A 54,936-nucleotide genomic window follows, 5' to 3' on the forward strand; every position below is an offset into this window, starting at 1 on the left:
GCCGCCCATCGGCCGGCTGATCGAGCCGGCGGAAATCGCCGCCCTCGCCACCTTCCTGCTCTCGCCCCAGGCGGCGGCCATCACCGGGCAGGACATCGCCATCTGCGGCGGCTCGTCGCTGCCCCGCTGAACCCGCTCTTTTCTTTTTCTTCGACCTATCACCCACGCGCTCGCCATGAAGATCGTCAACATCCTCGAATCCACGCGGCCCATCAAATCCAACATCCGCAACGCCTACATCGACTTCTCGAAGATGACCCTGAGCTTGGTGGCCGTGGTCACCGACGTGATCCGCGACGGGCGACCGGTGATCGGCTACGGCTTCAATTCCAACGGCCGCTACGGCCAGGGCGCGCTGATGCGCGAGCGCTTCATCCCGCGCGTGCTGGAGGCCGACCCGGCCAACCTGCGCGACGAGACGGGCGACAACCTCGACCCGCACCGCATCTGGGCCTGCATGATGAGCAACGAGAAGCCCGGCGGCCACGGCGAGCGCTCGGTGGCGGTCGGCACCATCGACATGGCGGTGTGGGACGCCGTGGCCAAGATCGAGGGCAAGCCGCTCTTCCAGCTGCTGGCCGAGCGCTACGGCAACGGCCAAGCCAACCCGCGCGTCTTCGTCTACGCGGCGGGCGGCTACTACCACCCGGGCAAGGGGCTGGATGGCCTGCGGCAGGAAATGGAGGGCTACCTGGCCCGCGGCTACTCGGTGGTCAAAATGAAGATCGGCGGCGCGCCGCTGGCCGAGGACTGCGAGCGCATCGAGGCCGTGCTCAAGATGCTGGCACCCGGCCAGCAGCTGGCCGTGGACGCCAACGGCCGCTTCGACCTGCCCACGGCACTCGACTACGGCCGCGCCCTGTCGCAGTACCCGCTCTTCTGGTACGAAGAGGCCGGCGACCCGCTGGACTACGAGCTGCAGGCCCGCCTGGGCGAGGCCTATGCCGGCCCGCTGGCCACGGGCGAGAACCTGTTCTCGATGCAGGACGCGCGCAACCTGATCCGCCATGGCGGCATGCGGCCCGACCGCGACTGGCTGCAGTTCGACTGCGCGCTGAGCTATGGCCTGGTCGAGTACCTGCGCACGCTCGACATGCTCAAGGACCACGGCTGGTCACCCAGCCGCTGCATTCCGCACGGCGGGCACCAGATGTCGCTGGCCATCGCGGCCGGCCTGGGCCTGGGCGGCAACGAAAGCTATCCCGACCTGTTCCAGCCCTACGGCGGCTTTCCCGATGGCGTGAAGGTGGACAACGGCCATGTGCACCTGCCGCCGCTGCCGGGCATCGGCTTCGAGGGCAAGGCCGACCTGATCGCGGAGATGCACGCGCTGGCGCGCTGATGGGCCAGCCACCGGCGGCCGCTTCAGCGCTGCGCGATGCGCGCGCCGGTGAACAGGTCCTTGAACTCGCGCGGCTGCGAACGCCAGTACTGCCGCGGCGCGTTCACCTGGGCGCCGAGTTCGGCCGCGGCATGCCAGGGCCAACGCGGCTCGTACAGCATGGCCCGCGCCAGCGCCACCGCGTCGGCCTGGCCCTCGGCAATGGCGGTTTCGGCCTGGCGCGCCTCGGTGATCAGGCCCACACCCAGAGTTGGCAAGCCGACGCGCGCCTTGACCTCGCGGGCAAAGCCGAGCTGGTAGCCCGGGCCCACCGGAATCTTCTGCTGGGGCGACACGCCACCACTGGAGACGTGGATCGCGCTGCAGCCGCACGCCTTGAGCGCCTCGGCGAAGGCCACCGTGCTGGGCAGATCCCAGCCGCCATCGACCCAGTCGGTGGCGGAGACACGCACCCACACCGGCACCTCGGCCGGCACGGCGGCGCGCACGGCCTCGAACACCTCCAGCGGGAAGCGCATGCGCTTCTCCAGGGTGCCGCCGTAGCCGTCGCTGCGCGCATTGGCCAGCGGCGACAGGAACTGGTGCAGCAGATAGCCATGGGCCGCATGCAGCTCGATGCCCTGCAGGCCGACGCGCACGGCGCGCTTCGCGGCAGCGACGAAATCGTCACGGACCTTGGCCAGACCCGCATCGTCGAGCGCCGCAGGCGGCACTTCCCCATCGCCATGCGGCAATGCGCTGGGCGCCACGGCCAGCCAGCCGCCGGGTTCATCGGGACGCAGCTGGCTGCCGCCGTCCCAGGGCGCGCGGCTGGAGGCCTTGCGTCCGGCGTGGGCCAGTTGCACGGCGATCGGCATGTCGGAGTGCCCGCGTATCGCGCGGAGCATGTCGGCCATCGCCGCTTCGGACGCCTCGTCGTAGAGGCCCAGATCGGCCGGGCTGATGCGGCCCTCGGGCGAGACGGCGGTCGCCTCCAGGATCAGCATTCCGGCGCCGGACAGGGCCAGGTGCCCGTAGTGGATGCAGTGCCAGTCGGCCGCCCGGCCCTCCTCGGCGGAGTACTGGCACATGGGCGCAATGACGATGCGGTTGGGCAGCGTCAGTGCGCCCAGGCGCAGGGGTTCGAACAGGGGACTCATCCGGAAGGCTCCTCGGTGCGCAACAAAGCATCGGAGCCTAGCGGAGCACCGCGCCAACCGCCGCCGTGGGGCCAATGGCGCGCGGCGTTCGCGCGGGCGCTCAGCAGCCCAGCAGGTCCGCCAGGTGCCCGATGTCCCGCGTGTGCAGGTCGTTGCCCGGCTGAGGCGAAACGTCCTTGGGACGCGACGGGCCGAACTCCGCGGGGCGCTCGATGTACGCGGTCGCCAGGCCGCAGTGACGCGCGGCCGCCAGGTCGTTGTGGTGGGCAGCGGCCAGCATCACGCGGTTGGGCGGCAGGTCGAACACGCCGGCCACGCCCAGGTAGGTGCGCGGATCGGGCTTGTAGGCCTTGAACACCTCGGCCGAGAGCACGCAGTCCCAGGGCAGGCCCGCGCGCTTGGCCATGTTGGTGAGCAGGCCGATGTTGCCGTTGGACAGCGGGCAGATGGTGTAGCGACGCTTGAGCCGCGTGAGCCCCGCCACCGCATCGGGCCAGGCAGGCAACCGGTGCCAGGCGCGGTTGAGTTCGCGCTTGGCAGCGCGGTCCAGCCGCTCGGAGCCGATGGAGAAGTCGGCCAGCACGGTCTCCAGGATGCTCAGGTGCAGCTCGTCGAGCAGGGTGAAGCCGCCCTCGCCTTCGGCCAGCCGTTCCATCACGGCCTTCATGGCGGGCTGGTAGCCGGCGCGCCAGGCCAGGGCGAAGGCGCTGCCGTCGGTACCGGGCAGCAGCCGCTCGACCTCGGCGGCGATGCCGCTGTGCCAGTCCACGACGGTGCCGAAGACGTCGAAGGCGATGACCTCGATGGAGGCGGGATCGAAAACGTTGGATGCAGTCATGACCAGCGACTCTAGCGCCCCGTGGCGCCAGCGTCCTGCATCAGCGGGACAGGGCCTTGGCCTCGCGGGCCAGGGTCTCGATGCGGGCCCAGTCCTTCTGCGCGATGGCATCGGCCGGCACGATCCACGAGCCGCCCACGCAGGCCACATTGGCGAGCGCCAGGAACTCCGCTGCATTGCCCGCATGGATGCCGCCGGTGGGGCAGAACTTCACCTCGCCGAAAGGGCCCTGCCAGGCCTTGAGCATGGGCGCACCGCCCGCCTGCAGCGCCGGGAAGAACTTGAGCTGCTGGTAGCCGTCTTCCTGCGCCATCATGATCTCGCTGCCGGTGGCCACTCCCGGCAGCAGCGGCAGGCCGAGATCGTGGCAGGCCTTGCCCACGGCGCGGGTGTAGCCCGGGCTGACGCCGAAGCGGGCACCGGCCAGCGCAGCCGCCTGCGCGTCGGCGGCGCTGCGGATGGTGCCGGCGCCGGCCACGGCCTCGGGCACTTCCTTGGCGATGCGCTCGATGCATTCCAGCGCCACCGGCGTGCGAAGGGTGACTTCGAGCATGCGGATGCCGCCGGCCGCCAGCGCGCGGGCCAGGGGCACGGCATCCTGCGGGTCCTGCAACACGATGACGGGAATGACGGGTGCGTCTTGCATCACGTCGAGGGCGGTGAGGGTCTGGTTCATGGCAGTGGGCCTTGGCAAGGCGTAAAGAAGGGTCGCAAAACAGAGAGCCGGTGCCGGGCTTACAGCCAGGTGCAGGCGCCCTCTTCCGCGGCAGTGGCGTTGCGGCGCATGCCGGCGAAGAGTTCGCGCCCCAGACCGCGGCCGTCGGCGGCGCGCTGCTCGGCCGACATCACGGCGGGCTCGCGCTGGGCCCATTCGTCGTCGGGCACCAGCACGGCCAGCGTGCCGGCCACGGCGTCCAGGCGGATCAGGTCGCCATCGCGCACCTTGGCCAGCGGGCCACCGGCAGCGGCCTCCGGCGAAACATGGATGGCAGCCGGCACCTTGCCCGACGCGCCGCTCATGCGGCCGTCGGTGACCAGCGCCACCTTGAAACCCTTGCCCTGCAGCACCGACAGCGGCGGCGTGAGCTTGTGCAGCTCGGGCATGCCGTTGGCCTGCGGGCCCTGCCAGCGCACCACGCAGACCACGTCGCGCTCCAACTCACCGGCCGCGAAGGCTTTCTGCAGCGCAGCCTGCGAGTCGAAGACCTGCGCCGGCGCCTCGATCACATGGCGGTCGTCGGGCACCGAGGACACCTTGATCACGCTGCGGCCCAGGTTGCCGGTTAGCAGCTTGAGCCCGCCGGTGGCGCTGAAGGGATTGTTGGCCGGCCGGGCCACGTCCACGTCCTTCGACGGCCAGGCGGGCACCCAGCGCAGGCCGCCGTCGTCGGCGCCCTGCGGAATCTGCGCGTACTCGGCCAGGCCGCCGGGGCGCACGGTACGCACGTCGGCATGCATCAGGCCGGCCTCCATCAGCTCGTGGATCACGAAGCCGGGACCGCCCGCCTGCTGGAAGCCGTTCACATCGGCCGTGCCGTTGGGGTACACGCGGGTCAGCAGCGGCACCACGTCGGACAGCTGCGAGAAGTCGTTCCAGTCGATCAGGATGCCGGCCGCGCGCGCCACCGCCACCCAATGGATCAGGTGGTTGGTCGAGCCGCCGGTGGCCAGCAGCGCCACCATGGCATTGACGATGCAGCGCTCGTCCACCAGCTCGCCGATGGGCGGCACCGCGTAGCCGTCGGCAGCCGTCTTGCCGAGCACGGTGCGCACGGCCTCGCGCGTGAGGTGCTCGCGCAGGCCGTCGTGCGGCTGGATGAAGGCGGTGCCCGGCACATGCAGGCCCATGGCCTCCATCAGCATCTGGTTGCTGTTGGCCGTGCCGTAGAAGGTGCAGGTGCCCTGGTCGTGGTAGGCGGCCATCTCGGCCTCCATCAGGCCTTCGCGGCCGACCAGGCCTTGCGCTGCTTGCTCGCGCACCTTGGCCTTGGCGCTGTTCGACAGGCCCGAGGGCATGGGGCCGGCCGGCACGAACACGGTGGGCAGGTGGCCGAAGTGCAGCGCGCCGATCAGGAGGCCCGGCACGATCTTGTCGCAGATGCCCAGCATCAGCGCGGCATCGAACATGTCGTGCGTGAGGGCCACGGCGGTGCCCATGGCGATGGTGTCGCGGCTGAACAGCGACAGCTCCATGCCCGGCGTGCCCTGCGTGACGCCGTCGCACATGGCCGGCACGCCGCCGGCCACCTGGGCCGTGGCGCCCAGCTTGCGGGCCTCGTCCTTGAGGACTTCGGGGTACGTACGGAAAGGCGCGTGGGCCGACAGCATGTCGTTGTAGGCCGTCACGATGCCGATGTTGGGCGCGCGCTCCGCCACGATGCGCAGCTTGTCGTTGGCGGGCACGCCGGCCACGGCGTGGGCCACGTTGGCGCAGCCCATGCGGTCGGAGCCGCGCTGGCGGCCGCCGATTTCGGCGATCTGCTGCAGGTAGGCCGTACGCAGCGCGCGGCTTTTTTCGCGGATGCGTTCGGTGACGGCGTGGAGCGTGGGGTGCAGGGAGGTGCGGGGCATGGCGGGCGCGTGGGGCTGGGGAAACTACGGAGTCAATCGTACGTCGCAACCGACCCGGCACGCGCGTCGGATTGCAACGCCCGCCCCGCGCGCCGGGCCGTCGCGGCGCGCCTTACTTGCCGCCGCGGGCCTTGGCAACCGCCGCGTTGACCGAATCCCAGGTCTCCTGACCCACGGACTTGGCGATGCCGGCGTGCACCGACGTGAGCTTCTCGCGCATGCGGTTGGCCTCGGCAAGCGGCAGCTCGTTGACCTGCATGCCCTTGGTCTTGAGCTCGGCCAGGGCCTGGGCGGCTTCCTCGCGCGTGTCCTTGCGCTCGAAGTCGCGGCTCTTGACGGCGGCGTCCTGCAGCACCTTCTTCTCGGCGGGGCTGAGGGTGTCCCACCACTTCTTGCTCACGGTGACGATCCAGGGGCTGTAGACGTGGTTGGTGACCGTCAGGTACTTCTGCACTTCATAGAACTTGCTCGAGAGCACCGTGTTGTACGGGTTCTCCTGGCCGTCGACGGCGCGCGTCTCCAGCGCGGTGAACAGCTCCGAGAAGGGCAGCGGCACCGCATTGGCGCCCAGCGTCTTGAAGCTGTCGAGGAACACGTTGTTCTGCATCACGCGCAGCTTGACGTCGTTCAGGTCCTCCAGCTTGGTGACCGGCCGCTTGCTGTTGGTGAGGTTGCGGAAGCCGTTCTCCCAGTACACCAGGCCGACCATGCCCTTGGGCTCCAGCTTCGCCTTGACGGCCTCGCCGGTGGGGCCGTCGAGCACCGTGTCGGCCTCCTTGGCGGTGGAGAACAGGAAGGGCGTGTCCCACACGGCCATCTCGGGCACCAGGCCGACCAGGGTGGCGGTGGAGCCGACCATCATCTCCTGCGCACCGCCGATCAAGGCCTGCTGCATCTGGGTGTCGGAGCCGAGCGAGGCATTGCCGATGCCGCGGATCTTCATCTTGCCGCCGCTGGCCTTCTCGACCTCCTGGGCGAAGAAGCGCACGGCGCGGCCCTGGTTGGAGTTGTCGACCAGGCCGTAGCCGAAGCGCACGATGCGCGGCTTGAAGTCCTGGGCGTGGGCGGCACCGGTGGCCACGAGGGCGGCGACGAGGCCGGCGAAAGCGAAACGCATGCGCATGGTTGTCTTCCTTTGGATTGGGATGAGGGAACGAAGAGCGGGTGAGCGGTGGGCGGCGCGGATCAGTGCATCCACGCCAGCGGCGCCGTGATGAGCTTCGGAAAGATCACCATCAGCACCAGCAGCAGCACGTACATCAGCAGGAAGGGCGTGGTGCCGCGGATGACGGTCTCCATCCGCAGCCGGCCCACGCCGGCCACCACGTTCTGCACCGTGCCCACCGGCGGGGTGATCAGGCCGATGCAGCCCACGTAGATGAACATGAAGCCGAAGTACACCGGGTCGATGCCGGCCTTGACGGCCAGCGGCGCGCAGACCGGGCCGAAGATCAGGATGGTGGGCGTCAGGTCCATCGCCGTGCCCACCGCCAGCAGGAAGACCATCATCAGCGCCATGAAGACCACCGGGTTGCCCATGACGCCGGCGAAGCTGTCGGCCAGCATGTTGGGCAGGTCGGCCAGCGTGATCATGTAGGCCGTGACGGTGGCCGCGCCGCACAGGAACATCACCACGGCGGTGGTCTTGCCCGCGGCGAGGAACACGTCGTACAGGCGCGCCAGCGTCAGCTCGCGGTAGATGAAGGTCGACACCAGCAGCGCATAGACCGCCGCCACGACGGCCGCTTCGGTGGGCGTGAAGATGCCGCCCTTCAGGCCGCCGAGGATGATGACCGGCATCATCATGGCCCAGAAGCTGTGGCCCAGCGCCTTCACGCGCGCACCCCACGGCACGCGCGGCAGTGCCGCCAGCTGGTGCTTGCGCGCGATGAAGGCCCAGGCCGCGATCAGGAAGATGCCCATCAGCAGACCCGGCACCACGCCCGACAGGAAGAGCTTGCTGATCGAAGTGTTGGTCGTCACCCCGTAGATCACGAAGGGCATCGACGGCGGGATGATGGGCGCGATGATGCCGCCCGAGGCCAGCAGGCCCGCGCTGTAGCTGGACGGGTACTGCTGCTCGCGCATCATCGGCAGCAGGATGGTGGCCAGCGCCGCGGTGTCGGCGATGGCCGAGCCGCTCATCGAAGCCAGCAGCACCGCCGCGCCGATGGCCACGAAGCCCAGGCCACCGCGGATATGGCCGACGAAGGCGCGGGCCAGGTCGATGATGCGGCGCGAGAGGCCGCCCGCGTTCATCAGCTCGCCCGCCAGGATGAAGAAGGGCACCGCCAGCAGCGGGAAGTTGTCGAAGCCGGCCTGCAGGTTCTGCGCCAGCAGCTGCGAGTCGAAGAAGTCCAGGTGCCACATCAGCGCCACGCCGGTGAGCACCAGCGCCTGCGCAATGGGCATGCCGATGGCCATGCCGCCGATGAGCACGGCCAGGAAGATGAAGGTGACGATCATGTTCTGCTCGGAAGGTGGGGCCGGGGCGTCATTCGAGGATGGCTTCGTCGTCCGCGCCTTCCAGCGGCTTGCCGCGGCGCAGTTCGACGACCAGGGCCACCAGCAGGCCCAGGCCGAGCACCAGCGTGGCCGCCGCCCCCAGCGCCAGCGGATAGCCCAGCACCGTGCTGTAGCTGTTCATGCCCGCCTTGACCTGCTCCCAGGAGCCGATCACCAGCAGCACCAGGCACAGCCCGATCAGCAGGCGACTCACCCAGAACAGCAGCCGCGCGGGCACCCCCGAGAGCCGCGAAGTCAGCATGTCGAAACCCAGGTGCTTGGCCTCGAAGGCCGCCACGATGGCGCCCACCGCCACCAGCCACACGAAGAGCAGGCGCGAGATCTCCTCGTACGACACGATGCTGGTCGAGAAGACGTAGCGCAGCACCACGTTGACGAACACCGCCACGACCATGCCGGCCAGGGCCAGCACCATGAAATGCTCGGCCAGGCGCTTGAGCAGGGGCGCGCGGGCGGAGCGCGAAGGCGAGGGGGAAGAAGAGGAAGAGGTCGTCATGCGATGTCTCCAGCGTGTCGGTTGGCGGCCTGCGGCGCGGCGGGCCAGGCCCAGGCGGCGATCTCGGCCACGAGCTCGGCCAACGGCCGCGTGGCGTCGAGCGTGAGCACGCCGGCCTCGCCCGTGGGCGACTCCAGCGTTGCGAACTGGTTGGCCACCAGCGCAGGCGAGAAGAAATGGCCGGGCCGGGACTTCACCCGCTCCAGCGCCTGGTCGAAATCGAGCGACAGGAAGGCGAAGCCCAGGCGCGGATTGGCAGCGCGCAGCCGGTCGCGGTACTTGCGCCGCAGGGCCGAGCAGGTGAGCACCACACCGCCGGTGGCGGCCTCCGGCGTGAGCAGCGCGGCCAGGCGATCCAGCCAACCCGCGCGGTCGGCATCGTCCAGGGGAATGCCGGTGCTCATCTTGGCGATGCTCTCGGGCGCGTGGTACGCATCGCCCTCGCAAAGCGGCCAGCCCAGCGCGTCCGCGCAGCCCTGGCCCACGCTCGATTTGCCGCAGCCGGAGACGCCCATCACCACGATGGCCGACGGCTGAAACGATGAGATAGCGCTATCCATTCGAATCCAAAAAAAGCTGCGCAGCATCAAACCACGCAGCCGACGAAAGAGGGAGAACAAACTCCCCCCCCCATGAAGAGCCGGTCGATCAGCCCGGGGGAGTGCACCGCACAAACCCTGCTGGTCGAACCGACTGGATAGCGCTATCTTATTGAACAATGATTTCTCGCCCGCCTAGGACAAACCCTTGACCGACGCCATCCGCCGCTCCCGCCGCTCCAGCGGCCGCCTCACCCTCGAAGACGTCGCCCGCGCCGCCGGCGTGAGTCCGATCACCGTCTCCCGGGCGCTGCGGGGCGAGCGCAGCGTGGATCCGGTGCTGGTCGAGCGCGTGCGCGAGGCAGCCGCCCGCCTGGGCTACGTGCCCGACCCCGCCGCCCGCGCCCTGGCCTCGCAGCGCAGCACGCATGTGGCGGTGCTCATCCCGCTGCTCACCAACACCCTGTTCGTCGATCTGCTGGAGGCCGTGCAGCGCACGCTGCGCGCCCAGGGCTTCCAGACGCTGATCGGCGTGACCCACTACGACCCGCGAGAGGAAGAGCAACTGCTGCGCGAGCAGCTGATGCACCGGCCGGCCGGCCTGATCGTCACCGGCTTCGAGCGCAGCGAGGAGACCCGCGCCCTGATCCAGGCCAGCCGCGTGCCCTGCGTGCATGTGATGGAGACCAGCCGCGCCCCGGGCGTGCACTGCGTGGGCTTCTCGCAGCAGGACGCCGGCCAGGCGCTGACGGAACACCTGCTGGCGCGCGGCGCCCGCCGCATCGGGTACGCCGCCGCCCAGCTCGACGCCCGCGTCATGCAGCGCGCCGAGGGCTACCGCCGCGCCCTGCAGGCCGCCGGCTGCTACGACCCGGCGCTCGAATTCCTACGGCCCGAGCCCTCCTCCTTCGCCCTGGGCGCACAGATGTTCGGCCGCATCGTGGCCGAGGCGAAGCCCGACGCCATCTTCTTCTGCAACGACGACCTGGCCCAGGGCGCCCTGATGGCCGCGCCGCGGCTGGGCATTTCGGTGCCGCGCGACGTGGCCGTGGCCGGCTTCAACGACCTGCCCGGCAGCGATCAGCTGCTGCCCAGCCTGACGAGCGTGCGCACGCCCCGGCGCGAGATCGGACAGGCAGCGGCCGGCATGCTCCTGCAGCTGATGCGCGGGGCGCCGGTCGAACAGAGCTGCATCGAGCTGGCGTGGGAGGTGGTGGGGCGGGAAAGCGCCTGACCACGGCGCGCCGCGCGCGTCGGGCGTCAAGGCCCGTGCCTTGGAGCCAAGTCCGCGCCGCCGGGGAACATTCGACCGTCCCGGCACCTCATCCTTCTCTCTCTTTCAACATCGACGACACCAACACCATGGCCGCCGGCACCCTCTTCACCGTTCTTGCCAACATCCCCTGGGGCCAGGTCGTCGAGAACGCACCCAAGGTCGCGGAGGGCGCGGCGAAGCTGTGGGGCTCTGTCACCCGCCGGCGCCAGAGCGCCGAGCAGGCGGCAGCCACCGAGGCCGAGGCGCCACCGGCCCGGCCGCTGACCGAGGCCGAGCAGCTTCGCCAGCAGGTCCAGCGCCTGGAAGACACCGTCCGGGACATCGAGGCCCAGATGCAGGCCTCGACCGAACTCATCAAGTCCCTGGCCGAGCAGAACACCCAGCTCATCGCCCGCATCGAGATGAACCGCATGCGGCTGCGGCGCCTGAAATGGCTGGTCGCCGGCCTGGCCGCGGGGCTGGGTGCCACGGTCATCCACCTGATGGTGCGCTGATCGTGGGGCGTGGGCATTCGGGGTGCCCGTGTGCCGCGCCCATGAAAAAGCCCGGCGGTGCCGGGCTCGTCATGATGGGAAGAATGCCGCGTCAGTCGACCAGCTTGACCTCGACGCGACGCGCCCCCGCGTCGTCGCCCTGACCGGCGGCTGCGACGGCCGGCTTCTCCAGCGTGACCTTGTCCTCGGCCACGCCCAGCCCCACCAGCACGTCGCGCACGGTGATGGCGCGCTGCTTGGCCAGCTCTTCGTTCTTGGCCGGGTCGCCCGTGGTGTCGTGGTAGCCCGAGATGACCGCCTTGCGGCCGTTCTGCACGCCCTGCAGCACCAGGGCCAGCGCCTCGGCGGCGCCCGGGGCGATGTCGGCGCTGCCGGTGGCGAAGTAGAACTTCACCACGCCGCCTTCCACGCGCACGCTGGCACCTTCGGGCACCACGGCCACCACCGTCTCGGTGATGACAGCCACGCCCGTGGCGGGGGCCGCCGGTGCGGTGCTGGCGGTGCCGGCTGCATCGGCATCACGGCCGGGCATGCCGTAGTGGTAGACCGCGGCGCCGATCGTCGTGGCGACGATCAGGGCGATGAGCACGAACACCAGGCCAAGGGCAAAGCGTTGCTGGGAGTCGTCGTCGGGGGTGGACATGAGGCTGCGTCTCTCGGGATGTTGAAGGGTGGCCATGGAGGATGCCTTGGCAATAATGGGCCGCGTGAAGCCCGTTTCAGAAGCCGAAATTCTAGGTGCCACGCCCCTGCCGCCTCTTGTCGGCGCGCATCCTCCGCCCGTGCGCGACCCCGGCCCGTTGCTCGAACGCACGATCGCCGAGTGGGGCGGCCACGACGACCTGTGGCTCTTCGGCTATGGCTCGCTGATCTGGAACCCCGGCTTCGACCACAGCGAGGCCCGGCCCGCCCAGGTGCGCGGCTGGCACCGGGCCCTGAAGATGTGGAGCCGCGTCAACCGCGGCAGCATCGACAAGCCCGGCCTGGTCTTCGGCCTGCTCAGCGGCGGCAGTTGCCACGGCATGGTGTTCCGCATTCCGCAGACCATCGCCCTGGAGACGCTGGGCCGCCTCTGGCTGCGCGAGATGCCCACCGGCGTCTACGACCCGCGCTGGCTGCACTGCCGCACCGCGCAAGGGCCCGTGCGGGCCTTGGCCTTCACGCTGTCACGCAAGTCGCCCAACTTCACCGGCACGCTCAGCGAAGAGCGCTACCGGGAGATCTTCGCCACCGCCGTGGGCCGCTACGGCAGCTCGCTCGACTATGCGCGACAGACGCTCGAAGCCCTGCAGCGCCATGGCATCCGCGACTCTGCGCTGGCCCGTCTGTTGCGTCTGGCGACCCATTCACCGGCAGAAATGGCGACCTCCGCCGACAGCCAGGCACTCGCCGCATCGTTACACCTGAGCCCGTCCGATTCCCCTTCCTCACCCTCCAAAGGAACAACGCCATGACCCTCCGCTCCGCCCTGCCCTCTGCCCGCGTGCTGGCCGCCTGCACCCTCGCCGGCTCCAGCCTGCTGCTCGCCGCCTGCGCCGGCATGGGCATGGGCGCCTCGCGCGCCACGGCCACCCTGGCACCGACCGGCGCCGTGACGCCCAACCCGACCATGGGCCAGGTCACGCTCACCGCCCTGGACCACGGCGTGCGCGTGGCCGGCGAGGTGCGCGGACTGGCACCCGGCTCGGAGCACGGCTTCCACATCCACGAGAAGGGCTCGTGCGCCGACAACGGCAATGCCTCGGGTGGCCACTTCAACCCGGCCGGCGGCACGCACGGCAAGTTCGGCGCGCCCGGCAGCCATGCCGGCGAGCTGCCCAGCCTGGTGGCCGATTCCAACGGCGTGGCCCGCTTCAGCGTGGACATCCACGCCATCTCGCTGACCGACGGTGCCGCCAACAACGTGGTCGGCCGCGCCATCGTCGTCCACAAGGACCGCGACGACTACACGACGCAGCCGGCCGGCAATTCCGGCCCGCGCATCGCCTGCGGCGTGATCACCCGCTGAGGCGGCCTCAGAACGCGGTGGTGATGGCGTCGACGACGTTGTAGGCCTCGTCCACCACCGGCATCCAGCGCCACTTGTCGAAGGTGGTGCAGGGATGCGAGATGCCGAGACCGACGCGCTCGCCCACCACCGGGGCGAGCGCGTCGTCGCTTTCGTCCCAGCGCAGGTAGGCGTGCTGGTCGTTGAGGGCGGTGATCTTCCAGCTGGCCGGTACGCCCGTGGGTGCCTGCGCACCGCGGACGGCCCGCGCGAAGGGAATGGGCATCGTGATGTCGAAGGAGACATCGCGCCGCCCGGCGGTGAGGATCGCGAGTCGCGGCTCGGGGCACGATTGAACCGCGGCCCAGACCTCCATGGCGGGGCGCAGCCCGTCCTCCGCGCAATCGCAGCCGATGCGCGCATTCACCTGGCCCACCATGCGGGTGTAGAAGCCGTGGTCGTGCGTCACGTAGCAGCCCGAGCGCAGCAAACCGCGCACCGGCCGCCCGAGTGCCGGCCGCAGGCGGCCCGCCACCAGGTCGAAGACGGCCGAGCCGCCGGCCGAGCACAGCACCTCGTCCGTGTCGAACAGGTACTCGTCGGCGCACAGGCGGGCGACGGCCTGCACGCGGTCCATCAGGGCCGTGGCCAGCGCGGTGTCGGCGGCCGAGTCGCCCGTGGCCCACAGGCCTTCGTAGCACTCGATGCCCACCAGCCGTACCGCCGGGCTGGCGCCCAGCGCGCGGGCCAGGGCGATGGCCTCTTCCTGCGTGCGGCAGCCGGTGCGGCCGCCGTCCAGGCCGATCTCCAGCATCACCTCGAAGGGCCGGGCGCCGGCATGCGCCGCAGTCCATGCCTCGATCAGCGCCAGCTGCGCGGTCGAGTCGACGAGGAAAACGACGCGCAGGCCCTCGTCCGCGGCCAGCATCTGCTGGATGCCGGCCAGATCCTCGTCCTGCATCACCTGGTTGGCGATGAGGCAGCGGCGCACGCCGGCCGCCACGCCGACGGCCAGTTGCGCGACGTTGGCGAAGGTGATGCCCCAGGCGCCGGCATCGATCTGCCGCGCGAACAGCTGCGGCGACATGGTGGTCTTGCCATGCGGCGCCAGGTCGATGCCCTGGCTGCGCACATAGCGCTGCATCCAGGCCAGGTTGTGCGCCAGCGCCTCGCGACGGATCACGGCCAGGGGCAGCGGCAGGTCGCCCGCCAGCACGTTCCAGCCGGCGGCGCCGATGGCGCTGCGGGCGCGCGGCGCCTGGGTGCGGGGATAGCCCTTGAAGGAGGCATCGAGAAGAGGATCGAGCAGTTCGGCAGTCATGATGGAAGAAGAGGCGCGCCCCGGACGCGGCGGCAGGAATGCCGGCGCGGGCCGGTGCGGCAGCCCTCCATTCTTGCCGGCCCCGCACGGCGCCGCCTGACCGGCCGCCGGGGCGCAGGGGCGCAGGGGCATGCGAGACTGCGCGGCCGTGGCGGCGCACTGCCCGCCACGCTTGGCCGTCCGTGGCGGAAAGGAAGGACCCATGAGCTTCGTCGCCCTCGACTGGGGCACCACCTCGCTGCGCGGCGCGCTGATCGCCGAGGACGGCCGTGTGCTGGAAGATCGCAGCGCCCCGCGCGGCATCCTGCACCTGAACGGCGCCAGCTTCGCCGAGGTGTTCGAGGCCTTCACCCTCGACTGGATGGCCGTGCCCGGCCGCCGCTGCCTGATCGCCGGCATGGCCGGCAGCCGCCAGGGCTGGGTGGAGGCGCCCTACTGCGCCTGCCCTTGCGGCGCCGGGGACATCGCGCAACAGGTCGTGCCGGTGGTGCCCGGCCGCATCGACATGGTGCCGGGCCTGGTGGACCACCAGTCCGGCGTGCCCGACGTGATGCGCGGCGAGGAGACGCAGATCCTGGGCGCCATGCGGCTCACCGGCCTGCGCGAGGGCCTCTTCGTGCTGCCGGGCACGCACAACAAGTGGGCCCGGGTGGCCGATGGCCGGGTGACGGGCTTCCGCACCTTCATGACGGGCGAGTTCTATGCGCTGCTGTCGCAGCAGTCGATCCTGGCGCGCACGCTGCAGGCCGACGCGCCCCTGGTGCGGCAGGCCTTCCTCGACGGCGTGGACCGCGCGCGCCGGGCTGACTCGCCAGGCCTGCTGCACCTGGCCTTCGGCATGCGGGCGCTGTCGCTCTTCGACCGCCTGAGCCCTGCGGCGGCGGCCAGCTACCTCTCGGGCCTGCTGATCGGCGACGAACTGCGGGCCCAGCCACTGCAACCCGGCGTGCCGGTGGTGCTGGTGGGCAGCCCGACGCTGACCGAACGCTATGCCCTGGCGCTGGACAGCGTGGGCGTGCCGGCCCGGCTGCTCGACGCCCAGGCCACCTGGGCCGGTGCGCATGCCTTGTGGCGCGCACGGCAGGCCGCTGGCTGACATGCGCCGCGAACGCACCGCACCACTTCCAATGCGGACCCGTGAACCTCTGCCCGTTCGGACTGAGCCCGTCGAAGCCTGGGCGCAAGCCCTTCGACAGGCTCAGGGCGAACGGGCTGGCTGACTGGCGTCGCGGGCTTTCTTTCCCTTCCGACCTCCATCTCCATGACCGACCTGCTCCCCGCCTTCCAGCGCGCGCTCGCGCAACTGCCGCTCGTCGCCATCCTGCGCGGCCTCACGCCAGCCGAGGCGCCGGCCATCGGCCAGGCCCTGGTCGCGTCCGGCTTCGGCCTGCTGGAGGTGCCGCTCAATTCGCCCGAGCCGCTGCAGAGCATCCGTCTGCTGCGCGAACAGTGCCCCGGTGCGCTGGTGGGCGCAGGCACGGTGCTGACGCCGCAGCAGGTGCGCGAGGTGCACGCGGCGGGCGGCCAGTTGATCGTGTCGCCCTGCTTCGATGCCGCGGTGGTGCGCGAGAGCGTCGCGCTGGGCATGGTCGCCCTGCCCGGCGTGCTCACGCCCACCGAGGCCTTCGGTGCACTGGCAGCGGGCGCCCATGCGCTCAAGCTCTTTCCGGCGGAGATGGCCTCGCCCGCCGCGGTGAAGGCGTTGAAGGCGGTGCTGCCGCGCGGCACGCCGCTGCTGCCGGTGGGCGGCATCACGCCCGAGAGCATGGCCGCCTGGCATGCCGCGGGGGCGGATGGCTTCGGCATCGGCTCGGCGCTCTACAAGCCGGGCAAGGCGACCGCGGCGGTGGGCGAGACGGCCCACGCCTTCGTGGCCGCGTGGCGCGCCTCCGCCGCCCAGACCTGATCAGCCGCCGCGCGAATGCAGGAGCGACTCGGCGCGCGCCAGGTCGTCCAGCGTGTCGATGTCGGTCACCACGCCGGCATCGTCCACCGCCAGTTCGCGCACCGCGCCCCCCGCCCGCAGGGCCTTGAGCACGGGCGCGGCGCCCTGCTCGCCCGCCAGCGCCATCAGGGTCGGCCCGCTGGCCGCGCCGAAACCGACCGGATGGCCGCGCTCGCCCTGGAACACCGGCTGCGCCGCGCCGCGGTCGTCCAGCGCCTCGGCCACCGCACGCAGCGTGGCCGGCAGCACCAGCGGCAGATCCGCCGGCAGCACCAGCCAGCCCGGCGCATCGGCCGTCGCGCGGACCGCCGCGGCAATGGAGTCGCCCATGCCCGGATGGCCGACGTCCTCCACATGCCACGGCAGGCCGCTCGCGCGCACCGACTCCAGGGTGCGGTCGATGACACGGCGGCCGGCCAGCAGCGCCTGCAGCTTGTGCACTGTGCCGCCCGAGGCACGGAAGCGCTCGCCACGGCCGGAGGCCAGCACCAGAACGACGGGCAGGCGGTCGGAGTTCAGGGTCATGTGAGGACGTAGTCGCGGGCTTGGGGCGGTGGTGGCCAGTCGGCGTCGCCGATGGATTCGCGCACAGAGGTCTCGATGCTCCAGCAGATGGCGTCGAGCGCCAGGTCGTTGGGCGCCTCGCCGAAGGGCTCCTCGATCTCCGAGCCCAGCGCCTCCAGCGCGAAGAAGGTATAGGCGACCAGCACCACGATCACGGGCGTCATGGGCCCGATGGCGTCCACCAGCCCGAAGGGCAGCAGCAGGCAGTACAGGTAGATGGTGCGATGGATGATGACGCTGTAGGTGAAGGGGATCGGCGTGTTGGCCAGGCGCTCGCAGCCGCCGATGGCGGCGCCGATGCGGTCCAGCGGGCCTTCCAGCGCCGGCACGATGGCGGCCTCGGCGCGGCCCTGGGCGCGCAGGTCGCGCAGCCATTCGCCCGCCATCATCAGCAGCATCGCCGGCCGGTAGCGTGCCGCCATCACGCGCTGGGCCTCGGCGGCCGGCAGCAGGCGCACCAAATCGGCGGCAGGGTCGGTGCCGCGCAACTGGTGGCGCAGCGCATGCACCAGCGCGATGAGGCGCAGCGCCAGCACCCGCGCCTCGCCGCCGCCCTCGGCCAGGGTCAGCGCCTGGCGCACCGCCGCCCGGCAGTCGATGAGCAGCGCGCCCCACAGCATGCGCGCCTCCCACCAGCGGCCATAACTCGTGCTGTTGCGAAAGCCCAGGAAGATCGCCAGCGTCAGCCCGATCAGCGAGAAGGGCACGAAGTTCATCGGCACCTTCCAGCGCAGCACCTGGCCGTGCAGCAGCGTCACGACCACGGCCAGCGCCAGGGTCAGGGTCAGCTGCGGCAGGATCTGCGAAAGGATGGAGCCGCGCCAGACGAAGAGCAGGCGCAGCCAGTGCGGGCGGGGGCGGACGATCATGGGCGGCCGATGTTAGGCCTCGTCAAGGCGCGGCCTTCCACAGCACGGACAATGCCCGCCATGAGCGATCTGAAGACCTCCCTGGCCGACCTGCGCAAGAGCTACGAGCGGGCCGAACTCGACGAAACCCACAGCGCCGCCGACCCGCTGCTGCAGTTCGAGCGCTGGCTCGGCGAGGCCATCGCCGGCCAGGTACCCGAGCCCAATGCCATGACCGTCGCCACCGTGGGCAGCGACCTGCGGCCCTCCACCCGCATCGTGCTGATCAAGGGCTACGACGCGCGGGGCATCGTCTGGTTCACCAACTACAACAGCCGCAAGGGGCAGGAGCTGGCGGGCAACCCCTTTGCCGCGCTGCAGTTCCACTGGGTCGAGCTGGAGCGCGTGGTGCGCATCGAAGGCCGGGTGGAAAAGGTCAGCGACGCGGAAAGCGACGCGTACTTCGCCAGCCGCCCGCTGGACTCGCGCATCGGCGCCTGGGCCAGCCCGCAGAGCCAGCCCATCGAGGGCCGCGGCGTGCTGGTGGCGAATGCGGCCAGGTACAGCGCCAAGTTCCTGCTCAACCCGCCCCGCCCGCCGCATTGGGGCGGCTACCGGCTGGTGCCCGAGCGCTGGGAGTTCTGGCAGGGCCGCAAGAGCCGGCTGCACGACCGGCTCTGCTACCAGCAGGAAGGCCAGGGCTGGGTCAAGACGCGTCTGGCACCGTAGGGCCGACAGCACCACGCCCGACTCGGGCACGCCGGCTGCGCGCGCCGGTGAGGGCCAGCGCCGCCAGCAGGATGAGTGCCCCGCCGGCCGCGGCACCGGCCGACAGCCGCTCGCCCAGGAAGGCCACGCCCAGCCCCACGGTCACGACCGGCTCCAGCGTGGAGAGCACGGCCGCCTGCGTGGGCCCGACACGGCGCAGGCCGGCCACGAAGGCCACGATGGCCACCACCGTGCCGAAGAGGGCCAGCGCCAGCATCGCGCCCCAGCCGGTGGCCCCTTGCGGCCAGCGGATGCCCTGCCACATCGCCAGCCCCAGGTAGCAGGCGGCCGCCGTGCCCAGCACCACTGTCGAGGCGGCCAGGCTGTCCGCCGGCGGCTGGGCCCGGCTGCCGAGCAGGATGTAGGCCGAATAGCACAACGCCGAGGCCAGCGCCAGCAGCAGGCCGGTGGCCGTGCCCGCGATGGCGCCGCCCAGCACCAGGCACAGGCCTGCGGAAGCCAGGCCCAGGCACAGCGCCTCGGCCGCCCCGAAACGGTCCAGTCCCAGCGCCGCCGCGGCCAGCGCCACCAGGATCGGATAGACGTACAGCAGCAGCGCGACCGTCGCCGAGGACGCATGGTGCAGCGCGCTGAAATAGGTCCAGGCCATCAACGCATAGGCCAGCCCCATGAGCATCGCATTGGCCAGGGCGCGCCCGGCCGGAAAGCGCGCGCCACGCGCCCACGCCAGCCCTCCCAGCAACACCGCCGCCAGCGCGAAGCGCAGCATCAGCAGGCTGTGGGTGTCCATGCCCTGGGCATAGAGCACCTTGGCAAAGAGGGCCATGGCACCGAAGCCCAGGGCGGAAAGAAGAACGAGCAGTGCGCCCATGACGGTCCTGAAGTGTGGAAGGGTGCGGCGCTGCCGCACCTTGGAACGGCCGACGGCGGATGACTCAGCCAGAATGAGCCTTTGCCCCCGCGTTGCCACTGTAGGGCGGCCCGGAGGTTCACGGCAAACCAAAGCATTGGCGGCTGAGCCGCAACCGGATTGAGGCTATGACCCGCATGCTTCCTCCCCTTCCTGCCGTACGCGCCTTCGAGGCGGCGGCGCGCCACGGCAGCTTCGTGCGTGCCGGCGACGAGCTCTGCGTCTCGCCCGGTGCCGTCGGCCACCAGGTGCGCCTGCTGGAGGACTGGCTCGGACGCCCGCTCTTCGTGCGCCGGCCGCGGGCCGTCGAGCTGAACGAGGCGGGGCGCCGCTACCTGCAGGGCGTCGGCGTCGTGCTGGACGAGTTGGAGCGCGCCTCCGCCGCCCTGCGCCACGCGGCGGACGACCACGCGCTGACCGTCACCGCCCTGCCCTCCTTCGTCACGCGCTGGCTCATGCCGCGGCTGGGCGGCTTCCGGGCGCAGCATCCGCAGGTGGACCTGCGGGTGCTGGCGTCCATCCCGCCGGTGGACTTCGCCCGCGACCAGGTCGACCTGGCGTTGCGGCTGGGCCGCGGGCCCTATCCCGGGCTGGTGGCCGAGCCGCTGCTGCCCGAGACCTACATCGCCGTCGGCCATCCATCGCTGGCAGCCTCCCTGGCCGCGCCGGGGGATGTACTTGCCGCCACGCTGCTGCACGACGACCCCGAGCCCCGCATCCCCGAGCAGGTGGACTGGCCGCACTGGTGCGTCGCCCAGCAGTTGCGTGTTCCGGGGCGGCGTCTGCGCCAGGGGCTGCGCTTCTCGCACACCTACCTCACGCTGGAGGCCGCCGCGGCCGGCGAAGGCGCCGCGCTGGCCTCGGACGTGCTGGCCGCCGACGCCCTCGCCCAGGGCCGGCTGGCAGTGCTCCCGGGCCAGCCCGTGCCCGGCCCCTATGCCTACCACCTGGTGCACCCGCAGGATGTGCTGGACCGGCCCGCAGCGCGCGCCTTCTGCGACTGGTTGCGGCAGGAGGCCGCGCAGTTCCGCGAGGCGGCGGCGGCGCTGACGGCGTGAATCAGGGCAGGCGCAGATGAAAGCCCGCGCCTCGCCCTTCCAGCCCCGGGCCCAGGCGCACCTCGCCGCCCATCCGCGCGGCTGCCTGCCGCACGATGGCCAGCCCCAGCCCGGCACCGCGGGTGAGCGGATCCGCGCCACGGTGGAAGCGCTCGAACACCTGCGCAGCCGCCTCGGCCGCAATGCCCGGCCCATCGTCCTCCACCGACAGCCACAGCGGATGCGCTGAGCCGGCCAGCGTGACCACGATGCGCGTGCCCGGCGGCGTGTGGCCGATGGCGTTGGCCAGCAGGTTCTGCACGATGGACAGCAAGGCCCCGGGCTCAACGGCAACCGTCAGCCGGTCGGGTGCGACGAGGCTGAGGTCCATGTCGCGCGCCATGGCCGCAGGCGCCATGTCCGCCATCACCTGGCGCAACCACTGCGCCACGTCGATCACCGGTGGCGCGGCCGTAGGCGCATCGTCCAGCCGCGCGAGGTCCAGCAGTTGCTGCGTCAGGTGCGAGGCGCGGGCAATGGCCGACTCCAGTTGCTGTTGCGCCTCGCGCCGCTGGCCGGCATCGGCGGCGCCGACCAGCGCATGGGCCTGCGTCGCGATCACGGCCATGGGGGTGCGCAGCTCGTGGGCCGCGTCCTGGACGAAGGCCCGCTCGCGGTCGATGCGGGCCTTGAGCTGGGCCAGCAACCCGTCCAGCGCTTGGGCCAAGGGCTGCAACTCGGCGTGCCGCGCCTGGAAACCCAGCGGCGCCAGGTCGGCCGGCGATCGGCGCTTCAAGCGCTCCGTGAGTTGCCGCAACGGCCGCAGGCCCAGCGCCACGGCCAGCCAGGCAGGCACCAGCACCAGCGGCAGGGCGATCAGCAGATAAGGCAGCACGGCCCGCGTGTTGTTCGGCACGACGAGCGCCAACGTGCGCTCCGGCTCGGCGGCGTAGACACGCCAGCGGCCGGCATCGGCACGGTAGATCCAGTAGGGCACGCCATCCATGTCCATCGTGCGCACGCGACCGGGCGGCACGGCGAGCGCCCGGTCGCGCAGCAAAGGCGCGCTGAACAGCAGCCGCCCTTGCCCGTCCTCCAGCCGGAAGACCAGCGTGCCGGTCGGATTGCCGCCCAGACGCAGCCGGCCGTAGATGGTCTGCATGGCCCGCACCGTCGCCACCGCCTGGGCCTCGTCGTCGATGGCGGCCAGCGCCTCGCCCAGGCCGCCACCCAGGCGGCTCAGCGGCTGGCTCACCGCGATCGATTGCCGGAAGCTCAGCCACATGTAGGCCTGCAGCACCGCGAGCACCAGCACGAAGGACAGCAGCACCACGAGGAAGAGGCGCCGCGACAGCGACCGTCGCCAGATCGTCATGGCGTGACAAGCAGGTAGCCCACGCCGCGCACGGTGCGGATGCGGTCGGCGCCGATCTTGCGGCGCAGGTTGGAGACATGGACCTCGACGGTGGCGAAATCCAGCGCCTCGCCCAGCGGCTCCATGCGCTGGGCGAGCAGGCCCTTGGGCAGCACGGTACCGGGCTCGCGCGCCAGCTCCAGCAGCAGGCGGAACTCCCGCGGCGACAGCTCCAGCGCTTGGCCGTCCAGCCGGGCCGCGTGGCCGCGCGGCTCCAGCGTCAGGCCGCCACCCAGCGTCCAGTGCTCGCTGGCCTGCCGGGCCGAGCGGCGCAGCACGGCGCGGATGCGCGAGATCAGCTCAGCAGTGGCGAAGGGCTTGACCACGAAGTCGTCGGCTCCGGCGTCGAGGCCGGCGGTGCGGTCCTCCACCGCCGAGCGCGCGGTGATCACGATCACCGGCAGTTGCTGCCCGCTGCGCCGCCACCGCGTGAGCAGCGACTGGCCGTCGCCGTCGGGCAGGCTCAGGTCCAGCAGCACGCAGGCGAACTGGGCCGCGTCCAGCACCGCGGGCGCATCGGCGGCGCGGCGCAGCCATTCGCTGCTCAGGCCCTCGACCTTGAGCGCCGCCTGCAGGGCGCGGCCGAGGTCCAGGTCGTCTTCGATCAACAGGAGGTGCACGGCAGGGATTGTGGCGGGCGCTTTCTTTGGCGAAGCCAAAGGTGCGGCCGCCACAATGCCGCGGCCAGAGGGATCTCAGGAGGAGTGTTCGATGACGTCTCGTACCCTGCGCCGCCTTGTGGCGCTCGCCGCACTGGGCCTGCTGCTGACTGTGGCGGGCTGCGCCACCGCACCCAGCCACCCGGCCGTCCAGGCCGCCGCCCGCGAGGGCCGGCTGCCGCCGCTGGTGCCGATGCGGCGCTTCGTGGCCGACCTCGACTTTGCGGACGGCCACGTCGTCTCGCCGGACGGACGGCGGCTGCTATGGCGCCAAGTCGTGGGCACCGACATCGGCCTGGCCGTGCGTCCGGCTCTGCCCGAAGACGGCGCTGGCGCGCCGCGGCGCATCGCGACCGGCACACTCGCGCGCCCGGGTGCTTCCGGTGCCACCTATGCCTGGCTGCCCGACAGCCGCCATATCGCCTACCAGAAGGACTTCCGCGGCGACGAGAACACGCAGTTCTTCGTGGTGGACGCCGACAACCCCGAGGCCTCGCCCTGGCCCGTGACGCCCTGGCCGGGCGTGCGCTCCACCTTCGTGGCACGCGGGGCACCCGGCACTGCGCGCTTCTTCTTTGCGAGCAACCGGCGAGAGCGCAGCAGCATGGACCTGTACGAGGCGGATGCCGTCACGCGCACCATTCGGGAAGTGGCCCGTCGCGAGGCGGACGGCCGCGTGATCGGCTGGCTGATCGGCACCGACCACCAGCTTGCCGCGCGCTGGCGCCAGCTCGGCCCCGCGGACGGCGCGGACGTGGCGGTCGAGCTGCGCCAGCCCGACGGCGGCTGGCGCCGGCTGCGCACGGTGCCGGCCTTCTCCTTCTTCTCGATCCACCGCATCGACCCCGCCGCCGGCAGGCTCTGGGCCATGACCAACATGGGCCGCGACAAGGTGGCGCTGGTCGAGGTCGACCTGGCCACCGACCGCGAGACCGTGCTTGCCGAGCATGCCGAGGTCGACCTCGACGGTGCGTGGTTCCCGCCAGCGGCGGGCGGGCCGTATGCCGTCTCCCTCCTGCCCGGCCTGCCGCAAATGAACTACCTGGACGCTGGCATCGGCGCCGAAGTGGCCCGCGCCGCCGACGAGGCCCTGGCCCGGGACTGGATCGATGCGCCGCCCGTGATCACCCGGCCCACCAGCACGGCCCAGGACAACGAGCGCATGGTGCTGCGCGCCACCACGCAGACCGAGGCGGTGGAGATGCTGCTCGACCGCGCGACCGGCCGCCTCGAGCGGCTGACGCCGCCGCGCCGGCCCGAGCCCGGCCTGTTCTCGCCCATGACGCCGTTTGCCTTCACCGCCTCCGATGGCCTCAGGATCCATGGCTACGTCACGCGCCCGAGTGGCGTGCAGGGGCCGGCGCCGACCGTCGTCGCGATCCACGGCGGCCCGTGGGTCCGCGACACCTGGCAGCTGGCCGGCTACACCTTCGCCCAGATGCTGGCCAATCGCGGCTATGCGGTGGTCCAGGTCAACTACCGCGGCTCGGCCGGCTACGGCAAGGCGTTCATCGAGGCGGGCAACGGCGAATACAACGGCCGGATGCAGCAGGACATCGCCGAGGGCACGCAATGGGCCATCGACCAGGGCATCGCGGACCCGAAGCGGCTGGCCGTGCTGGGCGCCAGCTTCGGTGGCTTCTCGGTGCTGGCCCAGCTGATCCAGAAGCGGCAGGACTGGCGCTGCGGCGTCGACATGGTCGGTGTGGCCAACTGGCCGCGGGTGATCGAGAACTGGCCGCCCTTCTGGCGCAACCGCCACTACTTCGCGCGCACCTTCGGCGACGTCAACGACCCGACGCAGCGCGCACGCATGCTGGCCAACTCGCCCATCAGCCAGATCGACCGCATCGACGTGCCGCTGCTGGTGGTGCACGGCGACAACGACGTGCGCGTGCTGCGGCAGGATTCCGACGAGGTGGTCGCCGCGCTGCGGGCGCTGGGCCGGCCGGTGACGCACCGGCGCTTCGCCGACGAGGGCCATCAGGTGCGCCACTGGCGCAACCGCCTGGCCATGTGGCGTGCCACCGAGGACATGCTGGCCGGCTGCCTGGGCGGGCGCAGCGCAGGCTTCGACCTGTTCGAGCTGATGCCGCGATGAGTCCGCGGCTCGCACAATGGCTTCCATGGATCTGATGAACCGCTACCTGCCGCGCCATCACTTCGCACAGACGCACAGCCTTCACGTTCCCGCGGCACCGGCCCATGTGTTGGCCGTCGTGGGTCGCGCCGACGTGGTCGACGACCCGGTGGCACGCCGCCTGATCGCACTGCGGGAATGGCCGAACCGGCTGGCCGGCCGGATCGGCTTCGCCGCCGCGCTCCAGGGCCGGCCGGCCTTCGGCCTGTCCAACTTCACCGACCTGGGCCAGGACGGCGACCGCGAGAGGGCTTTCGGCGTCGCAGGTCGCTTCTGGCAATCCGACTATGGCCTCATCGACGTGCCCGATGCGCCGTCCTTCCTTGCCCTGGAAGCATCCGGCATCGCCAAGCTGGTGATGAACTTCTGCGCCGGGCCCGAGGGACGGGGTACGCGGCTGACGACCTGTACCCGTGTCTGGTGCAGCGACGAGGCCGCCCGACGCCGCTTTCTGCCCTACTGGTTGCTGATCCGGCCGGCGAGCGGGCTGATCCGGCAGCGCCTTCTGCGTCGTGCACGCGACGCAGTCCTGCGCGAAGCCACCTGACCCCGCCAGGGCGCCGCGGCCAGGCCGCGTGCGCCGACAAGCCGGAGCCTCAGTGCCGCGCCGCCGCCGGAGCGCCGTGGATCACGTAGCCCGTCACCTTCCACGCCCCATCGGGCTCCAGGCGGTAGGACACCAGCTCTTCGATGGCCGTGCCGGCCGAGTCCCTGGAGGTGAGCACCACGCTCAGGTAGCGCCCGCTCGGCGCGCCGGAGGACTTGTTCATGTCGATGACGGCCATGTTGACGAACTGCCGCTGGCCGATCTTGCGGTAGACCGCACGGCGGGCCTTGATGTCCCGCACGAAGCGATCCCGGGCGATCTGCTTCTTGATCGCGGGTGAGGCGTTGTCCCAGATGACCTCGACGCGGCCGGTGTCCACCAGCTGCGCGATGCGCAGGGAGCGCGCGACGATGGCCGCGCGGTCGACCTTCGGCTGCGGCGCCTGGGCCATCGCGGCCCCGGGCGCCAGGCACAACATCAGCAGGGCCAGCAGTCCGTACAGCAGGGTTTGCCAGGCGGTCGTCGGAAAAGAAGGATGGGGTCGGTCGCGCAGAACCATCGGCGTCGGCATCCCGCTCACTCGAAGGCCCCGGACAGGCCCACGCGGATGCCCACGCTGCCCTGCGTATCGGCCGACACGCCGCCATTGACGCTCCAGCGGCCGTCGCCCGAGGTGCTGCGCAGCGACATGCCGAAGGCCGACTGCCCGCCGTAGTAGCCCATGCCGGCGCCGTAGGTCACCTTGCCGGCCAGGTACGGCGCGGTCTCCATCGACATGGCCGCGGCGGTACCCGCAGACGCCTTGCGGGCCACCTGGTCGATGTTCTGCTTCAGCGACCCGGCGACGGCGTCGGTGTACGCATTGGCGCTGGCCACGCCGGCCTGCAGCTGGTTGAGGTTGACGGCGTCCGTCCCCTTGACGCCCGGCGCCACGTTGGAGATGACGGTGCCCTGCGGCGCCTGCCCGTTGCCGAGCACCACCGACGAATAGTCGGTGCTGCCGTCGGCGCGGGTGGCGTAGGCGACGCTGGACTGCTGCACCGAGCGCAGCTGGCGAACGTTGACGGCATCGGTGTCGGCGGTGCCGCCGGCCACGTTGGTGATCTGCCGCTCGGCGCCCGCGCTGCCCACCGACACCGCGCCCGCCGTCGAGGCGACGCGCACGCCGCTGAATGCCTCGCTCGCGCCGTTCATGCCGGCGCGGTCGGCCACTGCGCCCGCGCCCAGGGCCACGCCGCCGGTCGCGCTGGCCACCGCCGCGCCGCCGATGGCCACCGACTGGCCAGCCCCCGAGGTGGCGCCGGCGCCCAGGGCCACGCTGCTCGCGCCAGCCGACGCGGCATTCACGCCGATGGCGGTGGAAAGCAGGCCCGTCGCGCCGTCGTTGTTGTAGTTGCCACCGGGCGTGCCGCCATCGTTCACGCCCACGTAGTGCGTGCGGCTGGCCTCGGTCGCGGCGAGCCGGGCCACCAGGGCGCCGATCGCATCGTTGGTGGCATAGAGCTGGCTGCCGTTGACGGCATCGGTGCTGTCGGCGCTCAGGCGGCCGGCCGCGACGTTCTGGATCTGCCGCTCGCCGCCGACCTGGCCCACGCTGACGACGCCGGCCGCGGTGCCGCCCGCGAAGCTGTACTGCGTGCCATCGAGCACGGTCCCGGCCGTGGAGGTGGCGGCCCGGGTGGTGCTGCCATTGCCCAGCGCGACGCTGTTGGCCTCGGTCGCCTTGGCGCCGGCACCGAGGGCCGTCGACTGGTCGCCGGAGGCCTGCGCGCCGCTGCCCGCGGCCAGCGCGTCGGCGCCGGTGGCCGTGGGCGCCGCATATTGCGTGGCCGAGCCGCTGACCCAGCGCTCGGTGTTCACCCCCTGCACCGCGGCCTGCAGCTGGCCGAGGTTGACGGCATCGGTGGCCTTGACGCCGTTGCCCACGTTGGCGATGGCCGCGCCGCCGGCATCGATGCCGCTGGCGGTCACGCTCGGCCCGCCCACGATCACCAGGCCCTGCGGCCCGAGGTTGACCGCGCTGCCCATCTGCAGGCCGGTGGCGCTCAGCACGTTGGTGCCCACCGTCACGCTGTCGAAGTTCACGTCCCGGGCGGTGGAGACGCGCAGGCCGTTGGCCGTGCGCTCGACAGAGATGTTGGAGCCCTGGCTCACGTCCACCGTGTCACCGGCGGAGACCTTGCGGTCGTCGGCCGAATTGACGCTCAGCCGCCAGCCGGCGTCGGTGCTGGCCTTGACCGAGTCGATGGCCTGCTGCGCCGCATAGAGCTGGCTGCCGTTGACCGCGTCGGTGCTGGCGGCGCTGACGCTGCCCGGTGCCAGGTGGATCAGCTGGCGCTCGGCGCCCGCAGCGCCGATGCTCGCCACCCCGCTCGCGGTGCCGGCATAGGCATAGTTGACGCCGCCCACCGTGCCGCCGGCGACCTGGGCGGCGGCACGGTCCTGGCTGTTGCGCCCCAGCACCACGCTGCCGGCCTGAGTGGCCATGGCATTGCTGCCGATGGCCACGGCATAGGCCCCGGTGGCCTGCGCGCGATTGCCCGCGGCGATGGCGCCGTCGGCACCGGCATTGCTGTCGCTGCCCAGCGCGATGGCGCCGGCATTGCCCATCGCGGCGGCCCGGGTGCCGATGGCCAGGCCGGCCGCGCCCCCCACGTTGGCCGACTGCCCCAGGGCGATGCCACTGGCCGCGTTGGCCTGCGCCATGGAGCCCAGGGCCACGGACCCATCCGCCGTGGCGCGCGAACTCTCGCCCGCGGCCAGGCTGCGCGCGCCCGCAGCGACCGACTGGTCACCCAGGGCCGACGCGCGCACACCGGAGGCATTGGCATAGCCACCCACCGCCACCGTGCCGGCAGCAGCAAAGCTGTTGGAGCCCACGGCCACGGCCGAGGCGGAGGCGCCGCCGCCGTTGGCACGGGCGTTCTCGCCGAAGGCCAGGTCGCCCCGGCCATTGGGACCCGTGCTGGCGCCGGCCCCCACCGCCACCGAGGCCTCGCCCGCCGAGGTGGCCTGGGCACCGACGGCCACCGCGTTCAGCGGCACCGCCTGCGCCTGCGCGCCGATGGCGACGCTGCCGATCGCCGTGGCGACGGGGCCGTCGGCGCAGGCACCCGCCGACGTCGTCAGATTCACTGAAATTCCGGTGCTCGAACCGGAATTCTGGGCGCCCTGGCAATTGGCCGCGGTTGCCGCCGTAGCGCTGGCCGAGAAAAGGAAATAAAGGGCCGAAGCACCGGCGATCCGATGAAAAACCGGTCGACGCCACAAATGAAATGGAAGGGGCGCGGACAGGGGTTGTGGGACGCCTGCAAGCGGTTCCTGCGTTGTCATTTCAATGTGTCTCCGCAAAAGACTGCCTTTGCAAAATGGCCAGGACTCGCCTCATGCTAGCGAGCGCCCCGCTGGAGACGAACGTCCAGATGCCCCGTTTTTGTTAACTAACTTACACATGCGGACCATCGTCCGAGATCATTGCAAGTGTTGCAGGCGCCCGGGGCGGGCGAATTGGACGGATCCGATCAATTCACCCGGACAGACCCGCGCGCTTAAATCGCAATACGCGCCCGATTCAACCCCAACCAAATGGAGGATTGATTCCGAGCGCCGCGGGCGCTATTGCAGCCATTGCCGCCACGGGCTCTGCCGTGACTGAAAGAACGTGAACCCCCCGGGGCGCCCTGAGGAAATCCCGCAGCCTCAAGCGGAGGCGGCGCAATCCTCGACCTTGAATTCCACGCGCCGGTCCAGCGCGTCGCTGGCATCGTCGGCACCGGTGCCGACGATGTTCTCGCGGAAGCCCATGCCGGCCTCCTTGAGGCGCTTGGCAAGGCTGGGTGCCTCGGCGGCCAGGCGCATGCGCACCACGGTCGCGCGCTGCAGCGACAGCCGCTCGTTGACCGATTCCGAGCCGGTACGGCTGGTGTGGCCCGTCACGAGCAGGCAGTTGTTGCTCATCTGCGCCGCCTGGCGGGCGATCTGGCGCAGCCACATCGGATAGACGCCGCTGATGCGCGAATCGCTCAGGAACTCCGTGGAGCCGGGCCGGAAGAGGAACTTCACGCTCAGCTTGCTGGCCTCCAGGCCCAGCTTGGCCAACTGGCCGAAGCTGCGCTCGGCGTCCGCGGTGCGGCCCAGCTGCATCTGCGTGAGGTACAGGCCGTTGTAGACACGCAGCTGCTGGCCGTCGGGCCGCTGGGCGGCGGCCTCGTAGCGGGTCAGCGCCTCCTGCCAGCGGCCGGCCGCGTAGGCGTCGATGGCCTCCTGCAGCACGGCGGTGGTGGGCAGGCGCTGCAGGTACAGCGCATCCGCCTGCTGGCCGGCGGGCGTCTGGCTGGTGCGGATGTAGCCGTCGACGGCACGGTCGCGGGTGCTGACGGGGCTGTCGCGGTAGAAGGCGGTGGGCCGGGTGTCCAGCTTCTCGTCGGCGATGCGCGCCACGGTCTGCGCGACCACGGTGCCGCTCTTGAGCTCGGTCAGCGCGAGGGCCAGCTGCCAGCGGCCGGCCGAGGCATCGGCCTGGCGGGTCAGCGTGCCGCTGAGCACGTACTGCGCCTGCTCCACGGCTTGGCTGTCGACCTGGTTGACGGTGAACTGGCTGAAGCGCTCCTGCATGCGCTGCACGATGCGCTGCTGGGCGGCCTGCGTCACTTCGGTCTGCTGGCCGGTGGTGCCGTCGAGCAACGGGTCGATGACGATGCGGCTCTTCTGCAGCCGCGATTCGACGCGGGCCAGGAAGGCCGGCATCTTCTGCGTCTGCACCATCAGGTCGTCCACCGCCTGCTGCACGGCGCGGTCGAAGGGCATGACCTCGGTGGAAGGCGCAGCCTTGTTGGCACACGCGGCGAGCAGCGTGCCCGCAGCCGCGATCAGCAGCAGCGCCCACAGGCGCATCCAGGCACGGAGAACAACAGCGGCAACGGCAGACGGATTCAACATTCGCTCCTCAGGTAGGCCATGTCCTGCGCCGACAGCGGTTCTCCCACCGCGGCGCGCATGTTGATGTCGATGCACCGGCGCGAGGCCGGCGGGCGTGGTGGCGGCGGGGGCGCCGCCGCTTCGGTGGACACGGGCGCGGTGGCCGGCGCGGGCCGGCTGCGCGCGGCCGGACGGGGCGCGGGCGGCGCGGCCTCGGCAGGGGCAGGCGTCGGCGCCGTCCGCGGCAGGGCCAGGCAGGGCGTCGGGCACGGCGGCGGCGCATCGGCCGCGACCACGGGCACGGCAGGTGCCAGCCATCCGCCCACGCCCAGCATCCACGCCCCTGCGAGCGCCGTCCCGCGCATTCGCGCTCAACCCACGCGCACGCAGACGCCGGACGGCGCGGCAGGGCCCGCTGTCCGGCCGTCCAGGCGAGCCGTGTGGAACATCATCCCGAAGAATGTAGAGGAACTATGTCACGGCGAACGCTTGCCGAATGGCCGGTCCGCCGAATGGCATAGGCGCGGGGCCGGGTGATGGACCGCCCTGCCCCGCCCCTCGGCAGCCGATCAGAAATCGACGCGCAGGCCCACCTTCACGCTGCGGCCGGGCAGCGGCGCGCGGAGGTAGACGGTGGTGGTCAGGATCGAGGTGGCGCTGTAGGCCAGTTCGTTGCCCAGGTTGTCCACTCGCGCGTACCACAGCAGGCTGGCGCGCTGCACCTTCATGCGGTAGCCGAGGGAAGCGTTCCACAAGGTATAGCTGTCCGTGGCGCGGTCGGTGGCCGGCACGCGCTTCTGCGCGGCATAGTGGTCGAAGCCGACGCGTGCGCTCCAGGGCCCGCTGGTCCAGGCCAGCGTGGCGCCGACGCGCACCGGGGCGATGCGCGGCAGCGGCTCGCCGGTGTCGGTGTTGGTGGCGCGCACGGCATCGGCGCGCCATTCCAGGTCGAGGTTGCCACCGGCCAGCGGACGCAGGCCATCGTTGCCCAGCAGGCGCAGGCTGCCGCTGGCCTCGATGCCGGTGAAGCGGGCCCGCACGCCGCGGTAGACGTATTCGGCCAGCAGTTCCTCGTCCAGCGCGGCGGCCAGGGCTTCCTCCGAGCCACCGGCAAAGGACTCGCCCTCGTCGTTGCGCAGGTTGCCGGTGGCCGTCAGGCCGATGTAGTTGCGGAACTTCGACCAGTAGGCGTTGACGCGCGCGTTGTGGGGCCCGGACTTCCACTGCGCGCCGATGTCGGCGCCCAGCGAGCGCTCCTTCTGCAGATTGGTATCGCCCACCTCCCAGGCTGCGGTGGCCACGTGGGGGCCGTTGGCGAACAGCTCATAGTCCTTGGGCGCGCGCTCGGTGTAGGCCAGGTTGCCCGTGATCTGCCACTGCGGCGCCACGTTGTAGAGCAGGCCGAAGGAGGCGCTGTGTGGGTTGAAGCTGCGCTCGCCCAGCGCGAAGCGGGTGATGGAGAGGTCGTCCGGATAGCCCTGCGACGACACCTTCACCCGCTCGGTGCGCGCACCGAAGCTGAGCTTGCCCCAGGACAGCGGCAGTTCCTCGTACAGGAAGAGCGCATCGCTGCGCGTGCGGCTGTGCGGCGCGAAGGCCTCATCGCCGTCGGCGGCGAAGCGCGTGCGCTCGCTCTGCAGGCCGATCAGGCCCTCGAAGCCCGCGATGGGACGGTGGCGCGCCTCGATGCGCAGGTCGTTGCCCTTGTTCTTGAAGGTGGTGCCCGGTGAGCCGCCTTCGTACTCGGTGTGCCTGTAGTCGGTGTGGCTGGCCTTGGCATGGATGCTGGTGAAGAAACCGCCGGGGCGCCATTCGCCCTCGATGGCCTGGCGTTGCTGGCGCATGCCGATGGTGACGTCGTCCTCGGCCACGGTGCCGTAGTTGCTGCGGTAGTCGCTGACCGAGGCGCCGATCCAGCCGGCACCGCCGAAGAACAGCGTGCCGCCGACGGCACCGCCACGGCTCTCGGAGGCCGAATTGCAGATGCGCTTCTGCAGCACGTTGACGCCGCCCTTGCCGCACTCCAGCCAGGTGGGCGCATTCACGTCGTCGGCATGGCGGCGGAAAGCGTCGACATGCAGCGCGAAGCGGTCGTTGCCGCCTTCGAGCACCACGGCGCCGCTGCCCTCCTTGCTGCCGCTGGCGTAGCTGGCATCGGCGCGGCCGCCAAAGCCGTTGATCGGCTCCGTGGGGATGCGGTTGTCGATCACGTTGACCACGCCGCCCACGGCGCTGCCGCCATAGAGCAGTGCGCCGGGGCCGCGCAGCACCTCGATGCGGTCGGTGACGAGGGCGTCGGTGGGCACCGCATGGTCATAGCTCAGGGCCGAGGCATCGAGCGAGGCGCCGCCGTTGGAGAGGATGCGGATGCGGTCGCCGTCCTGCCCGCGGATCGTCGGCCGGCTGGCGTTGGGCCCGAAGTAGGTGCTGGAGACGCCCGGCAGGCCCTGCAGCGTCTCGCCCAGTGTGGACTGCGAGCGGTACAGCAGCGCGCTGCCCGACAGTGCCTCGACCGGCGCGATGGATTCGGCCGCGCCGAGCGGATTGCCCGTGACGGTGATGGTGTTCAGGGTGGCACCTTCGGTCGCGGACTGGGCATGGGCCAGCGTGGACAGGGCAAAGAGAACGGCCGCGCCGATGGCGTGGCGATGGAATTGGGGAGTCATGAGGAAGCTCGTTGAATTCGAAAAGACGTGCCGCCACGGCCCGCACAGGGCGGTCGCGGCAGCGTCGAGGAAGCACGGGAATTCAGCGAGCGCCGGGCGGACCGCGCGCATCGAAGTGCACGGTCCATCGGTAGATGGCGCGGACCTGGAGGCAGGCGAAGGTGGCCGCGGGCAGCGCCACCGGCATCAGCACCAGCGGCACGCCCGGCAGGCCGGCGCCGTGCGACAGCACGTCGTACAGCCGGCATTCGGCATCGGTCTTGTCCGCAAACAGCGCATGCAGCCAGCGATGGCGCGGCGCCTGGAGGGTGGCGCCGTCAGTCGGTACAGCGGGCGCGACGGATGCTGCGGATGTCGTGGCAGTCGTTCGCCAGGCGACATGCGGATGCTTGCCCGGCGCATGCAGGGTGCCGTGCACCAGGCCGAGCGTCGCCGTCACCCACACTGCGACGAGCAGTGCGAGCGCGACGAGGCGCGACGGCCTGGAGCGATTCATCCGCGTGCGTTCCGCCAGATCAGAAGTGCGTGGTCATGCTCACGTACAGGCTGCGGCGGGTGCCGTACTGCGGCGCCCCCACCCCCACGCCCGTGCCGTCGCGCAGCAGGTACTTCTCGTCGAACAGGTTCAGCACCGCGATGCGGCCCACCACATCGCCGCCGTCGCCGTACTTCCAGGTGTGGGAGTAGGCGGCATTGACCACGGTGTAGTGCGGCAGCGCCGCGCTGTTGGGCGCGCCGCCGTCGGGCGTGCGCCGCAGGCCGCTGCCGTAGATCACGTCGCCGCTGACCTGGTCGTCGCCGAAGCGGTAGCTGGCGCCGGCCGAGGCCGTGTAGGTCTGGTCATGGTCGAGGTACACGTAGTGGTTGGCGATGTAGCTCAGCTCGTCCGCGCCGAAGAGCGACTGGCTGGACACGATGTTCTTGCCCATCGCCTTCTGGTGGGCCAGGTTGGCGTAGGCGGCCCAGTGGTCGTCGCTGTAGCGCGCCGACAGTTCCAGCCCGCGCGCGAAGCCCTGGGCATAGTTGAAGGGCGACAGGATCAACGCCTGGCCGAACTGGCCTTCGTCGAGCAGGTTGTCGATGTGCTTGTAGTACGCATCGGCCGACAGCGACAGGTGATCGCCCACCTTCTGGTCCACGCCGATGTCGAAGTAGCGCGAGCGCTCGGCCTTCACCGCGTCGGAGTTGGCCACCTCGGGCTGGTTGGTGGTTCCGGTGTAGAGGTTGATGCTCTGCTGAGAGGCCAGCTCCTGCGGTGGCGGGGTGAAGTAGCGCGCGAAGCCGGCATGCAGCGCGGTGCTGTCCGTGGCTGCATAGGCCAGGTTCAGCCGCGGGCTCCACTGGTGCTCCTTGGTGTACGCGTTCACGCTGTCGTAGCGCAGGCCGTAGTTGAAGGTGAGCTTCGGGTCGATGCGCCACTCATCCTGCAGGTACAGGCTGGCCAGCTCGCCCGTCTTGCCCGAGTTGTCGTTGATGAGCACCGGCATGTCGCCCACCTGCGCGCCCGTGTCGTCGACCGGGAACACGTTCACCGCATTGAGGCTGCGCGTGCTGGCCCGGGTGTACAGCCCGCCGAAGCGCAGCGTGTGGGCATCGCCCAGCTTGTACGAGGCATCGGCCTGCAGGCCGTTGGACGAGTTGGTGCGCTCGGTGTCCGAGGCGACGCCGTTGTAGATCAAGTCGCCCACCGGGTCGGGACGGTAGTGGAGGCTCGAATACTGGTGGAAGGCCGAAAGCTGGAAGTCCAGCGCGCCCAGCGACTTCTGGTACGACAGCGCAACGAAGCGCGTGCTCTCGTTCTGGCGCTCGCGCACCTGCGACGAAGGCAGGCCGTTGTAGCCCGAGCCCAGGTCGCTGAAGCCGGCCAGCGAGAAGGCCGGCGTCTGGTTCGGATTGGTCGGGATCTGGAACTTGCCGTCGTAGGTGCCGAACATCAGGCCCAGCCGCGTGTCGTCGTCCAGGTAGTACGAGAAGTTGCCGAAGGTCTTGCCCTGGCGGGTGCGGTCGTTCTGGGCATTGAGCGTGGGCTGCGGGTTCTCGATGCCCTGGCTGTTGCCCACGCCACTGGCCGAAAGGTAGTAGCTCAGGTTGCCCTGGGTGCCGTACACCGAGCCGCTGCCTTCCAGCGTGTTGTGGCTGCCGAGGGTGAAGCCCAGCGAGCCGCCGGGCTTGCCGAAGCCCTGCTTGGTCTGGATGTCGACCACGCCGGCCGTGCGCAGCCCGTACTGGGCCGGCAGCGCGCCGGTCAGGTAGGTGATCGAGTCGATGTAGCGCGTATCCAGCGTCTGGCCGAAGCCGGAGATGCCTTCGGGCAGCTGCACGCCGTTGATGCGGTACTGCACGTTGCCGTGGTCGTCACGCACATGCAGCGAACCGGAGGCCTTGGAATCCTTGGCCACGCCGGGCAGGGTGAGCAGCACGTCGTCCAGCGGCGTGGCGTCGCCCTTGCCCAGCGCGCCGATGGCGCTCTGGTCGATGCGGTAGACGGTGGCGCCGGTCTCGGGCGACAGCTCCATGCGCGCCTTCTTCAGGCGCTCGGAGGTGACCTCGACGGTGGACAGCGTCTGGGGCTGGACGGCGATGGCAGACGGCGTGTTTCCGGCAGCGGGGGCGTCCTGCGCAAAGGCAGGCACGCACAGGAGCGTGAGAACGGCAATGCCGATGGCACTGCGAGGGAATTTCTGGGGCATGAGAGGTCACTGGCGAATCGATGAACAGGCCGCTGCCGCCCACGCAGATGCGGGCGGCAGAAGCCAGGGCTCGGGGGATTCAGCGAGTGACGGGCGGACCGCGCGCGTCGAAGAGCGCCACCCAGCGCCGAAGCGCCTCGCCCTGCATGAAGGCGAACACCGCCGCAGGCGGCAGGTTGGGCAGCACAGGGAGCACGAGGGTGGGCATGGCCGCATCGTGCTGGAGCTGGTCCAGGATCAGGCAGAGCGCGCTGCCGTCGTCATGGTCGTCGAACAGCGCCGCCAGGCCGTGGTGCGCGGCATGCACCAGGGGGTGTACGCCTTGGGCAGCCAGCGAAGGACCATGACCCCCACCGTGGGTCTCTGCCTGAATCGCGTGCCCCCCGCCCGCATGCATGTGCAGCGTGCGGTGCATGAGCCCCAGCGCCGACGCGAACACCAGCACCCACGCCAGCGCGATGGCCAGCGCAGGCGAGGCGGTCGGGCGAAGGAAGCGGGGCGGCATGCGGGCGCGAGGTTCTTTCTTACGTGCAGGGATGGTGGGCCTCAGCCCTTCTTCACCCGCTCGGCAAAGGTCTTGCGGAACTTCTCGACCTTGGGCGCCACGACGAAGGCGCAGTAGCCCTGGTTGGGATGCTTGACGAAATAGTCCTGGTGGTAGTCCTCGGCCGGCCAGTAGCGCTGCAGCGGCGCGATCTCGGTCACGATGGGCACGCCGCCATAGGCCTGGTGGCTCGCCAGCTCGGCCACAACCTCGCGCACGGTGGCCAGTTGCGCCTCGTCGGTGGTGTAGATGGCGCTGCGGTACTGCGGCCCGACATCGTTGCCCTGGCGGTCGGGCGTGGTCGGGTCGTGCACGACGAAGAAGATGTGGAGGATCTCGCGCAGGTCGATGACGGCCGGGTCGAACTGCACCTTGATCACCTCGGCATGGCCGGTGGTGCCGCTGCAGACCTGCTCGTAGGTGGGATGGTCCACATGCCCGTTGGCGTAGCCGGACTCCACGTCCAGCACGCCTTCGACGCGGTCGAACACGGCCTCGGTACACCAGAAGCACCCGCCCCCGAGGACGATGGTCTGCGGCGATGCGGCTTGGGTCTCGGACATGGCGCTTCTCCTGGGCAAACGGGCGATTGTGCCGTCTCGCCTTGACGCCTGCAGAACCGGCGGCCAATAATTAATAACCAACCGGTCATTAACTTTGTTGTCCTTCCCGCCCATGGGTTCCTCTGCCTCCCTGCCCTGCCGACTGCGCGACGCCATGACCGGCGCCAAGCGCGCGCGTCGCAAGGAGGCCCGACCGGGCGAGCTGCTGCAGGCCGCACTCGACCTGTTCGTCGAGAAGGGCTTCGCCGCCACCCGGTCGGAGGACGTGGCCGCCCGCGCCGGCGTCTCCAAGGGCACGCTGTTCCTGTACTTCGGTTCCAAGGAGGAGCTGTTCAAGGCGGTCGTCACCGAGAACCTGGCCGGCCGCTTCACCGAGTGGAACCAGGAGTTCGAGACCTTCGAAGGCAGCAGTCCCGACATGCTGCGCTATGCGCTCAACACCTGGTGGCAACGCGTGGGCAGCACGCAGGTGTCGGGCATCAGCAAGCTGATGATGAGCGAGGGCCGCAACTTCCCCGAGCTGTCGGCCTTCTACCACCAGAGCGTGGTGGCGCCGGGCAATGCGCTGGTGCGCCGGATCCTGGAGCGCGGGATCGCCCGCGGCGAATTCCGCGCCCTGGACCTGGACCACGCCGTCCATGCCGTGGTGGCGCCGCTGCTCTTCATGATCCTGTGGAAGCATGCGCCCGAGGTGTGCGGCGGCACGGCCGCGCTGGACCCGGCGCGCTATCTGGCCGCACAGGCCGACCTGCTGCTGCACGGCATGTGCACCCGGCAGGGGCTGGCCGCGGACGGCGGCGCGGCAGGCTCCTAGAATCCCGGGCTTTGTCCGTTCTGCGTCGCCCCGCCCCCACCATGACCGCCTCCCTCGTCACCGATCCCCTGCGCTTCAACATGATCGAGCAGCAGATCCGCCCCTGGAACGTGCTCGACCTCGAGATCCTGGAACTGCTGACCGAAGTGCGCCGCGAAGACTACGTGCCCGCCGCCCACCGCGGCATGGCCTTCTTCGACATGGACATCCCGCTCGGTGACGGCCCCGGCCAGGTCATGCTCTCGCCCAAGATGGAAGCGCGGCTGCTGCAGGACCTGCATGTCAGGAAGACCGACTCCGTGCTCGAGATCGGCACCGGCTCCGGCTACATGGCCGCCCTGCTCGGCGCCCGCGCCGCCCGCGTGCTGACGCTGGAGATCGACCCCACGCTGGCCGCCACGGCCGCCCAGACCCTGCAGCGCAACGGCGTCGGCAACGTCGAGGTGCGCCATGCCGACGGCGCCAATCCCCTGCCCAGCGGCCCGACCTTCGACGTGATCCTGCTCAGCGGCTCGGTCGCCCGCATCCCGCAGAACCTGCTGGGCTCGCTGAACATCGGCGGCCGGCTGGCGGCCATCGTCGGCGACGAGCCGGTGATGCGCGCCCATTTCGTCACCCGCACGGCCGAAGGCAAGTGGGACACCCAGGAGCCCTGGGACACCATCGCCCCGCGCCTGCTGAACTTCCCGGAGCCCTCGCGCTTCAACTTCTGACCGGCACCGACCGCGCCTCGACCGCCATCCGTTCGCGCTGAGCCTGTCGAAGCGCCGGACCGGGACGTCGAAGGGGCGCCAGGGACGGTCTCCTGCCCACCCAGCGCCACCATGATCGACCAAGTCCCTCCCGCCCACCTGCAAGCCTGGTTCGACCAGACGCCCGACGCGCCGGCCGTGGTGCTCGACGTGCGCGAACCCTGGGAGCTGCAGACCGCCAGCGTGAAGCCCGAGGCTGGCTTCACCGTGGTGGCCGTGCCCATGAACGAGATCCCTGCCCGGATGGCCGAGCTGGACCCGGCCCAGCGCATCGCCTGCCTGTGCCACCACGGCGCCCGCAGCCAGCGGGTGGCCGCCTTCCTGGCCCACAACGGCTACGAGCAGGTCGCCAACATCAGCGGCGGCATCGACGCCTGGTCGCAGCAGCGCGACCCTTCCGTTCCCCGCTACTGAGCGGCGCACGCTCATGCGCCCGCTCGTTCTTCGCGCGGTGGCCCTGGCGGCCGCCACGCTGGCCCTGCATGGGCCGGCCGCCGCCCAGAACCTGGGCAGCCTCTACGACGCTGCCCGTGGCTACGACGCCAGCTACCAGGCCGCCCGCGCCCAGGCCGAGGCGACCACGGCCCGCGGCGAGCAGGCCCGAGCCGGCATCCTGCCGCAGGTGGGCTTTGCCGCCAGCGCCTCGCGCACCGACTCCGACATCCGCACGCCTGCCGGCACCGGGCCGCGTGACTTCTCCACGACCCAGGTCGGGGTGCAGGCCACGCAACCCATCTACCGACCCGCCAACTGGGCGAGCTACCAGCAGGGCCAGCGCCAGGCCGCGCTGGCCCTGGCCCAACTGCAGCTGGCCGAGCAGGACCTGATCGTGCGCGTGGGCCAGGCTTATTTCGACCTGCTGTCGGCCGAGGACAGCGTGCGGCTCATCCGCGCCCAGAAAGCCGCCGTGGCGGAACAGCGCGCCACGGCCCAGCGCAATTTCGATGTCGGCAACGCCACCGTCACCGACCAGCGCGAGGCGCAGGCCCGCTACGACCTGGTCGTCGCACAGGAGATCGCGGCCGAAAACGACCGCCAGGTGCGTCAGGTGGCCCTGGACCAGTTGGTCGGCCGCAGCGGCGCCACACCGTGGGCACCAGCCGGCGCCGCGTTGCCCGTACCGCCCCAGCCTGCCGATCTGGCCACCTGGGTCGCGCTGGCCGAGGACGCCCATCCCGCCATCGCCCAGGCACGCATCGGCGTGGACGTGGCGGCCCTGGAGACCGAGAAGGCCAACGCCGGCCATCTGCCCACCATCGATGCCACGCTGAGCTACGGGGTCAATCGCAATCCGGAAGGCACGCTGACGACGACGACGCCGACCACCGTCCACGCCACCCAGGCTGGCGTGCAGCTGAACCTGCCGCTGTTCGCCGGCTTCGCCGTGCAGAACCGCATCCGCGAGACGCTCGCCCTGGAAGACCAGGCCCGCGCCCAGCTCGACGGCGCCCGCCGCAACGTGGCGCAGGCCACGCGCACGGCCTGGCTGGGCCTGGCCTCGGGGCGCAGCCGCGTTGCCGCCCTCGAAGCCGCCGAGGCCTCCAGCCGCAGCGCGCTCGAAGCGACGCAACTGGGCTACCAGGTGGGCGTGCGCGTCAGCCTGGACGTGCTCAACGCCCAGGCCCAGCTCTACCAGACGCAGCGCGACCTGGCCGCCGCCCGCTATGCCGTGCTGCTGGGCGAGCTGCGCCTGCGGCAGGCGGCCGGCACCCTGGACGCCGAGGCGCTGCGCCCCATCGACGCACTGTTGTCGCCGGCCCCGATGGCTGCGGTCAGCCCTTCCCGCTGAGTCCGCACGCCCGGCGGCGCGCACCATGGCGGCCGTCAATCCTGCGGCCGATCACCGCAAAAACCGTGAAGGCTGCGGCGGGCTGCTGCCTATAGTCCCGTTCTTCCCCGCCCAGCACCGTGATCACGGTGATCGTGCCGATGAACGCTTCTGTCGCCCCTTCCCGTCTTGCCCCTGGCGCGCCCGAGATGGCCGCCCTGCCCGTCTCCGATCGCCCATCGCGCGCGGTCATCGACCTCGACGCGCTTCGCCACAACTACCGCCTCGCGCGCCAGCGCCACGGCGGCCGGGCCTTTGCCACCGTCAAGGCCGACGCCTATGGCCACGGCGCCGTCCCCTGCGCGCAGGCGCTGGCGTCCGAGGCAGACGGCTTCGCGGTCGCCTTCCTGGCCGAGGCCCATCCACTGCGCGCCACGGGCCTCACACAGCCGATCCTGATCCTGGAGGGCTGCTTCTCCGCGGCCGAACTGGTCGCCGCGCATGCGCTGGACTGCTGGGTGGTGGTGCACCACGAAGCGCAGCTGCGCGCCGTCGAGGCGCATCCGGAACTCGTTGGGCTGAATGTGTGGCTGAAGGTGGACAGCGGCATGCACCGCGCCGGCTTTGCGCCGCCCGAGGTGCGCGAGGCGCACCGCCGTCTCGCCGCCTGCCCGCAGGTTGGCGCGATCACGCTGATGACGCACTTTGCCCGCGCGGACGAGCCCGACAGCCCCGCCACCGCCGCGCAGATCGCCTGCTTCGAGGCCGCGACGGCCGGCCTGCCCGGCGAGCGCAGCCTGGCCAATTCCGCCGGTGTGCTGGCCTGGCCCGCCGCCCGCGGCGACTGGGCACGACCCGGCATCCTGCTGTACGGCGCCGATCCGCTGCCCGTGCCCGATCCGGCGCTGCGCGCGGTGATGACGCTGGAGAGCGAGGTCTTCGCCGTGCGCGAGCTTCAGCCCGGCGACGCGCTGGGCTACGGCGCCCGCTTCGTGGCCGACGCGCCCTGCCGCGTGGGGCTGGTCGCGATCGGCTATGCGGACGGCTATCCGCGTGTGGTACCCACGGGAACGCCGGTCTTCGTCGGCGCGCACGCGAGCCGCATCGTGGGCCGCGTGTCGATGGACATGCTGACGGTCGACCTGACGGCGCTGCCGCGCGAAGGCATCGGCAGCCGGGTGGAGTTGTGGGGACCACGCGTGCCGATCAATACCGTGGCCGCCGCGGCCGGGACGATCAGCTACGAACTGCTGTGCCATGTGCGGCGCGTGCCGCGGGTGTACGTGGGCGGCGCGGCAGGCTGAACGCTGCGCCGACCGAACCAGAGCCGGCTGAACGATCGCCCAACCCAACGCTGAGAGGCTGCAGAGTCACAGGCTGCGCATGGCGCCCTCTTCCCTTGCGGGAGAGGGCCCGCTCCGATCAGCCCCTGCGCTCTTCGGGCACGATGAGCGGTGCCTCGGGGTCGAACACCGGCTCGGCGCGCTCGCCCGGGGCATGGCCCGTCGGCGGTACGGTCTTCGAGGCCGATGCGGCCACGGTCCCCGGCTCCGCCATCGGTTCCGTCATCGGCTCCGGCGCCAGCGACGACGATGCCTGCAGTGGCGGCTCCGTCCGCGCAGCCAACGACGGGTCGGCAGACGCGGCCATCGTGTCGGACCCGGCAGCCATAGCAACCGGCTCCGGATCGGGCACCGATTGCCCCAGCGCCAGGATGGCCGCCGCCGTGCGCTCGGCCGCGCCGCGGTGGCTGCCGGCAAAGCCCAGCGCCGCCTGCGACATCGCGGCGCAGCGGCCCTTGTCCGCCACCAGCGACAGCGCGTGCACCACGGCCTTCATCATGTCGTCCACGCGCAATGCACCGCCGGCGGCAATGGCCAGTTCGGCCGCCTCGGCAAAGTTGAAGGTGGACGGGCCCATCACGATGGGGCAGGCACAGGCCGCCGCCTCGATCAGGTTCTGTCCGCCCAGGGGCGCGAAGCTGCCGCCCAGGAGCGCGGCTTCTGAGAGGCCGTAGTACAGCGCCATCTCGCCCAGCGAATCGCCCAGCCAGATCTCCTCGCCCTCGGGCGCGCCCTCCGCAGTGGACCGGCGCACGCAGGCGAAGCCGCGCTGCGCGATCAGCTCGGCCACCGCGTCGAATCGCTGAGGGTGCCTCGGCACGATCAGCCACTGCACATCGCAGGCACGCAGCCGTGGCAGGTGGCGAGCGCGCTCGCCACGCGGGCGGCCGGGGTTGCCGTCCGCCGCCGCAGCGGGACCGAAGTCGTCACTCGACGGCGCGGTGGTCCAGAAGTGGCGCAGCGCATCGAGCAGCATCGCCTCCTCGCCATCACGCGAGCTGGCGAACACCACCACCGGCTTGGGCAGGCGCGCACGCAGGGCCTGCGCATGCACCAGTTGCCGCGCATCGGGCTGCGCATCGAACTTGAGGTTGCCGAACACGCCGCCCAGCTTGGCGCCCAGCGACACGAGGCGGTGCGCATCGGCCTCGCTCTGGGCCCACACGGCCGCCAGCGAGGCATACGCCGGCCGCGCCAGCGAGGACCAGCGCTCGGCCTTGGCCAGCGACTTCTCGGACAGGCGGGCGTTGGCCAGCGTGAGCGGAATGCCCCGCTGTGCGCAGGCCGCTGTGAGCTCGGGCCAGACCTCGGTTTCCATCAGCACGCCGATGCGTGGACGGAAGCGGTCGAGGAATGCGGCCACGGCCTTCGGCGTGTCCCAGGGCTGCCAGACCTGCACATCGCCGTCCTGCAACAGCTTGGCGCCCTCCTCCCGGCCCGTGGCGGTGCCATGGGTCAGCAGGATGGGCACGCCGGGAAGCTGCCGGCGCAGTTCGGCGATCAGGATGCCGGCGGCGCGCGTCTCGCCGAGCGAGACGGCATGCACCCAGCAGGCGTCGCGGATCTGCAGCGCGGGGTCGTACACGCCAAAGCGCTCCGCCACCGCATGGGCATAGCCCGGCTCGGCCTTGGCGCGCTTGCGCAGCTTGCGTTTGAGAAGGGGCTGCGCGAGGCGGGTGAACCACCCGTAGAGGCGCAGCGCGGGAGAACGGGAAACGCGCGGCACGCTCAGTGCGCCGCCTCCGCGAAGCTCGCGTCGGGCTTGACCGACTTGAGCAGCGCCGTCATGGTGGCTTCGATGCGGTGCAGGGCTTCCTGCGTCTGACCTTCGAAGCGCAGCACCAGCACCGGCGTGGTGTTGGAGGCGCGCACCAGGCCGAAGCCGTCCGCCCAGTCGACGCGGATGCCGTCGATGGTCGAGACCTTGGCGTCGGCGTCGAACTTCGCCTTGGCCTTCATCTCCTCGACCAGCTTGTGCGGCTCGCCCTCGTTGCACTTCACGTTGAGCTCGGGCGTGGAGAAGCTGGTGGGCAGCGCGTTGAGCACCTCGCTGGCGTTGGGATGGGCCGACAAAATCTCCAGCAGGCGGCAGCCGGCATAGGTGCCGTCGTCGAAGCCGAACCAGCGCTCCTTGAAGAAGATGTGGCCGCTCATCTCGCCGCCGAGGGGCGAGTCGAGCTCCTTCATCTTGGCCTTGATGAGCGAATGGCCGGTCTTGTAGATCAACGGCTGGCCGCCCGCGGCCTCGATGGCCGGCGCCAGGCGCTGCGTGCACTTGACGTCGTAGACGATGGTGCCGCCCGGCACGCGCGAGAGCACGTCCTTGGCGAACAGCATCATCTGGCGGTCGGGGAAGATGTTGTTGCCGTCCTTGGTGACGATGCCCAGGCGGTCGCCGTCGCCATCGAAGGCCAGGCCCAGTTCGGCATCGGTGGTCTGCAGGGCCTTGATCAGGTCCTTGAGGTTGTCGGGCTTGCTGGGGTCCGGGTGGTGGTTGGGGAAGTTGCCGTCCACCTCACTGAAGAGTTCGATCACCTCGCAGCCGATGGCGCGGTAGATGGCCGGGGCCGAGGCGCCGGCGATGCCGTTGCCGGAGTCGACCACGATCTTGAGCGGGCGCTGCAGCTTGATATCGCCGGTGATGCGCTCTACGTACGCGGGCAGCACGTCCACCTTGCGGACGCTGCCGCCTTCGGCCAGTTGGGCGCTGCCGTCTTCCATGACCTTGCGCAGGCCCTGGATCTCGTCGCCGTAGATGGCGCGGCCGGCCAGCACCATCTTGAAGCCGTTGTAGTCCTTGGGGTTGTGGCTGCCCGTGACCTGGATGCCCGAGGTGCACAGCGTGTTGGCCGCGAAGTACAGCATGGGCGTCGTCACGGCGCCGATGTCGATCACCTCCACCCCCGTGGCCACGAGGCCGCGGATCAGCGCCTCGGCCAGGCTCGGGCCCGACAGACGACCGTCGCGCCCCACGGCCACCGTGCGCTCGCCAGCGGCGCGCGCGGCGCTGCCGAATGCGCGTCCCAGCGCCTCGGCCACCTCCGCATCCAGGGTGCTCGGCACGATGCCGCGGATGTCGTACGCCTTGAAGATCGAGGGGCTGAGTTGCATGGCAGGGTGGGGAGGAAATGACAACAAAAGTGACGGCGACGATTGTAGGCACCGCCCCTCGTGGCTCGCATGTCCGGAAATGGCGCATTTGGGTGGCTTCGCACAGGTAGCATGCCCCGCATGAACACCCGGCCCGACGCCTTGACGGATACCGAAGGCGACGCCTGTTACCTGGCGTTGAAGACGCGCGACGCACGCTTCGACGGCGCCTTCTTCACGGCCGTGACGAGCACCGGCATCTACTGCCGGCCGGTGTGCCGCGTGCGCCTGCCGCGGCGCGAGAACTGCCGCTTCTTTCGCCATGCGGCGCAAGCCGAGGCAGCAGGCTTCCGACCCTGCCTGCGTTGCCGGCCCGAGCTGGCGCCGCGGGCCGTCGATGCGCCCGCATGGAGCACCGAGGATGCCTCGCGCATCCTGGCGCGCCAGGCCGCGCGCTTGATGGACGAACCCGAGCTGTGGGCGGACGCTGCCGACGACGCGCAGCCCGGCCGCATGGTGGCCCGCATGGCCGAGCGCCTGGGGGTGAGCGACCGGCACCTGCGCCGTCTGTTCGAAGCCGAGTTCGGCGTCTCGCCCCTGCAGTACCTGCAGACGCGGCGCCTGCTGGCCGCCAAGCAGTTGCTGGCCGATACGCGCCTGCCCGTGGCCGAGGTGGCCCGCGCCAGCGGCTTCGGCAGCGTGCGGCGCTTCAATGCCGCCTTTGCCGAGCGCTACGGCCTGAACCCGCGCGACCTTCGCCGCGCCCGCGAGGATGAGGACCAGGGCGACGCGAACGGCGCCTCGCTCACGGTGCGGCTGGGCTTCCGCCCGCCCTACGACCTGGCGACGCTGCGCGAATTCCTGGGCCGCCGCGCCCTGGCTGGCGTGGAGCGGCTCGATGCCGATGGCCGCTTCCTGCGCACGGTGCGCATCGGCACGCACACCGGCTGGCTGGTGCTGGGCTTCGACCTGCCGGCCTCGCAGGTGCGGTTGACACTCGGCGAATCGCTGGCGCCCGTGCTGCCGATCCTGGCCAGCCGCGTGCGGGCGCTGCTGGACCTGGATGCCGATCCGTCCGCCATCCATGCCGTGCTCGGCCCCTCCTACCCCGCGGCCGAAGGCCTGCGCGTGCCCGGCACGCTCGATGGCTTCGAGCTGGCGGTGCGTGCCGTGCTGGGCCAGCAGATCACGGTGGCCGCCGCCCGCGCGCTGGGCAGCCGGCTGGTGCAGGCGCTGGGCGAGCCCGTCGCCACGCCCTTCGCGGGGCTGGACCGGCTGTTCCCCACACCCGCTGCACTGGTGGCCGTCGATGGCGAAACACTCGGCCGGCTCGGCCTGGTGCGCCAGCGACAGGCCGCCTTGCGCGCATTGGCCGAAGCCGTGCTGGACGGCCGGCTGGCGCTGCATGCCGGCGCCGAACCCCAACGCACCTGCGCCGCCCTCCAGGCCCTGCCCGGCATCGGCGCCTGGACCGCGCAGTACATCGCCATGCGCGCATTGCGCTGGCCCGATGCCTTTCCCGCCGGCGACATCGCGCTGCAGAAGGCCCTGGGCGTGACCCAGGCCCGCGCGGCCGAGGCCGCGTCGCAGGCCTGGCGGCCCTGGCGCAGCTACGCGGTGCTCGCCGCCTGGCACGGCCTGGCCGCGCCTCCCTCCACGAAGGACCCATCATGATCCCTGTCCCTTTCCGCGCCCGCCGCGTCGCGCTGCGTACCTGCCACATCGACACGCCTCTCGGCGGCGTCCTGCTGGCCGCCAGCGCCGACGGCCTGGCCGGCCTGTGGTTCGACGCACAGCGCCACCACCCCGACACCACCGGCTGGGAGCCCGATCCGAACCATGCGCTCTTGCAGGACGCCGCCGGCCAGTTGCAGGATTACCTGGCCGGCCGGCGGACCGGCTTCGAGCTGCCGCTGGACCTGTCCCGCGGCACGCCCTTCCAGCAGGCGGTGTGGCATGCCCTGCTGGCGATTCCGCGTGGCGGCACGCACAGCTACGGCGGCCTGGGCCTGGCGCTCGGCCGGCCGGCCGCCATGCGCGCCGTCGGCGCCGCCGTGGGCCGCAATCCGCTCAGCGTGATCGTGCCCTGCCACCGGGTCATCGGAGCCGATGGCAGCCTGACGGGCTACGCGGGCGGCCTGGAGCGCAAGCGTGCGCTGCTCACGCTGGAAGGCGTGGCGCTGCCACCGGCGGACCGAGGGCCGGCCGCGAGGCGCGTCGGCAACACCCCGACCGCGCGCGAGCGAACGCGGGAGGTGGCGTGAGTCCGCCGCGTTCTGCATCACGCCCCTGGCTGATCGATCTCGTGCTGCTGGCGGCGCTGTGGGGCGCATCCTTCCTCTTCATGCGCGTCGGGGCCGCCGAGTTCGGCGCGCTGCCGGTGGCGGCCATGCGCGTCGGCATCGCCGCGCTGGTGCTGGTGCCGCTGGTGCTGCTGCGTGGCCAGGGCGCCGACCTGCGCCGCCACTGGCGGGTGACCAGCGGCGTGGGCATGCTCAATTCGGGCTTGCCCTTCGCGCTCTTCTCCTTCGCACTGCTGACCATTCCCACCGGCCTGGCGGCGGTGATCAACGCCACGGTGCCGATGTTCGGCGCGCTGGTGGCGTGGGCCGTCTTCGGAGACCGGCCGGACGGCTCGCGGGCGCTGGGGCTGGTGGTCGGCTTCGTGGGCGTGGCGCTGCTGGCCAGCGGCTCCACCGGCCTGCACACCGGCGCGGGCGACTGGCGCACGCTGTGGGCCGTGCTGGCCTGCCTGGGCGCCTGCCTTTGCTATGGCCTGTCGGCCAGCGCGGCCCGGCGCTGGCTGCAGCCGGTGCCGCCCCTGGTCAATGCCGCCGGCAGCCAGATCGGCGCGACGGCGCTGCTGGTGGTGCCCGCCGCGCTCAGCTGGCCCAGCCAGATGCCCGGCCTGCGTGCCTGGCTGGCTCTGGTGGCGCTCGGCGTGGCCTGCACCGGGCTGGCCTACATCCTGTTCTTCCGGCTGATCGCCCGCGCGGGGCCAGCCAAGGCATTGACCGTGACCTTCCTGGTGCCAGTGTTCGCCGTCTTCTACGGCTGGCTGCTGCTGGGTGAGCGGGTGACGGCCTGGGTGCTGGGCTGCGCGCTGGTGATCGTGTGCGGTGTGGCGCTGTCGAGCGGGCTGGTGCGCCTGCCTGGGGCGAAGCGCGCAGCCCCGAAGGCCTGATCGACGCGCCGTCAGGCCGGCGGGTCGCGGCGCCGCCCGCGCCACAGGTGCCAGGGCAGCGCCGCGGTGACGGCCAGGCCCAGCGCGACATGGGCGACATGCACGCCGTCGCGCCATTCCTCCGCGCCGTAGAGCAGTGCCAGCGCCGTCAGCGCCGCCGCCGCGAACAGGCCCAGGGCGCAGGCCCCGGCAGCGCGGTTGCGCCGCGCCTTCCAGGCCACCACCACGTGATGCGGCAGCACGCTGCCCAGCGCCACCAAACTGAGCGCACCCGTGAGGCCATGCACGATCCACCATGCCGTGAGCTGCGGCGGCAGCCGGTGCCATGCATCCAGCAGCAGGAACCAGCCCACGCCCGAGGCGGCGCACAGGCCGAGCACCCCATACAGGCTGCGCCGCTGCCAGCGCGGCAGGCGGCCGATGCGGCTGGCGTGGGGTCGGCCGTGCCGCGTCACAGCACCCATCCTTGCGCACCGAAGGCCGCCAGGCAGCCGTGGGCCTGGGCGCCGCCCAGCGCCAGCACCTTGGTCAGGCCGTCGGCCAGTGCACAGGTGGGCGCCACCACGGTGTAGCTGGCGCCGCCGGCCAGCGCCTGCCCGCTGCGCGGGTCCACGATGGCGGACCGCAGCGGCTGGGCCTGAAGGCGCGCGCCGGCACCGGGCGCCGAGGTGGCGACCGCGCCATCGGCCAGGTCCCCCAAGTGCCTCACCCGGCCGGGCACCGACGGATCACGCACATGGATGGGCTGGGGCACTCGGCCCAGCACACGCAGGTCGCCGCCTGCGTTGACCCGGCCCTGGCGAATGCCCGCCGCGCGCAGCGCCGCCACGGCGCGATCCACGGCATGGCCCTTGGCGATGCCGCCCAGGTCGACGCGCACCGGCGCGCCCACCCGCACCCGCGCGGCGGGCAGGAGTTGCAGGACCCTCTGACTGGCCCCCGGCCGGCCCGCATCCGCCGCACAGTCGAAAAGCCCCGCAGACGCCTGGTGGAGTTGACCGGCCAGAGCCAGCACGTCCCAGGTCCAGGGGTCGATCACCAGCACCGCGCCGGCCGGCGCCGCGGCGATGCGGCAGAGGTCCGAATCCGGCCGGTGCGGCGACATGCAGGCCTCCACGCGTTCGATGGCGGCATAGGCCGCCTCCACGGCGCCCAGCACCTCGGCGGCCGACATGCCGGCCGCCGGCTCGGCCATGACTTCGACATAGGTGCCCATCGCCGGACGGCAGCGGCGGACGGGGGCCGCGGCCCGCACCGGCACAGCCGCGCCATGGCGACCTGCACGCCGCGATGGAGCGCGCGCTGCCTGGGGGCTAGCGGCCACGCAGCACCCGCACATACACCGCCAGCACGCGCTTGACGCCATCGGTCAGGTGCTTGGCCGACAGCGTGGCCCCGGAGATGTTCTCCACGTCCTTGCCGAGCTTGAGCGGGGCAGCGCCATCCTTGCCCTCGAACTGGTGCAGCCACTGCGGCTCGGCCACCTCGTAGCCGTAGGACTCGTGGTACTCCAGCACCTCCACGCGGCGCACGCGGCCCTGGGCGTCCAGCGCCACGGCGTAGGTGATCATCTCGTGCTTGCCCACCACCTCGTCCACCACGAACCAGCCGCCATCGGCCGCTTTCCAGATGCGGTTGCCCTGGAAGGGATGGGCCACGGACGAGGCCGCGCGCACCTCGTCCTGCTGGGCCGGCGTCAGGGCCACCGGAAAAGCGGTCAGCGCCTGGCTGCCGAACAGGTCGCGCTGGGCCTGCTCGACCGACACATAGATGCGGGCCGCCGCGTAGACCGGCGCCGTGGGCGCCAGCGCCGCGCCCAGCGCGGCCAGCGGCATCAGCGTGGCCGGCTTCCATTGCATGCGCGTCATTCCAGCGGGATCCCCAGCTTCACGACCACCTGGTTGCGGCCGTGGTTGTCCCACACCTTGCCGAGCGAGCAATCGGCGGTTCCGTCGGCGTAGCAGTGGCCGCCGATCTGGTAGCGCCAGGCGGCCGTCACCCACCAGCTGCGCTCGGCGTAGTGGATGTTGGGGCCGATGAAGTTGGCCGTCTGCGTGTGCTGGTTGAAGTGGTAGCCGTCGTGGTCGGTGTGGAAGCGGCCCTCCACGCCGGCCGTCCACTTGGGCGCGAAGCGATAGCTGGCGCCGTACAGCAGGTCGGCCATCGAGTTCCTGATGATGCCCGCCGGGTCGTATTTCTCCTTCTCGATTTCCACCAGCAGGTTGGCCGCCACCACCAGCCGGTCGTCCAGGAAGTTGGACTGCGCGATCAGCCGGAACTCCAGTTCGTCCTCCAGCTTGCCCCAGGTGGGCTCCACATACAGGCCGATGCCCACCGGCGACGTGACGGGATTGGTGATGCGCCAGATGCCTTCGATGGAGGCGCCGTCGAAGCGGCGGTAGCTGTAGGGGTCGCTCGTGTTGGCCGGACTGGGCACGCCGAAGCCCGCCGTGCACGGAATGTGGTCGCAGGTCTCGGGGCTGAGATAGTTGTTGTGCGCGCTGATCGAGGCGGCATTCAGGTAGCCGCCGATCTGCAGGTCGTTGGTGATGCCGTACTCCAGCTCGGATCGGTACAGCCCGAAGTCGTAGCGGCCGGTGGCCTGGCCATGCGTGACGTCCACCTTCTGCTCGAATTCCGCCGTGCCCTTGGGCTGCAGGTCCAGTGTGTAGACCCAGCCGAAGGCACCCTCGCCCGCCTGCGCGGGCAGGCCCGCCATCGCCGCGGCACCGACCGCGCACGCAGCCGCCGCCCTGCTGATTCGCTTGAACGCTCCCACGAACAACCTCCCGTCAGAGATAAGAAAAGAGAATGCGAGTGATTCTCGAAAACATCACTGACGGGGAACTGAGCCGGCAAGGGGCTTGGCGACGGCAGCCTGCCGCCTCATCAGCCCAGGCGCCTTCCTGCGCCCAACGCCGGCTTCGAGGCGGGTCTATTCGGCCGCAGCCAGAAACGGCATCACCCGCGCCAGCAGCGCCTCGGGCGCCTCTTCGGCGATGTAGTGGCCGCAGGGCAGCGGGCCGCCCTGCACATCCACCGCCACGCGCTGCCATTCGGCCAGGGGCTGGAAGCAGCGGTGGACCACGCCCTCCTCGCCCCACAGCGCGAGCAGCGGCATCGTGAGCTTGCGGCCGGCCTCGCGGTCGGCACGGTCGTGTTGCAGATCGATGGTGGCCGCCGCGCGGTAGTCCTCGCAGGTGGCATGCGCCGCGCCGGGCAGTGCGATGCAGCGCTGGTACTCGGCCAGGGCGCGCGGGTCGAAGGGGGCCAGGCCGGCGCTGCGCTTGCCCATCAGGTCGGTGATGTAGCGCGCCGGGTCGGCCTCGATCAGCCGCTCGGGCAGCGGCGCCGGCTGGATCAGGAAGAACCAGTGCCAGTAGGCGCGTGCGAAGGCTTCGTCGGTCTGCTCGTACATGGCGAGCGTGGGCGCGATGTCGAGCGTCACCAAGCGGCGCACGGCCTGCGCATGGTCCATGGCCAGCCGGTGGGCCACGCGGGCGCCGCGGTCATGCGCGAGGACGAGGAAGCGCTCGAAGCCCAGCGTGCGCATCAGCGTCACCTGGTCCTGCGCCATGGCGCGCTTGGAGTAGTTGGCATGGTCCGACAGACCGGCAGGCTTGGAGGAGTCGCCGTAGCCGCGGATGTCCGCCGCGACCAGGGTGTAGTGCTGCGCCAGCGTGGGCGCCACCTTGTGCCAGATGGCGCGGGTCTGCGGATGGCCGTGCAGCAGCAGCAGCGGGGGGCCGGAGCCGCCGATGGTGGCGGCGATCTGGATGCCGTCGCCGACGTCGACGCGGCGTTCTTCGAATCCGGGAAAAAGCGGGGTCATGCAGGGAGTCTCCTAAGGACAGCCCTGCATGGTAGGCGCGCGCTTCCCAGCGCGCTGCGCCTCAGCGATAGCGCGGGTCGTTGGGGCGCGCGTCGTAACGGTTCGGCACGCCGTCGCCATCGCGGTCGCGGTCGTAGCGGTTGGGCACGCCATCGCGGTCACGGTCTCGGTAGGCGCCCGGCGGCGGGCCCGAGGGCGGGGGCGGAGGCGCGACCACGCAGCCGGCGAGGGTGACGGCCAACAGGCCAAGTAGCAGGGGTGTCTTGATCTTCATGGGTGGGCTCCTTGCGGCAATGCCGCTGGCGGCAGACTGCCGCCCCGCCCTGCGACGGTCTGTCGGACGCCATCGCCCGGCTGCGGGCGCTTCAGGCCGACGCGCTGCGGGCCTGTGCCGCCGCGAGGAGCGCCGCCAGCGCGGGCGGCAGCCCTTGCTGCGGCTTGGCGGGCGGCGGCGCCATGCTGCCGCGGCTGGCCAGGCCCGGCTGCAGGCCGTGGAGCATCTCCGCCTGCCGCACGGCACTGGAGACGCCATCGACCACCGGCACCGGCAGGCGTCCCGCCAGTTGCCGCGCCAGGCCGGCCAAGGGGGCGCCGGCCAGGATCAGCACATCGGCCCCATCCTCGTCCACGGCACGTTCGCACAAGTCCAGCAGCGCCTCGGAATGGTCCTCCTGGATGCCGTCGATGCGCGCCAGCGGCCGGTCGAGCGCACGGATGCTGGCCAGCCGGCCTTCCAGCCCGTTGGCCTGCACCACCTCGCGGTACCAGGCCTGGATGCGCTGCGAGATGGCGATGATCGAAAAGCGCGGGCCCAGCAGGCACGCACTCGCCAGGGCCGATTCGGTGAGTCCCAGCACCGGCATGGGCAGCACCTCGCGCAGCGCCGCGAGGCCCGGATCACCGAAGGCGGCCACGATCACCGCGTCGTGGCCCGCCGCATGCTCGGCCGCGACGTTGGCGGCCGCATAGGCGCCCACCATGGCCTCGAAACGCGTCTCGATGTAGGCCACGCCGAAAGACGCGGTGCGCAGCGTGAGTTCGGTGCCGGGGCTGGCGCTGCGCGCCGCCTCGCTGCCGATGAGTGCCGTGACGCTGTCGGAGATGTTGGGGTTGATGACCAGGATGCGCATGGTGCCGATCATCCCCGGCGGCGCGGCACCAGCGTGGGCGTGCCGCAGTGCAGGAAGCGTCCGGCGCCCTGGCGGCCGGTGAAGTCGCGGCCGTCCCAGACCACCTCGCCGCGCGACAGCGTCATGCCGGGCCAGGCCGTCAGGTGCATGCCTTCATACGGCGTGTAGTCCACGTTGTGGTGCAGCTGGGCATTGGTCAGCACGAACTCGCGCTCGTCCCAGATCACGAGGTCGGCATCGGCACCCACCGCCAGGCTGCCCTTGCGCGGATGCAGACCATAGGCCTTCGCCGGGTTGGTCGATGTCAGCTCCACGAACTTCTGCGGCGTAATGCGCCCCGCCATCACGCCTTCGGACCACAGCAGCGCCATGCGCGTCTCGATGCCAGGAATGCCGTTGGGAATGTGGCGGAAGCCCACCTCCTCGCCACCCGGCTTCTTGCCCTCCGTGCCGTCGAACTTGTAGGGCGCGTGGTCGGACGAGAACACCGTGAACAGCCCATCGGCCAGGCCGTTCCAGATCACCTGCTGGTTGCGCTTGTCGCGCGGCGGCGGGCTGCAGACGCACTTGGCGCCGTGGTAGCTGTCGTCGATGCCGAGGTCCTCGGCGGTGAGGAAGAGGTACTGCGGGCAGGTCTCGGCGAAGACGTTCAGCCCGTGGGCGCGGGCCCAGCGGATCTGCTCGACCGCCTCGCGTCCGGAGACATGCACGATGAGGATCGGCACGTCCACCAGCTCCGACAGCGCGATGGCGCGGTGCGTGGCCTCGCGCTCCACCAGCATGGGCCGCGCATGCGCATGCCAGCGCGGCGCGGTGCGGCCGGCGGCCTCCAGCCGCTTGCTGAGCCATTCGATGCAGTCGGCGTTCTCGGCATGGATCATGGCCATGGCGCCGTGCTCGCGCGCCACGGACAGCACGTCCAGGATCTGCCCGTCGTCCAGCTTCAGGCTGTCGTAGGTCATGTAGATCTTGAACGAGGTGTAGCCCTCGCGGATCAGCGCCGGCAGTTCTTCTTCGAGCACCGTGGGCGTGGGGTCGCTCACGATCAGGTGGAAGCTGTAGTCCACATGCGCCTTGCCTTCGGCGCGCTGGTGGTAGTCGGCCACCGCCTCGCGCAGCGACTGGCCCTTGTGCTGCAGCGCGAAGGGAATGACGGTGGTGGTGCCGCCACAGGCTGCCGAACGCGTGCCGGTGTCGAAGTCGTCGGCCATCACCACCGGCGGCGGCTCGGGCTGGTCGAGGTGGCAGTGCGCGTCGACGCCGCCGGGCGTCACATGGCGGCCGGCCGCGTCGATCTCGCGCGCCCCGGCCGGCAGGTCCTGGCCCAGTTGCACGATGCGGCCATCCTTCACGGCAATGTCGCAGTCGAAGATGTCGCTGGCCGTGACGGCGCGCGCGTTGCGGATGACGAGGTCGAAGGCGGACATGGGATTCGTGTTCAAGAAAAGAAGGAAGGTCAGGCGGCCATCCAGCCGCCGTCGACCATGAGTTCGGCACCGGTGATGAAACGGGCTTCGGAACTGGCAAGAAAGAGCACCGCCTCGGCCACGTCCTCGGGCCGGCCCAGGCGCGGCCAGGGTGTGCGGCGGATGGCGCGCTCCATGACGACCGGGTCGAGCGCGCGGCCGCCCTGCCCCGTCTGGATCTTGCCGGGCGCCACGGCGTTGCAGGCGATCTGCTCGGCGGCGTAGTCGGCCGCCACTTGCCGCGTCATGTAGGCGATGGCGGCCTTGGTGACGCCGTAGCCCAGGTCGCCGGGGGCGGCGATCAGGCCATGCTGCGACGAGAGGTTGACGATGCGACCGCGCACCTCGTCCACCACTTCCTGGGTGCGCATCTGCCGCACCGCGGCGCGGCTGGCACGGAAGGCGCCGCCCAGGTTGACGTCGAGCAGGCGCTGCCAGTCCGCATCCTCCATGTCGGCCAACGGCCGCGCATGGCGGATGCAGGCGTTGTTGACCAGCACGTCGAGCCGGCCCTGCCAGCGCACGGCTTCCGCCACGAGCGCGTCGACCTGCTCGGTGCGGCTCACGTCGCAGTGGACGAAGCGGGCCTGGCCGCCTTCGGCCTCGATGGCCATGAGCGTGGGCAGGCCGCCCTCGATGGGCTGCTCGGTGATGTCGGCCACGATGACGAAGGCACCTTCGGCGGCCAGCCGGCGGGCGATGGCGCGGCCGATGCCGGAGGCGGCGCCAGTGACGATGCAGGCCTTGCCGGACATACGCTGGGCGGGCGTGGGCGTGATCTCAGACATGGGCAGGCGCCGCGCTGTGCTGCAGCCAGGCAAGGAAGTCAGCACCGGCTCGCGGCAGGTCGTAGTG

56 protein-coding genes (2 of these 56 running past the window's edge) are annotated in these 54,936 nt (G+C 71.1%); 20 read left to right on the forward strand and 36 right to left on the reverse strand.

Annotated features, from left to right (window positions below; translation table 11 throughout):
* Together ACT54X_RS03325 and ACT54X_RS03330 are read left to right on the forward strand one after the other, a co-directional pair.
* A protein-coding gene (locus ACT54X_RS03325) for an SDR family NAD(P)-dependent oxidoreductase (protein WP_476344989.1) crosses the window boundary here: on the forward strand, window positions 1-130 show its 3' portion. It extends 593 nt beyond the left edge of the window; the window shows 130 of its 723 coding nt (coding positions 594-723); the start codon falls outside the window, past its left edge; the stop codon is at window positions 128-130.
* A 45-nt stretch (window positions 131-175) separates the two neighbouring features.
* Complete coding sequence (locus ACT54X_RS03330) at window positions 176-1,342, forward strand: mandelate racemase/muconate lactonizing enzyme family protein (RefSeq protein ID WP_294369732.1); 1,167 nt, start codon at window positions 176-178, stop codon at window positions 1,340-1,342.
* A gap of 23 nt (window positions 1,343-1,365) precedes the next feature.
* Here the strand turns inward: ACT54X_RS03330 and ACT54X_RS03335 are convergent, their stop codons facing one another.
* The 8 genes from ACT54X_RS03335 to ACT54X_RS03370 all read right to left on the reverse strand — a co-directional run bounded on the left by ACT54X_RS03335 (window position 1,366) and on the right by ACT54X_RS03370 (window position 9,472).
* Window positions 1,366-2,481, reverse strand: a complete 1,116-nt coding sequence (locus ACT54X_RS03335) for an NADH:flavin oxidoreductase/NADH oxidase (protein ID WP_354318778.1) — start codon at window positions 2,479-2,481, stop codon at window positions 1,366-1,368.
* Between the two features lie 100 nt (window positions 2,482-2,581).
* Window positions 2,582-3,319: a haloacid dehalogenase type II gene (locus ACT54X_RS03340; RefSeq protein ID WP_354318779.1), complete on the reverse strand. Its 738-nt coding sequence runs from the start codon at window positions 3,317-3,319 to the stop codon at window positions 2,582-2,584.
* Window positions 3,320-3,359: 40 nt separating this feature from the next.
* Window positions 3,360-3,995 (reverse strand): bifunctional 4-hydroxy-2-oxoglutarate aldolase/2-dehydro-3-deoxy-phosphogluconate aldolase, encoded by a 636-nt coding sequence (eda, locus tag ACT54X_RS03345; protein WP_294369737.1) that lies wholly within the window; start codon window positions 3,993-3,995, stop codon window positions 3,360-3,362.
* A gap of 59 nt (window positions 3,996-4,054) precedes the next feature.
* Window positions 4,055-5,890 carry a phosphogluconate dehydratase gene (gene edd, locus ACT54X_RS03350; protein WP_354318781.1) on the reverse strand — a complete coding sequence of 612 codons (1,836 nt, stop codon included), beginning with the start codon at window positions 5,888-5,890 and terminating at the stop codon, window positions 4,055-4,057.
* A gap of 112 nt (window positions 5,891-6,002) precedes the next feature.
* The gene (locus tag ACT54X_RS03355; protein WP_476344993.1) at window positions 6,003-7,013 is read right to left on the reverse strand and encodes a TRAP transporter substrate-binding protein; all 1,011 of its coding nucleotides are present in this window, start codon (window positions 7,011-7,013) and stop codon (window positions 6,003-6,005) included.
* Between the two features lie 62 nt (window positions 7,014-7,075).
* The gene (locus ACT54X_RS03360) at window positions 7,076-8,356 is read right to left on the reverse strand and encodes a TRAP transporter large permease (protein ID WP_354318785.1); all 1,281 of its coding nucleotides are present in this window, start codon (window positions 8,354-8,356) and stop codon (window positions 7,076-7,078) included.
* A gap of 28 nt (window positions 8,357-8,384) precedes the next feature.
* Window positions 8,385-8,912: a TRAP transporter small permease gene (locus tag ACT54X_RS03365; protein ID WP_476344995.1), complete on the reverse strand. Its 528-nt coding sequence runs from the start codon at window positions 8,910-8,912 to the stop codon at window positions 8,385-8,387.
* On the reverse strand, window positions 8,909-9,472 hold the full coding sequence (locus ACT54X_RS03370; protein WP_476344997.1) for a gluconokinase: 564 nt from the start codon (window positions 9,470-9,472) through the stop codon (window positions 8,909-8,911). The genes ACT54X_RS03365 and ACT54X_RS03370 overlap by 4 nt, the downstream gene beginning before the upstream one ends.
* A gap of 187 nt (window positions 9,473-9,659) precedes the next feature.
* On the opposite strand from ACT54X_RS03370, the gene gntR reads away from it, so the two are divergent.
* On the forward strand, window positions 9,660-10,685 hold the full coding sequence (gene gntR / locus ACT54X_RS03375) for an HTH-type transcriptional regulator GntR (RefSeq protein ID WP_476344999.1): 1,026 nt from the start codon (window positions 9,660-9,662) through the stop codon (window positions 10,683-10,685).
* A 128-nt stretch (window positions 10,686-10,813) separates the two neighbouring features.
* Window positions 10,814-11,221, forward strand: a complete 408-nt coding sequence (locus ACT54X_RS03380; protein ID WP_476345001.1) for a hypothetical protein — start codon at window positions 10,814-10,816, stop codon at window positions 11,219-11,221.
* Between the two features lie 91 nt (window positions 11,222-11,312).
* On the opposite strand, the gene ACT54X_RS03385 is transcribed toward ACT54X_RS03380, so the two are convergent.
* Window positions 11,313-11,864 (reverse strand): OmpA family protein, encoded by a 552-nt coding sequence (locus tag ACT54X_RS03385; protein WP_476345003.1) that lies wholly within the window; start codon window positions 11,862-11,864, stop codon window positions 11,313-11,315.
* Window positions 11,865-12,003: 139 nt separating this feature from the next.
* Here ACT54X_RS03385 and ACT54X_RS03390 point away from each other — a divergent pair, with 139 nt between their 5' ends.
* The gene (locus ACT54X_RS03390; RefSeq protein ID WP_476345005.1) at window positions 12,004-12,675 is read left to right on the forward strand and encodes a gamma-glutamylcyclotransferase; all 672 of its coding nucleotides are present in this window, start codon (window positions 12,004-12,006) and stop codon (window positions 12,673-12,675) included.
* Window positions 12,672-13,229 (forward strand): superoxide dismutase family protein, encoded by a 558-nt coding sequence (locus ACT54X_RS03395; protein WP_294369756.1) that lies wholly within the window; start codon window positions 12,672-12,674, stop codon window positions 13,227-13,229. Before ACT54X_RS03390 ends, ACT54X_RS03395 begins: the two co-directional genes overlap by 4 nt.
* Window positions 13,230-13,236: 7 nt before the next feature.
* Here ACT54X_RS03395 and ACT54X_RS03400 read toward each other — a convergent pair whose 3' ends face one another.
* Window positions 13,237-14,529: an amino acid deaminase gene (locus ACT54X_RS03400; protein WP_476345007.1), complete on the reverse strand. Its 1,293-nt coding sequence runs from the start codon at window positions 14,527-14,529 to the stop codon at window positions 13,237-13,239.
* 202 nt (window positions 14,530-14,731) lie between these two features.
* Between ACT54X_RS03400 and ACT54X_RS03405 the strand changes: the two genes are divergently transcribed.
* Window positions 14,732-15,625 (forward strand): 2-dehydro-3-deoxygalactonokinase, encoded by an 894-nt coding sequence (locus tag ACT54X_RS03405; RefSeq protein WP_354318792.1) that lies wholly within the window; start codon window positions 14,732-14,734, stop codon window positions 15,623-15,625.
* Window positions 15,626-15,790: 165 nt separating this feature from the next.
* Complete coding sequence (locus ACT54X_RS03410; RefSeq protein WP_476345009.1) at window positions 15,791-16,435, forward strand: 2-dehydro-3-deoxy-6-phosphogalactonate aldolase; 645 nt, start codon at window positions 15,791-15,793, stop codon at window positions 16,433-16,435.
* Here the strand turns inward: ACT54X_RS03410 and ACT54X_RS03415 are convergent, their stop codons facing one another.
* Window positions 16,436-16,999: a nucleotidyltransferase family protein gene (locus tag ACT54X_RS03415; protein WP_476345011.1), complete on the reverse strand. Its 564-nt coding sequence runs from the start codon at window positions 16,997-16,999 to the stop codon at window positions 16,436-16,438.
* Window positions 16,996-17,907, reverse strand: coding sequence for a bestrophin family protein (locus ACT54X_RS03420; RefSeq protein ID WP_476345013.1), 912 nt, complete (start codon window positions 17,905-17,907; stop codon window positions 16,996-16,998). Before ACT54X_RS03420 ends, ACT54X_RS03415 begins: the two co-directional genes overlap by 4 nt.
* 60 nt (window positions 17,908-17,967) lie before the next feature.
* Here ACT54X_RS03420 and pdxH point away from each other — a divergent pair, with 60 nt between their 5' ends.
* A complete protein-coding gene (gene pdxH, locus ACT54X_RS03425) occupies window positions 17,968-18,615 on the forward strand; it encodes a pyridoxamine 5'-phosphate oxidase (protein WP_476345015.1) in 648 nt (215 codons plus the stop codon).
* Here the strand turns inward: pdxH and ACT54X_RS03430 are convergent.
* Entirely contained in the window at window positions 18,593-19,486 is an 894-nt protein-coding gene (locus ACT54X_RS03430) for a DMT family transporter (protein ID WP_476345017.1), read from the reverse strand. The genes pdxH and ACT54X_RS03430 overlap by 23 nt on opposite strands.
* A 176-nt stretch (window positions 19,487-19,662) precedes the next feature.
* On the opposite strand from ACT54X_RS03430, the gene gcvA reads away from it, so the two are divergent.
* Entirely contained in the window at window positions 19,663-20,583 is a 921-nt protein-coding gene (gene gcvA, locus ACT54X_RS03435; protein ID WP_294369771.1) for a transcriptional regulator GcvA, read from the forward strand.
* 1 nt (window position 20,584) lies between these two features.
* Here gcvA and ACT54X_RS03440 read toward each other — a convergent pair whose 3' ends face one another.
* Both ACT54X_RS03440 and ACT54X_RS03445 read right to left on the reverse strand, forming a co-directional pair.
* Window positions 20,585-21,937, reverse strand: coding sequence for a sensor histidine kinase (locus ACT54X_RS03440; protein ID WP_476345019.1), 1,353 nt, complete (start codon window positions 21,935-21,937; stop codon window positions 20,585-20,587).
* Entirely contained in the window at window positions 21,934-22,596 is a 663-nt protein-coding gene (locus ACT54X_RS03445; protein WP_294369774.1) for a response regulator, read from the reverse strand. The genes ACT54X_RS03440 and ACT54X_RS03445 overlap by 4 nt, the downstream gene beginning before the upstream one ends.
* A gap of 91 nt (window positions 22,597-22,687) precedes the next feature.
* Between ACT54X_RS03445 and ACT54X_RS03450 the strand changes: the two genes are divergently transcribed.
* Together ACT54X_RS03450 and ACT54X_RS03455 are read left to right on the forward strand one after the other, a co-directional pair.
* Window positions 22,688-24,736 (forward strand): S9 family peptidase, encoded by a 2,049-nt coding sequence (locus ACT54X_RS03450; protein WP_476345021.1) that lies wholly within the window; start codon window positions 22,688-22,690, stop codon window positions 24,734-24,736.
* A 25-nt stretch (window positions 24,737-24,761) separates the two neighbouring features.
* Window positions 24,762-25,322: a hypothetical protein gene (locus tag ACT54X_RS03455; protein ID WP_476345023.1), complete on the forward strand. Its 561-nt coding sequence runs from the start codon at window positions 24,762-24,764 to the stop codon at window positions 25,320-25,322.
* A 49-nt stretch (window positions 25,323-25,371) separates the two neighbouring features.
* On the opposite strand, the gene ACT54X_RS03460 is transcribed toward ACT54X_RS03455, so the two are convergent.
* The 9 genes from ACT54X_RS03460 to msrA all read right to left on the reverse strand — a co-directional run bounded on the left by ACT54X_RS03460 (window position 25,372) and on the right by msrA (window position 36,702).
* A complete protein-coding gene (locus tag ACT54X_RS03460; protein WP_476345025.1) occupies window positions 25,372-25,881 on the reverse strand; it encodes a DUF4019 domain-containing protein in 510 nt (169 codons plus the stop codon).
* A gap of 17 nt (window positions 25,882-25,898) precedes the next feature.
* Complete coding sequence (locus ACT54X_RS03465; RefSeq protein WP_476345027.1) at window positions 25,899-28,457, reverse strand: YadA-like family protein; 2,559 nt, start codon at window positions 28,455-28,457, stop codon at window positions 25,899-25,901.
* Between the two features lie 564 nt (window positions 28,458-29,021).
* On the reverse strand, window positions 29,022-30,257 hold the full coding sequence (locus ACT54X_RS03470) for an OmpA family protein (protein ID WP_476345029.1): 1,236 nt from the start codon (window positions 30,255-30,257) through the stop codon (window positions 29,022-29,024).
* Window positions 30,254-30,604, reverse strand: a complete 351-nt coding sequence (locus tag ACT54X_RS03475) for a hypothetical protein (protein WP_354318804.1) — start codon at window positions 30,602-30,604, stop codon at window positions 30,254-30,256. The genes ACT54X_RS03470 and ACT54X_RS03475 overlap by 4 nt, the downstream gene beginning before the upstream one ends.
* Before the next feature lie 204 nt (window positions 30,605-30,808).
* On the reverse strand, window positions 30,809-32,905 hold the full coding sequence (locus tag ACT54X_RS03480; RefSeq protein WP_476345031.1) for a TonB-dependent receptor: 2,097 nt from the start codon (window positions 32,903-32,905) through the stop codon (window positions 30,809-30,811).
* Window positions 32,906-32,987: 82 nt separating this feature from the next.
* On the reverse strand, window positions 32,988-33,401 hold the full coding sequence (locus ACT54X_RS03485; RefSeq protein ID WP_476345033.1) for a hypothetical protein: 414 nt from the start codon (window positions 33,399-33,401) through the stop codon (window positions 32,988-32,990).
* 19 nt (window positions 33,402-33,420) lie between these two features.
* Window positions 33,421-35,595, reverse strand: coding sequence for a TonB-dependent receptor (locus tag ACT54X_RS03490; RefSeq protein WP_476345035.1), 2,175 nt, complete (start codon window positions 35,593-35,595; stop codon window positions 33,421-33,423).
* A gap of 79 nt (window positions 35,596-35,674) precedes the next feature.
* Window positions 35,675-36,100, reverse strand: coding sequence for a hypothetical protein (locus ACT54X_RS03495; protein ID WP_354318808.1), 426 nt, complete (start codon window positions 36,098-36,100; stop codon window positions 35,675-35,677).
* A 41-nt stretch (window positions 36,101-36,141) separates the two neighbouring features.
* A complete protein-coding gene (gene msrA / locus ACT54X_RS03500; RefSeq protein ID WP_476345037.1) occupies window positions 36,142-36,702 on the reverse strand; it encodes a peptide-methionine (S)-S-oxide reductase MsrA in 561 nt (186 codons plus the stop codon).
* A 112-nt stretch (window positions 36,703-36,814) separates the two neighbouring features.
* On the opposite strand from msrA, the gene ACT54X_RS03505 reads away from it, so the two are divergent.
* From ACT54X_RS03505 to alr, 5 genes are all read left to right on the forward strand, one after another.
* Window positions 36,815-37,516: a TetR/AcrR family transcriptional regulator gene (locus ACT54X_RS03505; protein ID WP_476345039.1), complete on the forward strand. Its 702-nt coding sequence runs from the start codon at window positions 36,815-36,817 to the stop codon at window positions 37,514-37,516.
* 41 nt (window positions 37,517-37,557) lie between these two features.
* The gene (locus ACT54X_RS03510) at window positions 37,558-38,229 is read left to right on the forward strand and encodes a protein-L-isoaspartate O-methyltransferase family protein (RefSeq protein WP_354318810.1); all 672 of its coding nucleotides are present in this window, start codon (window positions 37,558-37,560) and stop codon (window positions 38,227-38,229) included.
* A gap of 111 nt (window positions 38,230-38,340) precedes the next feature.
* On the forward strand, window positions 38,341-38,682 hold the full coding sequence (locus ACT54X_RS03515; RefSeq protein WP_354318811.1) for a rhodanese-like domain-containing protein: 342 nt from the start codon (window positions 38,341-38,343) through the stop codon (window positions 38,680-38,682).
* A gap of 13 nt (window positions 38,683-38,695) precedes the next feature.
* Window positions 38,696-40,057, forward strand: a complete 1,362-nt coding sequence (locus ACT54X_RS03520; RefSeq protein WP_476345042.1) for a TolC family outer membrane protein — start codon at window positions 38,696-38,698, stop codon at window positions 40,055-40,057.
* Window positions 40,058-40,197: 140 nt separating this feature from the next.
* Window positions 40,198-41,340 (forward strand): alanine racemase, encoded by a 1,143-nt coding sequence (gene alr, locus ACT54X_RS03525; RefSeq protein ID WP_476345044.1) that lies wholly within the window; start codon window positions 40,198-40,200, stop codon window positions 41,338-41,340.
* Window positions 41,341-41,458: 118 nt separating this feature from the next.
* Here the strand turns inward: alr and ACT54X_RS03530 are convergent, their stop codons facing one another.
* Window positions 41,459-43,105 (reverse strand): 3-deoxy-D-manno-octulosonic acid transferase, encoded by a 1,647-nt coding sequence (locus ACT54X_RS03530; RefSeq protein ID WP_476345046.1) that lies wholly within the window; start codon window positions 43,103-43,105, stop codon window positions 41,459-41,461.
* 2 nt (window positions 43,106-43,107) lie between these two features.
* The gene (locus ACT54X_RS03535; protein WP_476345048.1) at window positions 43,108-44,490 is read right to left on the reverse strand and encodes a phosphomannomutase/phosphoglucomutase; all 1,383 of its coding nucleotides are present in this window, start codon (window positions 44,488-44,490) and stop codon (window positions 43,108-43,110) included.
* Between the two features lie 111 nt (window positions 44,491-44,601).
* Between ACT54X_RS03535 and ACT54X_RS03540 the strand changes: the two genes are divergently transcribed.
* Genes ACT54X_RS03540 through ACT54X_RS03550 form a run of 3 tightly spaced genes read left to right on the forward strand, consistent with a single transcriptional unit; the run spans window position 44,602 to window position 47,653 of the window.
* Window positions 44,602-46,143 (forward strand): DNA-3-methyladenine glycosylase 2 family protein, encoded by a 1,542-nt coding sequence (locus ACT54X_RS03540; RefSeq protein ID WP_476345049.1) that lies wholly within the window; start codon window positions 44,602-44,604, stop codon window positions 46,141-46,143.
* Complete coding sequence (locus ACT54X_RS03545) at window positions 46,140-46,733, forward strand: methylated-DNA--[protein]-cysteine S-methyltransferase (protein ID WP_476345051.1); 594 nt, start codon at window positions 46,140-46,142, stop codon at window positions 46,731-46,733. Before ACT54X_RS03540 ends, ACT54X_RS03545 begins: the two co-directional genes overlap by 4 nt.
* Entirely contained in the window at window positions 46,730-47,653 is a 924-nt protein-coding gene (locus tag ACT54X_RS03550; RefSeq protein WP_476345053.1) for a DMT family transporter, read from the forward strand. The genes ACT54X_RS03545 and ACT54X_RS03550 overlap by 4 nt, the downstream gene beginning before the upstream one ends.
* 11 nt (window positions 47,654-47,664) lie before the next feature.
* Here the strand turns inward: ACT54X_RS03550 and ACT54X_RS03555 are convergent, their stop codons facing one another.
* The 10 genes from ACT54X_RS03555 to ACT54X_RS03600 form a co-directional block, all read right to left on the reverse strand.
* The gene (locus ACT54X_RS03555) at window positions 47,665-48,117 is read right to left on the reverse strand and encodes a hypothetical protein (RefSeq protein ID WP_476345055.1); all 453 of its coding nucleotides are present in this window, start codon (window positions 48,115-48,117) and stop codon (window positions 47,665-47,667) included.
* On the reverse strand, window positions 48,105-48,869 hold the full coding sequence (locus ACT54X_RS03560) for an FAD:protein FMN transferase (protein ID WP_294369823.1): 765 nt from the start codon (window positions 48,867-48,869) through the stop codon (window positions 48,105-48,107). The genes ACT54X_RS03555 and ACT54X_RS03560 overlap by 13 nt, the downstream gene beginning before the upstream one ends.
* Before the next feature lie 97 nt (window positions 48,870-48,966).
* Window positions 48,967-49,512 (reverse strand): FMN-binding protein, encoded by a 546-nt coding sequence (locus ACT54X_RS03565; protein WP_476345057.1) that lies wholly within the window; start codon window positions 49,510-49,512, stop codon window positions 48,967-48,969.
* Window positions 49,513-49,517: 5 nt separating this feature from the next.
* Window positions 49,518-50,372: a DUF6662 family protein gene (locus ACT54X_RS03570; protein ID WP_476345059.1), complete on the reverse strand. Its 855-nt coding sequence runs from the start codon at window positions 50,370-50,372 to the stop codon at window positions 49,518-49,520.
* A 216-nt stretch (window positions 50,373-50,588) separates the two neighbouring features.
* Window positions 50,589-51,485, reverse strand: a complete 897-nt coding sequence (locus ACT54X_RS03575; protein ID WP_476345061.1) for an alpha/beta fold hydrolase — start codon at window positions 51,483-51,485, stop codon at window positions 50,589-50,591.
* Window positions 51,486-51,546: 61 nt separating this feature from the next.
* The gene (locus ACT54X_RS03580; protein ID WP_294369834.1) at window positions 51,547-51,759 is read right to left on the reverse strand and encodes a hypothetical protein; all 213 of its coding nucleotides are present in this window, start codon (window positions 51,757-51,759) and stop codon (window positions 51,547-51,549) included.
* Between the two features lie 91 nt (window positions 51,760-51,850).
* Window positions 51,851-52,615, reverse strand: a complete 765-nt coding sequence (locus ACT54X_RS03585; protein WP_294369836.1) for an aspartate/glutamate racemase family protein — start codon at window positions 52,613-52,615, stop codon at window positions 51,851-51,853.
* An 8-nt stretch (window positions 52,616-52,623) separates the two neighbouring features.
* Window positions 52,624-54,042, reverse strand: a complete 1,419-nt coding sequence (gene hydA, locus ACT54X_RS03590; RefSeq protein ID WP_294369838.1) for a dihydropyrimidinase — start codon at window positions 54,040-54,042, stop codon at window positions 52,624-52,626.
* A 29-nt stretch (window positions 54,043-54,071) separates the two neighbouring features.
* Window positions 54,072-54,869: an SDR family NAD(P)-dependent oxidoreductase gene (locus tag ACT54X_RS03595; protein ID WP_294369840.1), complete on the reverse strand. Its 798-nt coding sequence runs from the start codon at window positions 54,867-54,869 to the stop codon at window positions 54,072-54,074.
* Window positions 54,862-54,936, reverse strand: the final stretch of a protein-coding gene (locus tag ACT54X_RS03600; RefSeq protein WP_294369842.1) for an NAD-dependent epimerase/dehydratase family protein. 936 nt of this gene lie beyond the right edge of the window; 75 of the gene's 1,011 nt are visible here — the last part of the coding sequence; the start codon falls outside the window, past its right edge — the gene reads right to left on this strand; the stop codon is at window positions 54,862-54,864. Before ACT54X_RS03600 ends, ACT54X_RS03595 begins: the two co-directional genes overlap by 8 nt.

The sequence above is a fragment of the Pseudacidovorax sp. DMC4 genome (assembly GCF_056314265.1).

Coding starts and splice junctions, on each gene's coding strand:
- ACT54X_RS03330 (WP_294369732.1), top strand. CDS start 176: ATGAAGATCGTCAACATCCTCGAATCCACGCGGCCCATCAAATCCAAC.
- ACT54X_RS03335 (WP_354318778.1), bottom strand. CDS start 2,481: ATGAGTCCCCTGTTCGAACCCCTGCGCCTGGGCGCACTGACGCTGCCC.
- ACT54X_RS03340 (WP_354318779.1), bottom strand. CDS start 3,319: ATGACTGCATCCAACGTTTTCGATCCCGCCTCCATCGAGGTCATCGCC.
- eda (WP_294369737.1), bottom strand. CDS start 3,995: ATGAACCAGACCCTCACCGCCCTCGACGTGATGCAAGACGCACCCGTC.
- edd (WP_354318781.1), bottom strand. CDS start 5,890: ATGCCCCGCACCTCCCTGCACCCCACGCTCCACGCCGTCACCGAACGC.
- ACT54X_RS03355 (WP_476344993.1), bottom strand. CDS start 7,013: ATGCGCATGCGTTTCGCTTTCGCCGGCCTCGTCGCCGCCCTCGTGGCC.
- ACT54X_RS03360 (WP_354318785.1), bottom strand. CDS start 8,356: ATGATCGTCACCTTCATCTTCCTGGCCGTGCTCATCGGCGGCATGGCC.
- ACT54X_RS03365 (WP_476344995.1), bottom strand. CDS start 8,912: ATGACGACCTCTTCCTCTTCTTCCCCCTCGCCTTCGCGCTCCGCCCGC.
- ACT54X_RS03370 (WP_476344997.1), bottom strand. CDS start 9,472: ATGGATAGCGCTATCTCATCGTTTCAGCCGTCGGCCATCGTGGTGATG.
- ACT54X_RS03380 (WP_476345001.1), top strand. CDS start 10,814: ATGGCCGCCGGCACCCTCTTCACCGTTCTTGCCAACATCCCCTGGGGC.
- ACT54X_RS03385 (WP_476345003.1), bottom strand. CDS start 11,864: ATGTCCACCCCCGACGACGACTCCCAGCAACGCTTTGCCCTTGGCCTG.
- ACT54X_RS03395 (WP_294369756.1), top strand. CDS start 12,672: ATGACCCTCCGCTCCGCCCTGCCCTCTGCCCGCGTGCTGGCCGCCTGC.
- ACT54X_RS03400 (WP_476345007.1), bottom strand. CDS start 14,529: ATGACTGCCGAACTGCTCGATCCTCTTCTCGATGCCTCCTTCAAGGGC.
- ACT54X_RS03405 (WP_354318792.1), top strand. CDS start 14,732: ATGAGCTTCGTCGCCCTCGACTGGGGCACCACCTCGCTGCGCGGCGCG.
- ACT54X_RS03410 (WP_476345009.1), top strand. CDS start 15,791: ATGACCGACCTGCTCCCCGCCTTCCAGCGCGCGCTCGCGCAACTGCCG.
- ACT54X_RS03415 (WP_476345011.1), bottom strand. CDS start 16,999: ATGACCCTGAACTCCGACCGCCTGCCCGTCGTTCTGGTGCTGGCCTCC.
- ACT54X_RS03420 (WP_476345013.1), bottom strand. CDS start 17,907: ATGATCGTCCGCCCCCGCCCGCACTGGCTGCGCCTGCTCTTCGTCTGG.
- pdxH (WP_476345015.1), top strand. CDS start 17,968: ATGAGCGATCTGAAGACCTCCCTGGCCGACCTGCGCAAGAGCTACGAG.
- ACT54X_RS03430 (WP_476345017.1), bottom strand. CDS start 19,486: ATGGGCGCACTGCTCGTTCTTCTTTCCGCCCTGGGCTTCGGTGCCATG.
- gcvA (WP_294369771.1), top strand. CDS start 19,663: ATGCTTCCTCCCCTTCCTGCCGTACGCGCCTTCGAGGCGGCGGCGCGC.
- ACT54X_RS03440 (WP_476345019.1), bottom strand. CDS start 21,937: ATGACGATCTGGCGACGGTCGCTGTCGCGGCGCCTCTTCCTCGTGGTG.
- ACT54X_RS03450 (WP_476345021.1), top strand. CDS start 22,688: ATGACGTCTCGTACCCTGCGCCGCCTTGTGGCGCTCGCCGCACTGGGC.
- ACT54X_RS03455 (WP_476345023.1), top strand. CDS start 24,762: ATGGATCTGATGAACCGCTACCTGCCGCGCCATCACTTCGCACAGACG.
- ACT54X_RS03460 (WP_476345025.1), bottom strand. CDS start 25,881: ATGGTTCTGCGCGACCGACCCCATCCTTCTTTTCCGACGACCGCCTGG.
- ACT54X_RS03475 (WP_354318804.1), bottom strand. CDS start 30,604: ATGCGCGGGACGGCGCTCGCAGGGGCGTGGATGCTGGGCGTGGGCGGA.
- ACT54X_RS03480 (WP_476345031.1), bottom strand. CDS start 32,905: ATGACTCCCCAATTCCATCGCCACGCCATCGGCGCGGCCGTTCTCTTT.
- ACT54X_RS03485 (WP_476345033.1), bottom strand. CDS start 33,401: ATGAATCGCTCCAGGCCGTCGCGCCTCGTCGCGCTCGCACTGCTCGTC.
- ACT54X_RS03490 (WP_476345035.1), bottom strand. CDS start 35,595: ATGCCCCAGAAATTCCCTCGCAGTGCCATCGGCATTGCCGTTCTCACG.
- ACT54X_RS03495 (WP_354318808.1), bottom strand. CDS start 36,100: ATGCCGCCCCGCTTCCTTCGCCCGACCGCCTCGCCTGCGCTGGCCATC.
- msrA (WP_476345037.1), bottom strand. CDS start 36,702: ATGTCCGAGACCCAAGCCGCATCGCCGCAGACCATCGTCCTCGGGGGC.
- ACT54X_RS03505 (WP_476345039.1), top strand. CDS start 36,815: ATGGGTTCCTCTGCCTCCCTGCCCTGCCGACTGCGCGACGCCATGACC.
- ACT54X_RS03510 (WP_354318810.1), top strand. CDS start 37,558: ATGACCGCCTCCCTCGTCACCGATCCCCTGCGCTTCAACATGATCGAG.
- ACT54X_RS03515 (WP_354318811.1), top strand. CDS start 38,341: ATGATCGACCAAGTCCCTCCCGCCCACCTGCAAGCCTGGTTCGACCAG.
- ACT54X_RS03520 (WP_476345042.1), top strand. CDS start 38,696: ATGCGCCCGCTCGTTCTTCGCGCGGTGGCCCTGGCGGCCGCCACGCTG.
- alr (WP_476345044.1), top strand. CDS start 40,198: ATGAACGCTTCTGTCGCCCCTTCCCGTCTTGCCCCTGGCGCGCCCGAG.
- ACT54X_RS03535 (WP_476345048.1), bottom strand. CDS start 44,490: ATGCAACTCAGCCCCTCGATCTTCAAGGCGTACGACATCCGCGGCATC.
- ACT54X_RS03540 (WP_476345049.1), top strand. CDS start 44,602: ATGCCCCGCATGAACACCCGGCCCGACGCCTTGACGGATACCGAAGGC.
- ACT54X_RS03545 (WP_476345051.1), top strand. CDS start 46,140: ATGATCCCTGTCCCTTTCCGCGCCCGCCGCGTCGCGCTGCGTACCTGC.
- ACT54X_RS03555 (WP_476345055.1), bottom strand. CDS start 48,117: ATGGGTGCTGTGACGCGGCACGGCCGACCCCACGCCAGCCGCATCGGC.
- ACT54X_RS03560 (WP_294369823.1), bottom strand. CDS start 48,869: ATGGGCACCTATGTCGAAGTCATGGCCGAGCCGGCGGCCGGCATGTCG.
- ACT54X_RS03565 (WP_476345057.1), bottom strand. CDS start 49,512: ATGCAATGGAAGCCGGCCACGCTGATGCCGCTGGCCGCGCTGGGCGCG.
- ACT54X_RS03570 (WP_476345059.1), bottom strand. CDS start 50,372: ATGGCGGGCCTGCCCGCGCAGGCGGGCGAGGGTGCCTTCGGCTGGGTC.
- ACT54X_RS03575 (WP_476345061.1), bottom strand. CDS start 51,485: ATGACCCCGCTTTTTCCCGGATTCGAAGAACGCCGCGTCGACGTCGGC.
- ACT54X_RS03580 (WP_294369834.1), bottom strand. CDS start 51,759: ATGAAGATCAAGACACCCCTGCTACTTGGCCTGTTGGCCGTCACCCTC.
- ACT54X_RS03585 (WP_294369836.1), bottom strand. CDS start 52,615: ATGCGCATCCTGGTCATCAACCCCAACATCTCCGACAGCGTCACGGCA.
- hydA (WP_294369838.1), bottom strand. CDS start 54,042: ATGTCCGCCTTCGACCTCGTCATCCGCAACGCGCGCGCCGTCACGGCC.
- ACT54X_RS03595 (WP_294369840.1), bottom strand. CDS start 54,869: ATGTCTGAGATCACGCCCACGCCCGCCCAGCGTATGTCCGGCAAGGCC.